This window comes from Flavobacterium bizetiae (assembly GCF_902804475.1).
In the GTDB taxonomy this organism is placed as follows: Bacteria; Bacteroidota; Bacteroidia; order Flavobacteriales; family Flavobacteriaceae; genus Flavobacterium; species Flavobacterium bizetiae.
The window spans coordinates 1-57671 of the sequence record NZ_CADCSU010000114.1 but is presented as its reverse complement, the minus strand read 5'-3'; the positions used below and the strand labels follow the sequence as shown (position 1 = coordinate 57671).

At 34.0% G+C, this 57671-nt stretch carries 53 protein-coding genes and 1 tRNA gene; 27 read left to right on the top strand and 27 right to left on the bottom strand.

Annotated features, from left to right (window positions below; all coding sequences use genetic code 11):
- Positions 1–48 precede the first annotated feature (48 nt).
- The gene (gene rny, locus FLACOL7796_RS16125) at positions 49–1611 is read left to right on the top strand and encodes a ribonuclease Y (RefSeq protein WP_173971757.1); all 1563 of its coding nucleotides are present in this window, start codon (positions 49–51) and stop codon (positions 1609–1611) included.
- Positions 1612–1683: 72 nt separating this feature from the next.
- Here rny and FLACOL7796_RS16120 read toward each other — a convergent pair whose 3' ends face one another.
- The 7 genes from FLACOL7796_RS16120 to FLACOL7796_RS16090 all read right to left on the bottom strand — a co-directional run bounded on the left by FLACOL7796_RS16120 (position 1684) and on the right by FLACOL7796_RS16090 (position 7966).
- A complete protein-coding gene (locus tag FLACOL7796_RS16120) occupies positions 1684–3207 on the bottom strand; it encodes a sensor histidine kinase (protein ID WP_173971756.1) in 1524 nt (507 codons plus the stop codon).
- Between the two features lie 157 nt (positions 3208–3364).
- Positions 3365–4261, bottom strand: a complete 897-nt coding sequence (gene xerD / locus FLACOL7796_RS16115; protein ID WP_173971768.1) for a site-specific tyrosine recombinase XerD — start codon at positions 4259–4261, stop codon at positions 3365–3367.
- Between the two features lie 78 nt (positions 4262–4339).
- On the bottom strand, positions 4340–4924 hold the full coding sequence (locus tag FLACOL7796_RS16110) for a porin family protein (RefSeq protein WP_173971755.1): 585 nt from the start codon (positions 4922–4924) through the stop codon (positions 4340–4342).
- A 184-nt stretch (positions 4925–5108) separates the two neighbouring features.
- The gene (locus FLACOL7796_RS16105; RefSeq protein ID WP_173971754.1) at positions 5109–5672 is read right to left on the bottom strand and encodes a porin family protein; all 564 of its coding nucleotides are present in this window, start codon (positions 5670–5672) and stop codon (positions 5109–5111) included.
- 183 nt (positions 5673–5855) lie between these two features.
- Positions 5856–6479, bottom strand: a complete 624-nt coding sequence (locus FLACOL7796_RS16100; RefSeq protein WP_173971753.1) for a porin family protein — start codon at positions 6477–6479, stop codon at positions 5856–5858.
- Between the two features lie 173 nt (positions 6480–6652).
- Positions 6653–7231 (bottom strand): porin family protein, encoded by a 579-nt coding sequence (locus FLACOL7796_RS16095; RefSeq protein ID WP_173971752.1) that lies wholly within the window; start codon positions 7229–7231, stop codon positions 6653–6655.
- Positions 7232–7444: 213 nt separating this feature from the next.
- Entirely contained in the window at positions 7445–7966 is a 522-nt protein-coding gene (locus tag FLACOL7796_RS16090) for a porin family protein (RefSeq protein ID WP_173971751.1), read from the bottom strand.
- 287 nt (positions 7967–8253) lie between these two features.
- Here FLACOL7796_RS16090 and FLACOL7796_RS16085 point away from each other — a divergent pair, with 287 nt between their 5' ends.
- From FLACOL7796_RS16085 to FLACOL7796_RS16075, 3 genes are all read left to right on the top strand, one after another.
- Positions 8254–8814 carry a porin family protein gene (locus FLACOL7796_RS16085; RefSeq protein WP_173971750.1) on the top strand — a complete coding sequence of 187 codons (561 nt, stop codon included), beginning with the start codon at positions 8254–8256 and terminating at the stop codon, positions 8812–8814.
- Between the two features lie 151 nt (positions 8815–8965).
- Positions 8966–9379 (top strand): type II 3-dehydroquinate dehydratase, encoded by a 414-nt coding sequence (gene aroQ, locus FLACOL7796_RS16080; protein WP_173971749.1) that lies wholly within the window; start codon positions 8966–8968, stop codon positions 9377–9379.
- A 70-nt stretch (positions 9380–9449) separates the two neighbouring features.
- Complete coding sequence (locus FLACOL7796_RS16075) at positions 9450–11939, top strand: DUF5686 and carboxypeptidase regulatory-like domain-containing protein (RefSeq protein WP_173971748.1); 2490 nt, start codon at positions 9450–9452, stop codon at positions 11937–11939.
- A 384-nt stretch (positions 11940–12323) separates the two neighbouring features.
- Here FLACOL7796_RS16075 and FLACOL7796_RS16070 read toward each other — a convergent pair whose 3' ends face one another.
- The 4 genes from FLACOL7796_RS16070 to FLACOL7796_RS16055 form a co-directional block, all read right to left on the bottom strand.
- Complete coding sequence (locus FLACOL7796_RS16070) at positions 12324–13199, bottom strand: cation diffusion facilitator family transporter (RefSeq protein WP_173971747.1); 876 nt, start codon at positions 13197–13199, stop codon at positions 12324–12326.
- A gap of 149 nt (positions 13200–13348) precedes the next feature.
- On the bottom strand, positions 13349–14662 hold the full coding sequence (gene murA / locus FLACOL7796_RS16065) for a UDP-N-acetylglucosamine 1-carboxyvinyltransferase (protein WP_173971746.1): 1314 nt from the start codon (positions 14660–14662) through the stop codon (positions 13349–13351).
- Between the two features lie 195 nt (positions 14663–14857).
- Entirely contained in the window at positions 14858–15577 is a 720-nt protein-coding gene (locus tag FLACOL7796_RS16060) for a DUF4290 domain-containing protein (RefSeq protein ID WP_173971745.1), read from the bottom strand.
- Between the two features lie 3 nt (positions 15578–15580).
- Positions 15581–15877, bottom strand: a complete 297-nt coding sequence (locus FLACOL7796_RS16055) for a DUF493 family protein (protein ID WP_173971744.1) — start codon at positions 15875–15877, stop codon at positions 15581–15583.
- A gap of 283 nt (positions 15878–16160) precedes the next feature.
- On the opposite strand from FLACOL7796_RS16055, the gene FLACOL7796_RS16050 reads away from it, so the two are divergent.
- From FLACOL7796_RS16050 to FLACOL7796_RS16020, 7 genes are all read left to right on the top strand, one after another.
- Positions 16161–17075: a carboxylesterase family protein gene (locus FLACOL7796_RS16050; protein WP_173971743.1), complete on the top strand. Its 915-nt coding sequence runs from the start codon at positions 16161–16163 to the stop codon at positions 17073–17075.
- 15 nt (positions 17076–17090) lie between these two features.
- Positions 17091–17768, top strand: coding sequence for a hypothetical protein (locus FLACOL7796_RS16045; RefSeq protein WP_173971742.1), 678 nt, complete (start codon positions 17091–17093; stop codon positions 17766–17768).
- A gap of 289 nt (positions 17769–18057) precedes the next feature.
- Entirely contained in the window at positions 18058–18591 is a 534-nt protein-coding gene (locus FLACOL7796_RS16040) for an AAA family ATPase (protein ID WP_173971741.1), read from the top strand.
- 65 nt (positions 18592–18656) lie between these two features.
- Positions 18657–20552, top strand: coding sequence for a RecQ family ATP-dependent DNA helicase (locus FLACOL7796_RS16035; RefSeq protein ID WP_173971740.1), 1896 nt, complete (start codon positions 18657–18659; stop codon positions 20550–20552).
- The gene (gene fmt / locus FLACOL7796_RS16030) at positions 20552–21499 is read left to right on the top strand and encodes a methionyl-tRNA formyltransferase (protein WP_173971739.1); all 948 of its coding nucleotides are present in this window, start codon (positions 20552–20554) and stop codon (positions 21497–21499) included. The genes FLACOL7796_RS16035 and fmt overlap by 1 nt, the downstream gene beginning before the upstream one ends.
- 180 nt (positions 21500–21679) lie before the next feature.
- Positions 21680–21952, top strand: a complete 273-nt coding sequence (locus tag FLACOL7796_RS16025; protein WP_017498096.1) for an HU family DNA-binding protein — start codon at positions 21680–21682, stop codon at positions 21950–21952.
- A 128-nt stretch (positions 21953–22080) separates the two neighbouring features.
- Complete coding sequence (locus tag FLACOL7796_RS16020; protein WP_173971738.1) at positions 22081–22641, top strand: YqgE/AlgH family protein; 561 nt, start codon at positions 22081–22083, stop codon at positions 22639–22641.
- Here FLACOL7796_RS16020 and FLACOL7796_RS16015 read toward each other — a convergent pair.
- Together FLACOL7796_RS16015 and FLACOL7796_RS16010 are read right to left on the bottom strand one after the other, a co-directional pair.
- Entirely contained in the window at positions 22638–23477 is an 840-nt protein-coding gene (locus FLACOL7796_RS16015; RefSeq protein WP_173971737.1) for an aminotransferase class IV, read from the bottom strand. The two genes, FLACOL7796_RS16020 and FLACOL7796_RS16015, sit on opposite strands and share 4 nt — an antisense overlap.
- 54 nt (positions 23478–23531) lie before the next feature.
- Positions 23532–23924 carry an START-like domain-containing protein gene (locus FLACOL7796_RS16010; protein WP_026984135.1) on the bottom strand — a complete coding sequence of 131 codons (393 nt, stop codon included), beginning with the start codon at positions 23922–23924 and terminating at the stop codon, positions 23532–23534.
- 153 nt (positions 23925–24077) lie between these two features.
- On the opposite strand from FLACOL7796_RS16010, the gene FLACOL7796_RS16005 reads away from it, so the two are divergent.
- Both FLACOL7796_RS16005 and FLACOL7796_RS16000 read left to right on the top strand, forming a co-directional pair.
- A tRNA-Met gene (locus FLACOL7796_RS16005) sits at positions 24078–24151 on the top strand.
- A 104-nt stretch (positions 24152–24255) separates the two neighbouring features.
- A complete protein-coding gene (locus FLACOL7796_RS16000) occupies positions 24256–24513 on the top strand; it encodes a hypothetical protein (protein WP_173971736.1) in 258 nt (85 codons plus the stop codon).
- A 104-nt stretch (positions 24514–24617) separates the two neighbouring features.
- On the opposite strand, the gene FLACOL7796_RS15995 is transcribed toward FLACOL7796_RS16000, so the two are convergent.
- The 5 genes from FLACOL7796_RS15995 to FLACOL7796_RS15975 all read right to left on the bottom strand — a co-directional run bounded on the left by FLACOL7796_RS15995 (position 24618) and on the right by FLACOL7796_RS15975 (position 32278).
- A complete protein-coding gene (locus FLACOL7796_RS15995; RefSeq protein WP_173971735.1) occupies positions 24618–25760 on the bottom strand; it encodes a cytochrome-c peroxidase in 1143 nt (380 codons plus the stop codon).
- Positions 25761–25792: 32 nt separating this feature from the next.
- The gene (locus FLACOL7796_RS15990; protein ID WP_173971734.1) at positions 25793–27304 is read right to left on the bottom strand and encodes a DUF6850 family outer membrane beta-barrel protein; all 1512 of its coding nucleotides are present in this window, start codon (positions 27302–27304) and stop codon (positions 25793–25795) included.
- Between the two features lie 7 nt (positions 27305–27311).
- Positions 27312–28520 carry a DUF4876 domain-containing protein gene (locus FLACOL7796_RS15985; protein ID WP_173971733.1) on the bottom strand — a complete coding sequence of 403 codons (1209 nt, stop codon included), beginning with the start codon at positions 28518–28520 and terminating at the stop codon, positions 27312–27314.
- A 27-nt stretch (positions 28521–28547) separates the two neighbouring features.
- Positions 28548–31373, bottom strand: a complete 2826-nt coding sequence (locus FLACOL7796_RS15980) for a TonB-dependent receptor (protein ID WP_173971732.1) — start codon at positions 31371–31373, stop codon at positions 28548–28550.
- Between the two features lie 425 nt (positions 31374–31798).
- A complete protein-coding gene (locus FLACOL7796_RS15975; protein ID WP_173971731.1) occupies positions 31799–32278 on the bottom strand; it encodes a GNAT family N-acetyltransferase in 480 nt (159 codons plus the stop codon).
- Positions 32279–32506: 228 nt separating this feature from the next.
- On the opposite strand from FLACOL7796_RS15975, the gene FLACOL7796_RS15970 reads away from it, so the two are divergent.
- The 3 genes from FLACOL7796_RS15970 (at position 32507) to map (ending at position 34573) form a co-directional block, all read left to right on the top strand.
- On the top strand, positions 32507–32869 hold the full coding sequence (locus FLACOL7796_RS15970; protein WP_173971730.1) for a ketosteroid isomerase: 363 nt from the start codon (positions 32507–32509) through the stop codon (positions 32867–32869).
- A 75-nt stretch (positions 32870–32944) separates the two neighbouring features.
- Positions 32945–33769 carry an SIR2 family NAD-dependent protein deacylase gene (locus FLACOL7796_RS15965; RefSeq protein ID WP_173971729.1) on the top strand — a complete coding sequence of 275 codons (825 nt, stop codon included), beginning with the start codon at positions 32945–32947 and terminating at the stop codon, positions 33767–33769.
- A gap of 39 nt (positions 33770–33808) precedes the next feature.
- Positions 33809–34573 (top strand): type I methionyl aminopeptidase, encoded by a 765-nt coding sequence (gene map, locus FLACOL7796_RS15960; protein WP_173971728.1) that lies wholly within the window; start codon positions 33809–33811, stop codon positions 34571–34573.
- A gap of 64 nt (positions 34574–34637) precedes the next feature.
- Here the strand turns inward: map and FLACOL7796_RS15955 are convergent, their stop codons facing one another.
- Complete coding sequence (locus tag FLACOL7796_RS15955) at positions 34638–35618, bottom strand: aldo/keto reductase (RefSeq protein ID WP_173971727.1); 981 nt, start codon at positions 35616–35618, stop codon at positions 34638–34640.
- Positions 35619–35786: 168 nt separating this feature from the next.
- Between FLACOL7796_RS15955 and FLACOL7796_RS15950 the strand changes: the two genes are divergently transcribed.
- Positions 35787–36683, top strand: coding sequence for a helix-turn-helix domain-containing protein (locus FLACOL7796_RS15950; protein WP_173971726.1), 897 nt, complete (start codon positions 35787–35789; stop codon positions 36681–36683).
- A 33-nt stretch (positions 36684–36716) separates the two neighbouring features.
- Positions 36717–38297 carry a Na+/H+ antiporter gene (locus FLACOL7796_RS15945; protein ID WP_173971725.1) on the top strand — a complete coding sequence of 527 codons (1581 nt, stop codon included), beginning with the start codon at positions 36717–36719 and terminating at the stop codon, positions 38295–38297.
- 17 nt (positions 38298–38314) lie between these two features.
- On the opposite strand, the gene FLACOL7796_RS15940 is transcribed toward FLACOL7796_RS15945, so the two are convergent.
- The 5 genes from FLACOL7796_RS15940 to FLACOL7796_RS15920 form a co-directional block, all read right to left on the bottom strand.
- A complete protein-coding gene (locus FLACOL7796_RS15940) occupies positions 38315–39097 on the bottom strand; it encodes a TIGR03915 family putative DNA repair protein (protein ID WP_173971724.1) in 783 nt (260 codons plus the stop codon).
- A 5-nt stretch (positions 39098–39102) separates the two neighbouring features.
- Positions 39103–40362, bottom strand: a complete 1260-nt coding sequence (locus FLACOL7796_RS15935; protein WP_173971723.1) for a putative DNA modification/repair radical SAM protein — start codon at positions 40360–40362, stop codon at positions 39103–39105.
- Between the two features lie 140 nt (positions 40363–40502).
- Positions 40503–41228: a siderophore-interacting protein gene (locus tag FLACOL7796_RS15930; protein ID WP_173971722.1), complete on the bottom strand. Its 726-nt coding sequence runs from the start codon at positions 41226–41228 to the stop codon at positions 40503–40505.
- A gap of 79 nt (positions 41229–41307) precedes the next feature.
- On the bottom strand, positions 41308–42156 hold the full coding sequence (locus tag FLACOL7796_RS15925) for a helix-turn-helix domain-containing protein (protein WP_173971721.1): 849 nt from the start codon (positions 42154–42156) through the stop codon (positions 41308–41310).
- A gap of 168 nt (positions 42157–42324) precedes the next feature.
- Positions 42325–44187: a TonB-dependent receptor plug domain-containing protein gene (locus FLACOL7796_RS15920; protein WP_173971720.1), complete on the bottom strand. Its 1863-nt coding sequence runs from the start codon at positions 44185–44187 to the stop codon at positions 42325–42327.
- Between the two features lie 43 nt (positions 44188–44230).
- On the opposite strand from FLACOL7796_RS15920, the gene FLACOL7796_RS15915 reads away from it, so the two are divergent.
- From FLACOL7796_RS15915 to FLACOL7796_RS15875, 9 genes are all read left to right on the top strand, one after another.
- Positions 44231–45736, top strand: coding sequence for an aminotransferase-like domain-containing protein (locus FLACOL7796_RS15915; protein ID WP_232067390.1), 1506 nt, complete (start codon positions 44231–44233; stop codon positions 45734–45736).
- A gap of 337 nt (positions 45737–46073) precedes the next feature.
- Positions 46074–46637, top strand: coding sequence for a Crp/Fnr family transcriptional regulator (locus tag FLACOL7796_RS15910; RefSeq protein ID WP_173971719.1), 564 nt, complete (start codon positions 46074–46076; stop codon positions 46635–46637).
- 66 nt (positions 46638–46703) lie between these two features.
- Positions 46704–47030 (top strand): DMT family transporter, encoded by a 327-nt coding sequence (locus FLACOL7796_RS15905; protein WP_173971718.1) that lies wholly within the window; start codon positions 46704–46706, stop codon positions 47028–47030.
- A 253-nt stretch (positions 47031–47283) separates the two neighbouring features.
- On the top strand, positions 47284–47673 hold the full coding sequence (locus FLACOL7796_RS15900; RefSeq protein ID WP_197913330.1) for a hypothetical protein: 390 nt from the start codon (positions 47284–47286) through the stop codon (positions 47671–47673).
- A gap of 36 nt (positions 47674–47709) precedes the next feature.
- Positions 47710–47907, top strand: coding sequence for a hypothetical protein (locus FLACOL7796_RS15895; RefSeq protein ID WP_173971717.1), 198 nt, complete (start codon positions 47710–47712; stop codon positions 47905–47907).
- 432 nt (positions 47908–48339) lie between these two features.
- Positions 48340–48903 carry a DUF6642 family protein gene (locus FLACOL7796_RS15890; protein ID WP_173971716.1) on the top strand — a complete coding sequence of 188 codons (564 nt, stop codon included), beginning with the start codon at positions 48340–48342 and terminating at the stop codon, positions 48901–48903.
- 3 nt (positions 48904–48906) lie between these two features.
- Positions 48907–49827: an AraC family transcriptional regulator gene (locus tag FLACOL7796_RS15885; protein ID WP_173971715.1), complete on the top strand. Its 921-nt coding sequence runs from the start codon at positions 48907–48909 to the stop codon at positions 49825–49827.
- A gap of 70 nt (positions 49828–49897) precedes the next feature.
- Positions 49898–50098 carry a hypothetical protein gene (locus FLACOL7796_RS15880; RefSeq protein ID WP_173971714.1) on the top strand — a complete coding sequence of 67 codons (201 nt, stop codon included), beginning with the start codon at positions 49898–49900 and terminating at the stop codon, positions 50096–50098.
- Positions 50099–50141: 43 nt separating this feature from the next.
- A complete protein-coding gene (locus FLACOL7796_RS15875) occupies positions 50142–50714 on the top strand; it encodes a pentapeptide repeat-containing protein (protein ID WP_173971713.1) in 573 nt (190 codons plus the stop codon).
- Between the two features lie 118 nt (positions 50715–50832).
- Here FLACOL7796_RS15875 and FLACOL7796_RS15870 read toward each other — a convergent pair whose 3' ends face one another.
- From FLACOL7796_RS15870 to FLACOL7796_RS15860, 3 genes are read right to left on the bottom strand one after another with little or no spacing between them, the layout of a single operon-like run.
- A complete protein-coding gene (locus tag FLACOL7796_RS15870) occupies positions 50833–52401 on the bottom strand; it encodes a DUF4957 domain-containing protein (protein WP_173971712.1) in 1569 nt (522 codons plus the stop codon).
- Positions 52402–52447: 46 nt separating this feature from the next.
- Positions 52448–54265, bottom strand: coding sequence for a RagB/SusD family nutrient uptake outer membrane protein (locus tag FLACOL7796_RS15865; protein WP_173971711.1), 1818 nt, complete (start codon positions 54263–54265; stop codon positions 52448–52450).
- A gap of 16 nt (positions 54266–54281) precedes the next feature.
- Positions 54282–57488 (bottom strand): SusC/RagA family TonB-linked outer membrane protein, encoded by a 3207-nt coding sequence (locus tag FLACOL7796_RS15860; RefSeq protein ID WP_173971710.1) that lies wholly within the window; start codon positions 57486–57488, stop codon positions 54282–54284.
- Positions 57489–57671 lie beyond the last annotated feature (183 nt).

Below are 57671 nucleotides of genomic sequence, written 5' to 3'. Positions count from 1 at the left end.
ATTCAAGCAATTAATGTAGGCTTTTTTTATATATAAATTTTAACAAACATGGACATAATAACGATCATTATTTCAGGTATTATAGGGATTGCGGCAGGTTTTGCAATCGCTAAAATTATCGAAAAAAGCAATATTTCTAATCTAATCAAGAACGCAAAAAAAGAAGCTTCTTCAATTTTAAAAGATGCTAATTTAGAAGCAGAGAACATTAAAAAAGATAAAATTCTTCAGGCTAAAGAAAAATTCATTGAATTAAAATCTGAGCATGAACAAGTTATTTTAGCGAGAGATAAAAAAGTAGCAGAAGTAGAAAAAAGAGTTCGCGATAAAGAATCTCAGGTTTCTAACGAACTTTCTAAAGCTAAAAAAGTAAACGACGATTTTGAAGCTAAAACAAATGAATACAACAACAAAATTGAAGTTTTAGATAAAAAACAAGCTGAAGTTGACAAACTACACAAAAGTCAATTGCAACAACTTGAAGTAATTTCAGGGCTTTCTGCTGAAGAAGCAAAAGAACAATTGGTTGAAGGTTTAAAAGCCGAAGCGAAGAGTAAAGCAATGTCTCATATTCAGGATACCATTGAAGAGGCTAAACTTACAGCACAACAAGAAGCTAAGAAAATTATCATCAATACCATCCAGAGAGTTGGAACTGAGGAAGCAGTTGAAAATTGCGTTTCAGTATTTAACATTGAATCTGATGATGTAAAAGGTAGAATTATTGGTCGTGAAGGTCGTAACATTAGAGCGCTTGAAGCTGCAACCGGAGTAGAAATCATTGTTGATGATACACCGGAAGCTATTATCCTTTCTTGTTTTGATCCGGTTCGTAGAGAAATCGCCCGTTTGTCATTGCACAAATTGGTAACTGACGGACGTATTCACCCGGCAAGAATTGAAGAAGTTGTTGCTAAAACAGCTAAACAAATTGACGACGAAATTATCGAAGTTGGTAAACGTACGGTTATTGACTTAGGAATTCACGGTTTACACCCGGAATTGATAAAAGTTGTTGGTAGAATGAAATACCGTTCATCTTACGGACAAAACTTATTGCAACATTCAAGAGAGGTTTCTAAACTTTGTGGTATCATGGCGGCTGAATTAGGGCTTAACGTAAAACTGGCAAAAAGAGCAGGTTTACTACATGATATCGGTAAAGTGCCGGATACTGAAAGTGATTTACCTCACGCATTATTAGGTATGCAATGGGCGGAGAAATATGGTGAAAAAGAAGAAGTTTGTAACGCCATTGGAGCTCACCACGACGAGATCGAAATGAAATCATTACTTTCTCCTATCGTTCAGGTTTGTGATGCTATTTCAGGAGCAAGACCAGGTGCAAGACGTCAGGTTTTAGATTCATACATTCAGCGTTTGAAAGATCTTGAAGAAGTAGCTTACGGTTTTAGCGGTGTAAAAAATGCATACGCAATTCAGGCTGGTAGAGAACTACGTGTAATTGTAGAAAGCGAAAAAGTTTCTGATGATAATGCAGCAAACTTATCTTTCGAGATTTCACAAAAAATCCAAACTGAAATGACTTATCCAGGTCAGGTAAAAGTAACTGTAATTAGAGAAACAAGAGCAGTAAATATTGCGAAGTAATCTCTAAACTCTATAAAATAATAAAGGCTATCTTCTACAGATAGCCTTTATTATTTATATTAATTTATGATTTTAAACATCATTAAAGATGATTTTAAAACTTGTACCTACTCCAACCTCACTTTCTACAGAAATCGTTCCTTTCATCGCTTCAATTTGGTTTCTGGTAATGTACAAACCAATTCCGCGGGCTTCCTGATGTTTGTGAAATGTTTTATACATACCAAACAACAAATCACCGTAAACATTCAAATCAATACCCAATCCGTTATCGGTAATTTTTAAGGATTTATGTCCTTCGGGTTCAATCGAGAAATCAAAAACAATAACAGGATCACGGTCCGGATGTGCATATTTTATGGCATTTGTTGCAAAATTCAACAAAACACTTTCCATATAAGCCGGATTAAAATTAATAGTGAGATATTTAGGAACGTTATTTATTATCGTAACATTCTTTTGTTTATCAAACCCTTTAATAGTCGAGATCGTTTTATCGATATACTCACAAAGTTTTAATGGCACAACCGCAATATTGATATTGCTTTGCGTTTTTACAATCTGAGTTAAATTTGAAATCGTATCATTAAGATCGTTAGAAACTGTTCTTAAATGCTCCAGCATTTCATTAACTGTTTGTCGTTCGATATCGGCATCAATAAAATCTAAAATCGATTTGATATTACCCGCCTGCGTATTTAAATTATGCGAAACGATATGCGAAAAATTAACCAGTCGGCTATTTTGATCACTGTATAGTTTCATGGTTTTTAAAAGTTCTAATTCTTTTTCTTTTTGCAAAGAAACATCGGTATGCGTACCAATAACACGTAATGGTTTTCCGTTTTCATCTCTTTTAATCACTTTGCCGCGATCCAGAATCCATTTATAATTTCCACTCGAAGTCATTACGCGATGATAATTTTCGTAATACGGAATTTTATTATCAAAATGCTCCTGGATATCAGAATAGTATTTAGGCAAATCATCGGGATGAACAATTTTATCCCAGCGCTCAGGATCATCAAAAATATCAGTAGAATCAAGTTCTAAAATTTTTAATGATAATGAAGAATAAAATACGTTATTGGTCACCATATCCCAATCCCAGATTCCTGCAGTAGAAGCTTCAAGTGCAAACTGAAAACGTTCTTCGGATATACGCAGCTTTTCTTCCTTATCTTTTAGTTCTGTAATATCAGAAACGTGACCGTAAAAACTAACACAACCATCCACGGGAGACAATTCAGTTTTAGAAGAAATCTTAAACCAACGCAATCCTTTTTTAGGCAAAATCGCTCTAAACTCGATTTGCCAGGGTTTCACTTCTCGACGGGCTTTGACTAAGGAATCAAAAAAGAAATCGCGATCCTGCGGAAAAATTCTATCGTAAATAATGACTTTAGGGTCGTTTGAAAACATCTCGGCAGTAAGCTCGAAAATTTCATCAGCTGATTTACTGACAAGGGGAAAAGTATAATTATTATCGCAATCAATAACAAACTGAAAAAGTAAATCAGGCATTTCTGCAAATAGCTTCTTGTAAAAATTATTTACCTCTAAGCAATCCTCATTTCCATATAAATCAAAAACCATATATTACTTATTTATGTAGATTCAATTATTTAAAATAATATCTCAACAAAAAAGAACAAAAAAGAGACTCAGTTCATGTTTTTTTATTTCCTAATTAATATAAAATATTACACAATATATTAAATTTTCACTTAAAATGGCTTGTCTTGGCAAAAAATTATTTTCTCGGATGGTAGGAATGCATGACTTCTTTTAGAAAACTTCGATCTAAATGCACGTAAATTTCAGTTGTTGTAATCGATTCGTGACCCAACATTAATTGAATGGATCTTAAATCGGCACCATTTTCAAGTAAGTGAGTTGCAAATGAATGCCTTAAGGTATGCGGACTAATGCTTTTATGCAGGCTTATCTTTACCGCCAAATCTTTGATAATCGTAAAGATCATAGCGCGCGTAAGCTGATTGCCTCTTCGGTTCAGAAACAAGGTATCTTCATGACCTTTTTTTATGGTAAGGTTTACACGAACTTCTTTTTGATAAATCTGCATGTATTTTTGAGTCAGTTTGCCAATGGGTACAAAGCGCTCTTTGTTTCCTTTTCCGGTTATTTTTATAAAACCTTCATCAAAAAACAAATCGGATATTTTAAGCGAAACCAATTCTGAGACCCGGAGACCGCAACCGTACAAGGTTTCTAACATAGCACGATTTCGTTCGCCTTCGTTAGAACTAAGATCTATCGCAGCAATTAGCGCATCTATTTCCATTACAGATAGGGTATCGGGTAATTTACGACCTGTTTTAGGCGTTTCGATTAATTCAAGCGGATTATCATTTCTGTAATCTTCAAAAACCAGATAATTAAAAAAGCTTTTCAATCCCGAAATAATACGGGCTTGCGAACGCGGATTAACTTCTTTGGCAACAGCATAAATAAATTGCTGTATGGTTTCTTCGCTGATCTTTAAAGGCGAAACATCAATTTGATTGGTTTCTAAAAAAAGACACAATCGTTCGATATCAAAACCATAATTCTCAATGGTGTTTTTCGACAACCCTCTTTCGATGCGTAAATACGATTGATAATCTTTTATATACCTGCTCCAATTCATACTTACAAAGTAAAACATTTTTAGATATAAAAAAACCTCCCTGATGAGGAAGGTTTTTAAAATATATTGATGTTAATATTAAAATTTATAAGCTAATGATAATGCAAAATTGCTGTTTTTAAAGCTTGCATCATACAAATCAGGATATTGAGAATCATCAGATACATCATTAATATCTGTTAAACCAATTGTGTAACGCACATTTCCTGAAATATTTTCTGTAAAATTATACCCCAGGCCAAGATTAAGTCCATAATCTGTCGATTTATACAAATCACCAATATCTACTCCACTACTTTTAGCCGATAATAAAAACCCAATTTGTGGTCCGGCTTCAACAAAAAAAGCATCTGTAACATAATATTTAGCTAAAACGGGAATATTTAAATAATTGAGTTTGACGTTTGTATTCGAATCGCCATCATAACCTTCGATAGTAGTTCCCTGGGTAGAAAACAAAAACTCAGGCTGAATCGCAAATTTTTTCGAAATTTTTATTTCTGCAAATCCTCCAATATGAAAACCGGCCAACGATTTAACATCTTCCTGATAGCCTGTAAAATTAGAAATATTCAACCCTCCTTTTACTCCAAATCTGGTTGACTGGGCATTTGCAAACACAAATACCAAACATGTTACAATTGATAAAGTAATTTTTCTCATTTCTATAAATTTAAAATTAAAGAACCAATACAACAATAAAAAACAGAATATTCTTATACAAATATAAAAATTTATCTTTAACCTAATTTATTTAAGTAATTAGTTTTCAAAACTATGACAAGCAGAAATAAAAAAACCTTCCTGAATCAGGAAGGTTTCTTAAGTATGAAATTATCTTATTTAATTAGAATTTGTATCCTACCGCTAAAGCAAAATTACCGTTTCTAACAGTATAATCCTCAAAATCATCACCATTATCATTAACAGGAGATAAACCAAGAGTATAACGAAGACCTACTGAAAGATTTTCTGTAAAGTTGTATCCAGCTCCTAAATTGAAACCAAAATCTACAGATTTAGTAAAATCTTTGATATCTTCACCGTCAGATTTTGCTGATACTAAAAATCCAATTTGTGGACCTGCTTCTACTGAAAAAGCTTCTGTAATAAAATATTTCGCTAAAACAGGAACGTTAATGTAATTTAATTTAGTCTTAGAATCACCCTCAATATCGTCAAATTTAGCTCCTTGAGTAGAGAATAAAACCTCAGGTTGAATTGCAAATTTATCAGTAAGTTTGATTTCAGCAAAACCACCTACTTGAAAACCTACTAAAGATTTAGCATCTTCAGCGTCACCTGTTAAAGTAGAAAGGTTAAGACCAGCTTTAACTCCAAATCTTGTTTCTTGAGCGCTAACACTCATAAATGCCATAACTGCGATTGCAGATAAAAGAACTTTTTTCATTATTATTTGTTTTGGCTAAATTAATTCGGGGCAAATATAGAAATATACTTACCAAAAAATTACTTGTATTTTAACATTTTTTGTAGTAACTAGGCGCAAAATCTTATTAAAAATGAACTTTTCTTACAAAAAAGCCTTCCTAAACAATTTAGGAAGACTTTATAAAATTATGCTTGAAATTGGCTAAAATTTGTATGCCGCAGAAAATGAGAAAACGCTATTATGAAGTTTAGTATCGTCTCCTGCCTCAGTTTTCGCGATGTTCGCTAATCCTAAATTATATCTTGCTCCTATTGCAAAATGTTCTGTAAAATCATAACCTGCTCCAAAATTTAATCCAAAATCGATTGATTCGAAACTGTCTTTAACATCGTCTTCAACGGTTTGACTAAATCCATCTAATTTTGTTTTTGTTTTTGCTGAAGTTAAAAATCCAATTTGCGGACCAGCCTCGATACTAAATTTTTCTGCTACATAATACTTAAACATCACCGGCACATTGATATAGGATAAATTAAAATTAATATCTCCCGTAAAAAATTCATCGTCTAAGTAATCTCCAATATTTGCAATTTTAGTTCCCTGAGTAGAGTACAAAAGTTCCGGCTGAATAGAAAATTTTTCAGAAAGTTTTATTTCTACAAAGCCTCCAACATTAAAACCTGCTCTTGATTTTAAATTAGCTCCATCTGTATCTCCTGTAAAGTTCGAAATATTTAGGCCACCTTTAAGACCATATTTAACATCTTGTGCATTTGCGAAGCCAAATGCCATAACTGCAATTGCAGATAAAATAACTTTTTTCATTTTATTTTTTTGGTTGATTAATTTCGCCAAATATAGAAATATACGTATTAAAAACTGGAATAAATCAGATACTATAATTTTGGGTGGTAAATTCTTATTATCAAAAATTTTGAGCATAAAAAAACCTTCCTGAAATCCAGAAAGGTTTTTTGAGATTATTTAATACTAAGTAATTAGAATTTATAAGCCAGAGATAACGCAAGGTTACTGTTTTTAGCACTATTGTAATAATCATCTTCATTATCAATATCTTTATCTGAAAGAGGAGATAAACCAATAGTATAACGAAGACCTACTGAAAGATTATCAGTAAAACTATAACCCGCTCCAATGTTAAAACCAAAATCTACTGATCTTGTATAATCTTTAATATCTTCACCATCAAGTTTTGCAGACAATAAAACACCTAATTGTGGTCCTGCTTCAACACTAAATTTTTTATCTACTATATAATATTTTGCTAAAACCGGAATATTTAAATAATTCAATTTATAATCGTAATCTCCTCCAAAACCATCAAATTTACTTCCCTGCGTTGAGAATAAAAGTTCTGGTTGGATAAAAAATTTCTCTACAACATGAATTTCAGCAAAACCTCCAACGTGAAAACCAACTAATGATTTAGTATCGTCAACATCTCCGCCAACTACTGTTGAAAGGTTAAGACCTCCTTTTATTCCAAATCTTGTTTGTTGTGCATTAGTAAATCCAAATGCCATTACTGCTATAGCAGCTAAAATAATTTTCTTCATTTTAATTTGTTTTGGGTTAAATTTAATAATCAAATATAAAAATATACTTCACAAAAAATAATTTGCTTTTTAACAAATAAAGTGGTAATTAGACAGTTAACCTTACTAGAGACAAACTAACAACTCTTATTTTGTTATAAACAAAACAACCCTAAACAAAAAAACCTTCCTAAATACTTAGGAAGGCTTTTGAAAAATAGTGTAATTCTGGTATTAGAAATGCAATGCAAAACCAATATTAAATTGAAGAACATCTTTACCTGTACCATAATTGTCGTTTAATGTTACATTATAACGAACACCAGGCTCAATAGAAATATTGTTTCCAACAAACCATGCGTAACCACCCTGAATTCCTAAGTAAGATGGATTTTCATCTGCATCTTTTACGCTTGCTCCTGTATAAGAAAGTTCAAATGGAATTTTGTTGATTACATAATATTTTGCTCCTACTTTGTATGAAAAAATAGAACCTCCATAATCAGCTCCGGTATCACCATAACCTAAACCAACTTTTACAGCCAAATTATCCATAACAAAGTAACCACCTTCTGCTCCAATGTTCCATTGTGTTTCTCCATCTTCTGAGCTCAATGCAAAACCTGTATTACCAAGTCCATTTCCTCCAAAAGAAGTATTACCTTCTATAAGATATTTTCCTTTTTTAGTTTGCTCTTGTGCACTAGCAAAACCAACTGTCATTACTGCAATAGCAGCTAAAATAATTTTTTTCATGTTTACAATTTTTGTTTGTTATTATTTCATAAAAATAATCCTATACTTGTTAAAAAAAGTCCAAAGGAAGACTGAAAAGTATCAAAATAAGCCAGAATTGATAATGAAACAAAAAACTGAAATTCAAAGGATTAAAGACAAAAACATAAAATAAAGAGCAGAAATAACAGAAATGAGTGCGAATTTTATTAATTATTTAAACCAATATGTAAAACAATAAAATCAAAATAATGTAGTTTTGACTAATAGATAACGTTAAAAAATACCAAATTTTAAAAAACACTTTTATGAAAAAAATAATTTTAGCAGCTGTTTTGTTCCTAGCAACATCAGCTACAATGCAAGCACAATTACTACAATTTGGAGTTAAAGCAGGGGTTAACTTTGCTAGTCAGACGGGTGATGCAGGTCTGGAAGGAGTTGCATTTGATAAAGACGGAATTACTAGCTACCATGTGGGTGTAGTTGCAGAAATCAAATTATTAGAAAAATTCTCTATTCAACCAGAGCTTTTATATTCTACACAAGGTGCAACATACAAAAATGCAGTATCTGAATTTAAAAATGAATTAGGATATTTATCTATTCCAGTAATGGCTAAGTTTTACTTAAATAATACTTTCAGCTTAGAAGTTGGTCCTCAGGCATCATTTTTATTAAGTGAAAAAAATGATTTTGATGTTAAGGATGGAGAAACTTTCGAATTTGGTCTTAATGCCGGATTAGGTGTAAAGCTTACTAAAAATATTTTCCTTCAAGGTCGTTATGGTTTAGGATTAACAGAGGCTTCGAAAAATGCTGATGTTAAAAACTCAACTTTCCAAATTTCTGCAGGATTCTTATTCTAAAAAATATATAACATACTTTTATAAAAACCGTTCTATTAATTAGAACGGTTTTTTTATTTTTACACAGTTCAATACCAATTGCAAAATCAATTAAAATGTAAATTGCAATTCTAATATCAATAAAAAAATATTTTTTCAAAATAACTTAAATATGAAAATCGCTATTATCAACGGACCCAATTTAAATCTTCTAGGAAAAAGAGAACCCGAAGTTTACGGAAGCCAGACTTTTGAAGATTATTTTGAAATGTTGCAAAAAGCATATCCAAACATCGAACTTTCGTATTATCAAAGTAATATCGAAGGCGAATTAATTGGAAAAATTCAAGAATTCGGTTTTACTTATGACGGAATCATTTTGAATGCGGGCGCTTATACCCATACTTCAATTGGTTTAGGAGATGCAATCAAAGCAGTTACAACACCTGTAATCGAAGTACACATTTCGAATACTTATGCACGCGAAAGTTTCAGACATCAATCATATCTTTCCGGAAATGCAAAAGGTGTTATTTTAGGTTTTGGTTTAAAAAGTTACAATCTGGCCATTCAGTCTTTTTTATAAGTATTTATTTAACAAATTTTTAATAAGCTCATTTTTAACTTATTCTATTTTTGTTAGACAAACCACTTACATGAAAAACTATACTTTACTAGCCTTTTTATTTTTTTCAATTTCCAATTTTGCCCAAATAAAGGGAACTATAACCGATGAAAAAGGGAATCCCCTGCCCTTTGTTTCTGTGTTTGAAGAAAACACTTATAGCGGAACTACTTCGAACGAACAAGGAAAATACCAACTCAACATAAAGAAGGTTGGTAAAAACAAAATCGTTTTTCAATACTTAGGTTTCAAGACTCAAAAAGTAGATGTTTCCGGCGATTCGAAGACAATTGTTTTAGACATCAAAATGCAGGAAGAAAGCTTTGCCTTAAACGAGGTTGTAATTGATCCTAAAAAAAATCCTGCCGATGCAATTATCAGAAGTGCTATAGCAGAAAAAAAAGACAACTCAGATAAAACGGCACGATATACGGCTGATTTTTATTCGAAGGGAATGTTTAAAGTGAAAGATTTGCCGAAAAAAATTCTGGGCAAAAAAGTAGATCTTGGTCAGGATATGGCCTCCAATCTGGATTCGACAGGAACAGGAATTTTATATTTATCTGAAACAATTTCTAAAATTACTTTTGAAAAACCGGACAAATTAAAAGAGAAAATTATTGCTTCTAAAATTTCCGGAAACAATAAAGGATATAGTTATAACACTGCTTCGTTATCGACCTACGATTTTTATGATAACACACTTGACTTTGATGTTAAGCTCATCTCTCCTATTGCTGATAACGCTTTCAGCTATTACAAATACAAGCTCGAAGGAACATTTTATGATGATAACAATCAGCAGGTTTACAAAATTAAAGTAATACCAAAACGTGATAAAGAACCTGTTTTTGAGGGTTATATTTATATTGTCGACGATAGTTTTGCCATTTATGCCCTGGATTTAGATATAAAAGGGTACCGAATGAAGAATGAATTTACTGAAGTCATGACCCTAAAACAAAGCTTTAGTTACAACACAAAAAATAAAATCTGGACAAAAAACGCACAAACGCTGGATTTTAATGCGGGCATCTTTGGCGTAAAATTCTCAGGGAAATTTAATTATGTATATTCTAATTATGAGTTTCCAGCTTCGTTTGAGAAGAAAACTTTTGGAAATGAAATTGTTGCTTTTGAAGCCAATGCCAACAAAAAAGATGACGCTTTCTGGAATCAGATCAGGCCAATTCCGCTAACCATTGAAGAAAGTACGGATTATACTAAAAAAGACAGTTTGCAAACCATCAGAAAATCTCAAAAATATATGGATTCGGTAGACACAAAAAACAATAAGTTTAAAGTCACCGATATTTTAATGGGATATGATTATAAAAACACTTTCAAAAAATACTCGTTTGATTACAAAGGATTATTAAACATCGCTTCTTTAAGTTTTAATACCATTCAGGGTTTTAATTTAGATTCTGGTTTCTCGTTTAAAAAATGGAATGAAGACGAAGGTAAAAGCACTTCGATAAGCACGACTTTTAATTATGGTTTTTCAGATGAGCGATTTAGGATTACCGGAGATTTTACACATAAGTTCAACAACATAAATTTTGCCACTATGAATGTTTCGGGAGGAACAAAAGTGGCTCAATTTAATGGTTCCGAACCCATAAGTAAGCTGGTCAACTCTGTAAGTTCTTTATTTTTTAAGGACAATTATATGAAATTGTATAATCTGGAATATGCTCAGATTGGCTATTCGCAAAACATTCTAAATGGCGTAAACTTATTTGGAAAATTGGGTTACGAGCAACGAAAACCCCTCTTTAATACAACTGATTATTCTTTCTTTAAAAAAGATGATATTTATTCTTCTAATAATCCGTTGGCACCAAATGATTTTACAACACCGGCTTTTGATCCACATCATTTATTTAAAGCCGTAATAAGTACCCGAATTAACTTTGGCAACAAATACATTTCAAGACCTGACGGCAGATACAATATTAAAAATGATAAATATCCAACTGTATTTTTAGCTTTCGAAAAAGCATTTGCCGCGAGCGAGAAAAAATACGAATTTGAACGCATTGGAGCTTCTGTTGTTTACGATTTATCATTAGGCAATAAAGGAACTCTGGGAATGAATTTAAGAGCAGGAAAGTTCTTTAATGCCGAAAATATTTCGTTTATCGATTACAGACATTTTAACGGAAATCAAACGCATATAGGAACAAGCGAACGTTATCTGAATGTTTTTAACCTAATGCCATATTACGCCAATAGCACCAACGACAGCTATTTCGAAATGCATTTAGAACACAATGACATGGGATATATTATGAATAAAATTCCGCTTTTGAATCTTTTAAAATCAACCATGAATCTTGGTTTTCATTCGCTGGCCATTCCGGATCGTAAACCTTATACTGAATTTACCGTTGGTTTGGATAATCTTGGTTTCGGGAAATTTAAACTGTTCAGAGTCGATTATGTACATTCTTATCAAGGCGGTATTCAACAAAATGGTGTCGTATTTGGGTTGAAGATTTTGAACGTATTAGATTAAAGGTACTGAGGTGCTAAGGTTCTAAGATTCTAAGTTTTTTTTCCCAATCTTGTCATCCCGAGGAACGAGGGATCTTCGTTAGTAACTCGACAAAGATTGGCGATTTTGATTGTGGTATTTCTTGCGAAGGTCCCTCGTTCCTCGGGATGACAAGATTGTGTATTGCTTTTGCATATAAACTCTCATTACCTGAGTGCGCGTTAGGGATGGAAGCGGCATCCTTTTTATTTTTTCTTTAAAAATAAAAAGATACAGCGGACAGCCCGGGCCGGAGGTAACGCCAAAAAAAATCCGTCTACTCTTTTAGAATAAGCGGATTTTTTTATTTATCGTTACAAAAGAAAACCTTAGTCCCTTTGTAACTTTGAACCTTTGCACCTTTTTTTAGTGATAATCATCTGGTTCAATGTGAATCAGGACATTGCCTAATTCAGGAATTCTTTCTTTTAAGGTGTCTTGTAGTCTGTGCGACAGATCGTGTCCTTCTTTTACCGAAATTTTAGCCGATACTATGGCATGAAGATCTACATGATATTTCATTCCGGCTTTACGGATAAAACATTTCTCGGTTCCCAGAATACCTACAACGGTTAGGGATTCAATACGGATTTCTTCTACTAAATCATCATTCAAATTTTCATCCATAATTTCGCCAAGCGCAGGTCTGAAAATTTTATAACTGTTATATAAGATAAAAAAAGCAGCAAAAAGCGCCGCCCAGTCATCTGCTGATTCATACCCTTTTCCCATAATTAGCGCGATCGAAATCCCGATAAATGCAGCAACTGATGTTACAGCATCACTACGATGGTGCCAGGCATCGGCAGCTAATGAAGAACTATTCGTTTCTTTGCTTCGTTTCATTACCAATCGATAAGAGTATTCTTTCCAGACGATAATAACACCCAGAACATACAAAGTCCATGATTTTGGTAATCCGTGTGGAGTTTGAATATTTGCAATACTTTCGTACCCAATAATTGTTGCCGAGGTAATTAAAAAACCAACGACCAAAAAGGTAATCAATGGTTCTGCCCGACCGTGACCGTACGGGTGATTTTCATCTGCCGGTTTATTAGAATATTTGATTCCGAATAATACCAAACACGACGAAAAGATATCTGCAGTAGACTCTATAGCATCTGCAATTAAGGCGTATGAATTGCCAAAAAAACCTGCCAGTCCTTTTACCAAGGCTAAGCAGGTGTTTCCAACTATACTAAATATAGTAGCTTTTACAGCTTTTTGTTCATCTGTCATTTGAGCTTCTTAAAGGATTTTAAAATCAAGTTTTAAGATATCAAAACCATTAAGATATCAAGATTCATTAAGATGTTGTGATCTTAATTTCCTTTAATTTCTTAATGGTTTATTTTTTTGAATATTTATTTAACTAAATATTTTACGTTTTATGCTCTCACAATTTTAGCTCCAATGGCTCTTAAACGCTCGTCGATACGCTCGTATCCACGATCGATTTGTTCGATATTTTGAATTGTGCTTGTTCCTTTTGCCGATAACGCTGCAATTAATAATGAGATTCCCGCACGAATATCCGGAGATGACATTGTTGTTGCTTTTAGTTGAGATTCGAAATTATGTCCCATAACCACAGCTCTGTGCGGATCACATAACATAATTTTTGCTCCCATATCGATTAATTTGTCCACGAAAAACAAACGGCTTTCGAACATTTTTTGGTGAATTAAAACATCGCCTTTTGCTTGTGTTGCCACAACCAAAACAATACTCAATAAGTCAGGAGTAAATCCTGGCCAAGGCGCATCGGCAATGGTTAAAATAGAACCATCAATATCTGTTTTTACTTCATATCCGTCTTTGTGAGCAGGAATATAAATATCGTCATTACGTTTTTCGATTGTAATACCCAATTTTCTAAAGGTGTTTGGGATTAAACCTAAGTTTTCCCAGCTTACATTTTTGATCGTGATTTCGCTTTTTGTCATAGCCGCAAGACCAATCCAAGAACCAATTTCGATCATATCAGGCAAAATTCTGTGCTCACATCCTCCAAGGCTTTCAACACCTTCAATAGTTAATAAGTTAGAACCTACTCCTGTAATGTTAGCTCCCATAGAGTTTAACATTTTACACAATTGTTGCAGGTAAGGCTCACAAGCAGCATTGTAAACTGTAGTTGTTCCTTTTGCCAAAACAGCAGCCATAACGATATTCGCTGTTCCGGTTACTGATGCTTCGTCAAGAAGCATATCTGTTCCTTTCAATCCTTCTTTTGGAGATTCTACTCCGTAAAAGTGATCTTCTCTGTTGTATCTGAATTTTGCTCCAAGGTTAATAAAACCTTCAAAGTGTGTATCTAATCTACGACGACCAATTTTATCTCCTCCCGGTTTTGGAATATATCCTTTTCCGAAACGTGCTAATAATGGTCCAACAATCATAATAGAACCACGAAGCGCTCCTCCTTCTTTTTTGAAAGCTTCGGTTTCTAAATATCCTACATTAACTTCATCAGCCTGAAACGTAATCGACCCCGGTTCATTGCGTTGAATTTTAACTCCTAAATTACCCAACAAAGTGATTAATTTATTGATGTCAATAATATCGGGAATATTATTAATTTTTACTTTATCCCCCGTTAGAAGCACGGCACATAAAATTTGTAATGCCTCATTTTTTGCTCCTTGCGGAGTGATTTCTCCTTTTAAAGGAGTTCCTCCTTCGATTTTAAAAATTCCCATATTTTTCTTTTAGGTTCTGAGTTACTAAGGTTCTGAGGTTCTAAGTTTTGCTCTTAGTCGCTTAGCTGCTTAGCACTTTTTTTTATTTCTGATTGTTTTTTTTAAGGTTCTGAGGTGCTAAGGTTCTTAGGTTCTAAGTTTTTCTATTCGTAAAAAACCTTAGCATCTTAGCTGCTTAGTATCTTAGTCCCTTTTTTACTTTTGATTATTTTTCTGAAAAGGTTTTGGTTTTCCCGGGCCTTTATTGTTTTTGTTGCTTTGGATTTTTGGTTGTCCGGGTGGCGTGATTTTGTTAGACATACGTTTATTGGTACGCAATAAATCAGTTGTGTTTAAAAGCTCTTCTGTGCTTTGCAACAAGTTGATTTTTCCGCCTGACAATTCGTATAAATGTTCGAAAATCACATCATCTTTTACCGTGTCTTTGTTCCAGCTCAGATATGATTTTTTCATATGGTTGGCAATTACCAATACCAATGCATTTTTCATTTCTCCATCTTCCCACTTATTGGCAACATCAATCATGTATTTGATATTGTTACCATAAAATCTGTATTTAGGGAAATTTTGCGGGTAATGTAAAACATCCGGCTTAAGCTGCAATACATCTCTTGACGGAATTGGATACGGCGATTCTACATTCAATTTAAAATCAGACATGATAAAAAGCTGATCCCATAATTTATGTTGAAAATCCGGTACATCGCGCAAATGCGGATTCAAACTTCCCATTACCTGAATAATGTATTTCGCAGCTTTATTGCGCGTTTCATCATCTTCGATAATAGTTGCCTGATCGATCAGTTTTTGCAAATGACGACCATATTCCGGAATAAGTAAACGCTGTCTTTCAGAATTGTATTCTAAATTAAAAACAACGTCATTCGCGACTTCTTTTTTATACTTTTCAACCATAATTTATAATGAAACTATACCTTCTATAATAGAAACTTCTTTGTATTTGCTAATCACATGGTCAGCACTATGCATCGTAACATCTACAGAAACGCTGGTAAATTTACCTGTTTTAGATTTTGTTGTTTTAATAACGGCGCCCATACTGTCAAAAGCTTTTTCAACCCGATCAACATTATCGTCAACCGAAGGCACTATAAATTTATACAAATATTCTGCAGGCCAAGTATTTGTGTTATCTAACTCAACCTTTAATCTTTCGTAAAATTCGGCGGTGTTTTTTTCTTTATCGTTCTCCATTTGCTCATTAAAATAGAACGCAAATATACGTTTTTGATTTCAGATTTCAGATTTTAGATTTTAGATTTTTTTTATGGAGTAAAGAGCAGATTCTTTGTTGCTTATTTTAACAATCGGTACTAATTATATTGCGGTAAATCTCCCCGCAAGATTTACTGATTTTTGGTTCATTCTAAAGTTAAAGTTCGTGAAAACCCTTTAAATTCATAGCAAAACTTTTATATTTGATACTTTACCCTCAAAGTCTCGAAACAGCGACTTTGAAAGATTAAACTACACTATAATGAAAAAGATTCTTTTACTTTTTATCGCACTCACATTCAACAACATTCAGGCACAAGAGATCAAAACGATGACTTATTTCCAAAATGACAGCATCAAACTTGATCTTGATTTGTATTTACCAAAGAAGAAAGCTAACGAAAAAATTCCGTTAATCATTTTTGCTTTTGGTGGAGGATTTTCTGGTGGAGAACGCACGGGCGAGAAAGACTTCGGAATCTTTATGGCTAAAAATGGTTACGCAGTTGCCAGCATTTCGTATACTTTATATATGAAAGGAAAAGATTTTGGATGCAAAGGATCTCTAACCGAAAAAGTAAAAGCAATACAACTTGGCGTGAGCGATATGTGGCAGGCGACTTCGTTTTTGATTGAAAATGCAAATAAATACAATCTCGACACATCAAAAATATTCATTTCCGGTATTAGTGCCGGTGCCGAAATTGGTTTCCATGCTTCCTTTTGGGATTATAAACTCATGAATTTATATCAAAACAATTTGCCTCAAAACTTTAAATATGCCGGATTTATTGGAGGTTCAGGTGCTATTATGGATATCAATTTAATTACGAAAGAAAAAGCGATTCCAATGTTATTAGCACACGGAAACAATGACAACACGGTTCCCTACAATGCAGGTTCGCACCGTTCGTGCCCAACAAATGCTTCGGGATGGATGATTTTATTTGGTTCTTACGCTGTTTACAATCATATGAATGAACTTCATAAAGACATTGAACTGATTACTTTTTGCGGTGGCGGACACGAATTCTCAGGATATCTTTTTCATCAGGGACAGCAATATGTTCTGGATTTTGTAAATGATGTTTTGAAAGGAAAAAGATTTGAGTCGCACGTTATTATTCCTTCAGAAAAGAAAGGTGCGGGTAATGGGAAATATTTGTTTTGTGAGTAATCTTGTATTAGTAAAATGGAAATAACTAAGTCAGATATTCAAAAGTTGATAGAAGTCAAAAAAGAAGACACTATCAAGAATCATTTTCTTTACTCAATTACAAAACAGTATAGATCATTTGGTGAAATTAAAGAGAATACAATTAAAGTGTGGAAAAGAACAAATACCACAGGAATGTCCTATCCGATTTTCACTTTTGAATTTAATTCTGAAAATAAACTTATAAAAACCACTGATAAATTAAATCCAATTGCAAAGTTTTCACAATTATTATTTCCCTTGTTCTTCTTCTTTCCTTTACTATTAAACGCTTTTACTGATTTTGAATTCAAGCGTTTCTTCGCCTGCATAAGTGCTTTTCTCTTTTTAACTTTTGTTTGTTATTTAGTCAGTAATAAAATATCTAAATATGAGAAAAAAGAGCAATTAAATGATTTTTACAAAATAATTGGTGTCAAAACAGAAGACAAACAAGAACGAGAATGGTCCAAATCTAAAATACTAACAAGATTATTTACTTACCCATTTTGTTTTGCATTAATATTAATCAGTATTTTTTCAATTATTCCAGAAAAAGGATTTCTATTAGCAATTCCAATGCTTGGAATTATTGGAATTTATTTATATTGTGACCTAAAGCTTATTTTTGAAGATAAAAAGATCAAAAATAATTCGGCTAAAGCCAAAACCTAATCAAATCCTTTATTCCGTTGGTTGAAACCAACGGCTATTCAAAATTAAAATTCGTCAATATATATCATCTCAACTGGACTAAAGTCCAGCCCTACAATATTTGCCAAGCCTACGACTCTTTTTCGTTGGAGTTCCAGAGGAACGATTCATTTTGTAGAGCTGGACTTCAGTCCAGTTTTAGCCAAAAACAGGACCTTTATAACCTAAAATTGCGAAATCATTCGCTCAAGGCAAAATAATCTTTTTAAATACAATAAGTTTAGGTAAATTTGCGCTTTATTTTAAGAAAGTGCAAAAACAAATCATAGTTCTCATTGGTGGCCCGGGAACGGGAAAATCTACTCTAATCAACGAATTAGTGGCTCGTGGCTACTGTTGTTATCCTGAAATTTCAAGACAAGTTACACTCGAAGCACAACAACGTGGTATCGACCAATTGTTTCTGGAACAACCTCTTTTATTTAGCGAAATGTTGCTGGAAGGACGCATCAAACAATACGAAGACGCTCTTGAAGAACCTGATAATGTAGTTTTTATAGATCGCGGAATTCCTGATGTTGTAGCCTATATGGATTATATTGGCGATGATTATCCGGAGCATTTTGTAAAAGCCTGCGAGGATTTTAAATACACAAAAACTTTTATTTTACCACCTTGGGAAGAAATTTACGAATGCGACACAGAGCGTTACGAAAATTTCGAACAGGCATTAACCATTCAAAAACACCTTGTTGAAACCTATAAGAAATATGGTTACGACTTAATTGAGGTGCCAAAAGATACGGTTGACAACAGAATTCTTTATATCTTAGATAAAATTTAGGCAGGTGTTTAAAGTTGCAAAACTAGAAACTGATTTCTAAATTTTTTAACTTTAAAACGAGACCAATGCCTGAAGCGCAAAAAATTCTTTTAAAATACTGGAAACACGACAGTTTTAGACCGTTGCAAAAGGAGATTATTGACTCGGTTTTGGATGGTCAGGATACTTTTGCGCTGCTCCCAACCGGCGGCGGAAAATCGATTTGTTTTCAGGTTCCGGCCATGATGAAAGAAGGCATTTGCCTGGTCGTTTCTCCTCTGGTTGCTTTGATGAAAGATCAGGTGGCCAATTTACAAAAACGCGAAATTAAAGCGATTGCGCTTACAGGCGGAATTCACACCGAGGAAATTATTGATCTTCTGGACAATTGCCAATTTGGGAATTACAAATTCTTATACCTTTCTCCGGAGCGGCTTCAGTCTGACTGGATTTTAGAACGCTTAAAAAATCTTCCTATAAATTTAATTGCCATTGATGAAGCGCATTGTGTTTCGCAATGGGGACATGATTTTCGTCCGGCTTATTTGAAGATTTCAGAACTTAAAAAACATTTTCCGAAGATTCCGTTTTTGGCTTTAACAGCAACGGCAACTCCAAGAGTGATTGAAGATATTAAAACAGAATTAGGATTAAAAGATCCGATACTTTTTCAGCAATCTTTTGAAAGAAAAAATATCGCCTACATGGTTTTTGAAGTCGAAGACAAATTGTACCGAACGGAACAAATCTTAAAGAAAAACCCGCAGCCTTCTATTATATATGTACGAAATAGAAAATCGTGCCTGAATATGTCGACGCAATTACAATCTTTAGGATTTAAATCGACGTATTATCACGGAGGCCTTTCGGCAAAAGAAAAAGACAAAAACATGCAATTGTGGATGTCCGAACAAGCGCAGGTAATTGTTGCCACGAATGCGTTTGGAATGGGAATCGACAAAGACAACGTAAAAACGGTTATTCATACTCAGCTTCCTGAAAACATAGAAAATTATTATCAGGAATCCGGAAGAGCGGGACGAAATGGCGAAAAAGCATTTTCGGTTGTTTTAACCAATTCTTCAGACAGCAATCAAACCGAACAGCAATTTTTGAGCATTTTGCCGGATAAAAAATTCCTGAATACAATGTATGTCAAGCTTTGCAATTATTTTCAGATTGCTTACGGCGAAGGTTTAGACGATTCTTTTTCGTTTAAACTGAATCATTTTTGCCAGAAGTATGACTTCCCTACCTTAAAAACATACAATGCCTTGCAGTTTTTAAATCAACAGGGAATCATTACGATGTCTCAGGAATTCTCTGAAAAAATTACGATGCAGTTTTTGATTGAATCGAAGGAAGTAATTAGATACATGAGTCTGAATCCTAATGATGAAGAAATTATCTTAGCAATTTTGAGAACTTATCCCGGAATTTACGAAATGAAAATGCCGTTTAATATTTCGCTCATTGCAAAAAAATCACATCATACCGAAGCTCAGGTTTCTGCTGTTTTAGAAAAACTAAAAGAGAAAGAAATCATCGAATACAAATCTAAAAATAACGACGCTACTATATTATTTAATGAAGTTCGCGAAGATAATCTTACCATAAACAGAGTCGCTAAATATCTCGAAAAACAAAATCAGCTTAAAAAAGACCAGCTTTTATCTGTACTACATTATATAAAGGACAATAAAACCTGCAAAAACAGATTGATTTTGGATTACTTTGGAGAAGAAACCAAAGAAAATTGTGGTGTTTGCTCTTATTGTATTACACAAAAAGGCAAAATCACCGAGGCTGATTCGATTGCAGATAAAATTCTGCACTTATTAAAATCCGCAGCTTTGACTTCGAGAGAAATTGAAACCCAAATAAAACTTGATGCAAATGATGTAATTTTGGCACTTCAGGAATTACTGGAGAACAATTATATTACTATTCAGGCAAACAATAAATACACTTTAAAATTATAATGGAAAAATTGAGAATCATATTTATGGGAACTCCGGAATTTGCCGTAGGCATTCTGGACACCATTATCAAAAACAATTATGATGTTGTTGGCGTTATTACAGCTGCAGACAAACCGGCTGGACGCGGACAAAAAATAAAATATTCGGCTGTAAAAGAATATGCTTTGGCAAACAATCTTACTTTATTACAACCAACAAATTTAAAAGACGAAAGCTTTCTTGCTGAATTAAAAGCGCTTAACGCCAATTTACAAATTGTAGTTGCTTTTAGAATGTTACCAAAAGTGGTTTGGGAAATGCCAAGCTTAGGAACTTTTAACCTTCATGCATCATTGTTACCCAATTATCGCGGTGCCGCACCTATCAATTGGGCTATTATTAACGGAGAAACAAAAACCGGAGTAACCACATTTTTCATTGATGACAAAATAGATACCGGAGCAATGATCCTAAATTCTGAAATTGCTATCGAACCGGAAGAAAATGCCGGACAATTGCACGACCGATTAATGTTATTAGGAAGCAAAACCGTAATCGATACATTAAAGGTAATTGAAAACGGAAACGTAACAACTACAATTCAGGAAGACGATGCCGAAATTAAAACGGCTTACAAATTAAACAAGGAAAATTGTAAGATCGACTGGACGAAATCCGGAGAAGAAATTAATAATTTAATTCGCGGTTTAAGCCCATATCCTGCTTCGTGGTGTTTCTTAAAAGACAAAGATGAAGAATTAAGCATCAAAATATACGAGGCAAAACTCATTTCAGAAAGCCATTCATACGAAGTTGGAAGCTTGATTAGCAGTAAAAAAGAAATTAAAATTGCGATCAAAGACGGCTTTATTCAACTTTTAAGTTTACAATTACCAGGAAAAAAGAGAATGCAAGTAGCAGAATTATTAAATGGGATAACTTTTTCTGATAACGCAAAGGTCTATTAAGGTCAATAAAACAGGGGTTTTTACCTGATTTTCACCGACAAACAACCAGCGTTATGAACAAAAAAAGCAAGTTATCAACAATTTTTGCTAAAATTAAAGAAAACACTTGCAAGGAACGGATTTCCTACTAAATTTGTGTATTAACAATTTTTTTTAACCAACAATTAATAACTAATTATTATGAACAAATCAGAATTAATCGATGCTATCGCTGCTGATGCAGGAATTACAAAAGCTGCGGCAAAATTAGCTTTAGAGTCATTTTTAGGAAACGTAGGAGCTACTTTGAAAAAAGGTGGTAGAGTTTCATTAGTAGGTTTTGGATCTTGGTCAGTATCTGCTAGAGCTGCTAGAGACGGAAGAAACCCTCAAACTGGAAAAACTATTCAAATCGCTGCTAAAAATGTTGTAAAATTCAAAGCTGGAGCAGAATTAGAAGGTGCAGTGAACTAAGTAAGAAAGTTCTCTAAACTTATAATATAATCAAAACCCTCCTCATGGAGGGTTTTTTTGTGCGGTTTAACGATTTTATTTGGGATTTTAAAAATTTTATGATTAAATTTAATAAAAATTGTAGCCGTATGATTTCAGAAAAATTAAAAAAAGGACACCTGCTTATTGCCGAGCCTTCTATAATTGGAGATTTATCTTTTAATAGATCGGTAATTTTATTAGCAGACCATAACAAAGAAGGATCAATAGGATTCATCATTAATAAGCCTTTAAAGTATACTATTAATGATTTGATACCTGAAATTGACGCCAGTTTCAAAATATATAACGGAGGCCCGGTTGAACAGGACAACCTTTATTTTATTCACAATATTCCGGAATTAATACCTAACAGTGTTGAGATTTCTAACGGAATTTATTGGGGAGGTGATTTTGAATCGACTAAAGACTTAATAAACGACGGATCTATTGGTAAAAACAATATTCGCTTTTTCTTAGGTTATACCGGTTGGGACGAAAATCAGCTTGAGAGTGAAATGCAGGGAAACTCCTGGATCATTACTGATAATAGTTATAAAAACAAAATTATCGGAAAATCGACCACCCATTTTTGGAAAGAGCAAATTATTGAGCTCGGAGGCGACTATCTTATTTGGTCGAATGCACCTGAAAATCCGTATCTGAATTAATTTTCAGATATAGATTCATTCAGTTTTTGCACTAATAAATGAGCCAGATTGCTTGTAAACTCCTTTTTTCGATACTTAGTTATCGGTTGTATCCCCGTGATTACATTTGTCAGAAATAATTCGTCAGCTTTTTGAAGATCAAATGGCGAAATTATTTCTTCAACTACTTCTATGTCTGTTATTTTTTTAGACAAAGCTAATATTTGCTTACGCATAATTCCGTTCAAACATCCTTCAGAAACAGGCGGCGTAATCAATTTTTTACCCACAACCATAAATAAGTTCCCCTGTAATGCTTCAACAACATTTTTAGTATCATTTACTAAAATGCAGTTAGCCAGACCATTTTCGTGAGCAAAAATGCTTCCGGTAACATTTATCATTTTATTAGTCGTTTTAATCGACGATAATAACTGTTTGGTTACATAGAAGTCTTTATACAAATCTACTTCGTATTCTGCAGTATTTAGAGCATAAAAAGTGCTTTCAAGTGCCGTTGCGTGAATTAAAAATGAAACTTCGTTTGTTTTTGGCAAATACAAACCTCCATCATTTCTAAAAACCGTAATTCTTGCTCTGGCTGAACCCGAAATATTTTTTTGATTTACAAGATTTAAAACCTGCTCTTCAAAATATTCCATTGTAAAGTTCATCGGAATTTCCATTCGAACCACACGCATCGAAGCCATTAATCTAAAGTAATGATCTTCGACAAACAAGATTTTATTATTCACTATTTTTAGTGTTTCAAAAACACCATCTCCATACAAAAAAGCACGATTTTGAGTTAATACATTATCGTCTTGTGCTACTATGTTTCCGTTAAAATTGATCATAAAAAAACCCTGAATTTTGTTCAGGGCAAATATAAGGTATAAAATAGAATTTTACTAAACAGATCCTATAAGATGTTTTAGATCTGAGATCTGATTCTCCCACAATTGTTTAGCTTCTCCTACTTCTTCTTTTTCAGCGAAATCGACTACCATTAATGACACATCTTTAGTCAGTTCATCGACTAAGATATGCAACTCAAAAAAGTATTCTGTATCCTTACTGCTTTCGTCAACCCATTTGAATTTTACTTTTTCTCCTGTTTTTTTAGAGGCCAAACGTGCTTTTTCCTGCGAGTCATTCCAGATAAAAGTGAAAAATTCGCCTCTTGAGTTTACATTGTCTGCAAACCATTCTGACAAACCTGACGGTGTTGATATATATTGATATAATAATTGCGGCGAAGAATTTATGGGAAACTCGATTTCGTAACGTATTTTTGGATCCATGTGCTACTTTTAATTTTTTCGAAATATAAGAATATATGTCCAAAAACAATGCATTTTTAAAAATATTTTTTTTTCTTCATTTTATTCTTGCAACAATTAATATTATTTCTATCTTTGCACCCGCAATGAGGAACACGGTTCACTTGCAATCTTGGCGAGGTAGCTCAGTTGGTTAGAGCGCAGGATTCATAACCCTGAGGTCACGGGTTCAACTCCCGTCCTCGCTACAAAAAACAAAACCCTAATCATCAATTGATTAGGGTTTTTTTATTGTAGTTTTGTTTAAAAGAACTTCATAAGAACATCTCAAATATCTAAAAAAGAAGAAACAATGGATATAGTTAAATTTAAAATCACATCAAAAACGATAAAAGTAGAAGTACGCAATTCGAATAATTATGTTTTTAATTTTAATACTGCTTTAGAAATTGAAAAAGAAGACAAAGAAGTTTTATTACGACTTTATCACGCCTTAGATCTTCTTTTTAAGAAAGAAACTCCTAGCGAAGTAAAAAATTACATTTCGCCTAACCAAACGAATATCCTGGATCAGATTTCGGCCGTTGACGGTTTAGAAGAAGAGAAATAAATTATCTTTCTGTTACGCAAAGAATAGGTCATGAAATATAAAGTGAGATAAAAGGATTCAAATATTTAAATCCTCTTATCTCACTTTACAACTTTAATATTGATCTATCTCGGTATCTGCGGACGCTCCATTTTGTATTGTCGGCCGGATAATGTTTTGATAAATGCAACTAAGGCTTCAATTTCGGTATCATCAAGGTTTAAGGGCTGTAACAAAACATCTGTTTTTGGAAATAAAGGATCAGCGGCTTTTTCAGCTTCATCAGGATCAATCATATGCATTCCGCTGTTGTATATATTGATAATGCCTGTCATATTATCAAAAAAACCGTTGTGCATCCACGGTCCGGTATACATTACATCACGAAGCGAGGGAGTTCTGAATTTCCCCACATCTTCTGCTTTTTTGGTAATATTATAAAGTCCTAAATCTTCAAATTCTCTTTTATAATAGGTTAAACCGATATTATGAAATGATTCATCGGTTAAATATTTTCCTGAATGACAATTGATGCAACGTGCTTTGGTACGAAAAAGATGAAGTCCGTGTATTTCCTGATCAGATAACTGCGTGTAATCGCCATCTACAAAATCATCAAATCGGCTTCTTTTGCTGAGTATTGTTTTTTGAAAAGTGGCTAACGACTGCAGGATTTTTTCATAAGTAATATCAGTATTTCCGTAAGCATTCTGAAATAAGCCGGCGTAACCTTTTACTTTTTTCAGTTTTTTAGCGAGACTTTTCGAATCCATATTCATTTCATGATGTGCCGTAATCGGGCCTTGCGCCTGTTCTTCTAAAGTACTTGCACGACCATCCCAAAAAAATGATTTTCGGGCATTTATATTATATAATGATGGTGTATTTCTTTTGCCTTGCAGATGGTCATTTCCTAAAGATACTTCTCTCCCATCTCCCCAGGCCAATTCCGGATCATGACAACTGCTGCACGAAACCTGATTCGAACCGGAAAGTTTTGGATCAAAAAAAAGCATCTGACCTAAAATCACTTTCGGATCTTCCATTCTCTCATAATAGCTGGTATCAATATCCAAAGATTCTAATTCCTGCCAGACAACATCTTTATCGATTGTAGGTTTTGGCCATTGTTTGGTTGGTTTACTATACAGTTCCCGCCAATTTTCGTTTGTTATTTTATCGCTCATAGAAGCACCAAAACTCAACAATGAATATACAATGCTGACGGAGAAAACGAAAAGAAAGGTTTTTAATAAAATAGACTTCATTATAAAGCAATAGAGATTTTTTTAATATCAAATTAAAATGTCAAACCCATTGACATTTGAAAATAGGTATTGTTTTTATTATTAGAATAATTGTAGTAATCGAAACCTGCTTTAGCAAAAAAATTAAGGTTGGCTGCGTATTTATAATCCCAACGCGATGCCAGATTAACTTTGGTATAAGCAGAAGATAAATAAGCGAAATTGTAATCTAACATTTCGAAAATCTGATTGGTTTCGGTACGATCGCTAAGATTCATTTTAGCATCTAAAGCCCAACTATGCTCGAAAGAAGTTGACAGATTGATTAGCGATTTCGAAAAAAGTTTTGATACAGAAAAATCGATTCGGCCAATAGCCTTCTGAACATCGACTTTGCGTAAAGGATCAATATATTTTGTGGCAGTATTTTTTAAATTGAAACTTGGTGCCACCGACCACGAAAATTCAGGATTGGGATTACTGTACAATCCGGAAAATAATATCGATGTTACCTGATTGGTATATTTAGTATACTCAGATATTTTGATATACGATGTTGTGGTTTGGTTGTCGAATATATTCTCGGTTCCGGCACGGTCGCTATAATAAAATTCAACTTTTGTACCCCACGATCTTTCTTCGGATTTTTTTAAATATGAAACTTCACCTTCGTATCTTTTTTCCAGAATACTCGAGGCAATAAGATTTTGAAATTCGGTCATTATTTTTTCGTAATCAAAATGATTGTAACCTACAGATAGGGCAAATCCATTTCGATCTTTAGGAAAAAATTGCACATTTGCGCCATATCCTTTTCCGTCATAAAAAGAGCTTAGTTTGTTTCCGGTAAGCAAGTTACTGTACATACCAAGACCAGTCATATGATAAACAGCCGGAGCGCCTAATTCGCTAAAGAATTTTAAATTATTCGATTGGGTATATTTCTGAAGATTAACTGAAGTTCCAATAGCATAATGATTTCCTATGTTTTGCGAAAGACCAACTGCCACGTTAAGATCTGAAACCGTATTTTTAGGTCTGGGATCTGTATCACGATATTCCATCAAAGCGCGATAATCAGCCACAATCCCGAGTGTCATTTTTTGAAAAGCTTTAGTATAACCTCCTTTAAAAGAATATTCCTCGAAAGAGAGATTTCCTCCTATAGAATCAGCGGTTACATATGGATATATGATTTGAAAATCTGAGCTTTCATTCCATTGTACATTTTTACGTTGGTCATTTTTATAATAGGCATTTCCCCAAACGGTGTTTTCGGCATCGATCTTATAATAAGATTGTGCGTTGACCAGAAACTGACGAATGCCATTTCCTAATTCCTGTATATTGGTTTGCTGCGACGAATTATTATAACCGGCACTTAATTGCGATAACGAATAATGTCGCGCATAAAACATATTGGCAGGATTTGTATAAAAGGCATTAGAAAAATTATTTTCAGGAAGCTGATTTTCATGAATGCGCAGCAGCACCGAAGTACTGTCCTGCGCATGCAAAATACCGGAACTAAAAATAAAAAACAGTAAGACGAAACGAAAGCTCATGATTGTATTAGTTCATTAAAGATGGTTTAGCTTCAGGGCTAAAATCTAATGTAGAATTATTAGTATCCTTCAATATTTTTTTACCGTTTGATGTTGTCGAAAGCACCTTACGACGAACACTTTTTCCGTAACGTGTTTGGTCAGCATCAACTTTTCCGCAGTATGTCCATCCTTTATCTAATGACGGAGCTGTAACAATCCATTTAAATTCTGACTGAACGCTTAAGTTTACAGCATCTACAATCCATGCATTTGGGATAGAATAAACACTTTCTCCCATTGGGTAACTTTCTCCTCCAAACACTAAATTATATTCATAATCATAGGTGTAATCTGCTAAATAGGTGTTTTTGCTGACTGGTAAACGGGCAATTACAAAACTTTTGAAACCTCTATTGTGAATGATCATCGAAGAAAATAAATTCTCCATATTAGGCACCGCAGGATTATCTACATCATCGGCATCTTCTGTATAAAATTCGAAAGTAGCCGTTCTTAAATCGATTGAACCTGGATTATATTCTTTGTGGTTAATAGCATCATCGGCAATAATAAAAAATTCACCCGGCGCAATTGGATACGTTTTTCCGGTTCCGGGAACAATTGCAATCGCTGATGCTGCAAATGATTGTGCCATAATATTTGGCGTGTAATCTTGTTTATCAACAGTCATAAATTCTGATTGCGCAATCATTAATCCATCTGCATATAAAATATGATCTGTATTGTTGTGAATTTTAAAGTATTTATCACCCTGATATTGTTTGCCTTCGGCAGTCTTTGTTCCTGTAAAGAATATCTCTTCGATAACAAAATCTGATTGTGTTGTTTTCAGGAAAAGGTTTAAGGAAACAACAGCGGTTCCTCCGGTAACTACTACCGATTCTTTATAACCGCTTACAGAAGCTTCGACAATAGTTCCGTCAGCATCGTACTTAATTTTTCCATCAACAGAAATTTCATAAGAACCTTCATTTAGATTAATCGAAAGATTATTATTTACAAAAGCGCTGCTTGGCGTTACTTTTCCTGTATTCAATTCTTTAAAAGAAACCGAAAGATCAGAAAAAGTAACACTAGTAAGATCTGTTGGATTTACCAATTTTAGCGTCAAAGCAGTTTGTTTGCCACTATCGTTGTTATCATCTTTAGAGCAAGATTGTAATAGTGCCATTACGGCTATTGTTAGATAAATGGGAAGTAATTTAATTTTCATAATTGCTGTATTTATTAATATTAAAAGTTAAAAATTTAAGTTGATTTCCATCCCGAAATAAGGAGAGTTAAGTCCTCTTCGTTCTATTTTCTGACCGTTGATTTCGTAGTTTTGATAGTAACTAAAGAGTCGGTTAACGAACATGGAAATTCTAAATCTTTTATAAAAATCTTTAGAGACTTTTAAATTCATGTTCATCGACATTGGGATTGTTTTTTCCTGAAACAAAGCATCGTTGTATTTGATGTCCAGCCATTGCAAAATAGGATCGGTTTTGTCTTTTTCGAGATAAGGATGCTCTTTTCCGGAAGGATCTATATACGCGATTGGCGTTCCGTTTAGCAGCGTAGACTGATCGCTTATAAACCATAAAAACTGAAACGAACTCGAAAACTCCAAACCAAGTGAAGGAACATAAGTATCTACAATTAAGTTGGTATTTAATTGTTGCTTTTCTGAGCCATCATCCCATTGATAAAGACCTATGTACGGAAGTCGTTTTCCGTTTATAATAATATCTTTTTGTCCGCTTTTATAAACAGGATTGCTATTGGTATACGTGGTTTTAAACCAGGCGCCATTTACGGTAAAACGGGTATTAATTGCTGTAAAACGCTTCGAAGAAAATTGAAACTCTACTCCGGTTTTTAGTAATTTACTTCCGTTATTGGTAATGCTGTACGACGTCAGTAAAGTATCCATGACAAACCTCATCTGAGCAAGATCAGGCGGAGCTGTCAGGGTTGTAGGATCGATAGAATTATTGTCGTATTTTTTATAAGAAAGCGCCTGATAACGGGAACCATTTCTGAATCCGGAATCTAACCGTTCATTAAAAAAAGTCACCGAAAATCGATTATTATCATATAAAAAATCAGTTCGAATTTCCCATTTTTTATTAATTGCTGGTTTTAAATCATAATTTACAGGAGAAGTTTTATAAGTCATTAAATTAATTCTTCTGTATTCAGGCGTATTATGGTAAAAGTTGAGCTGCACCAGATCATTATATATAAAATCAGGATAAAGCTGAGCGAGCGTCGGAAATTTAGTGTACTGCCCGAAACCTGCCGTAAATTCTGTTTTAAAAGACTTTTCACCAATTTTAAAAGACGGCAAAACCCATTGCGCATTTACTCTGGGATCGAAATAATATTTTCCGGAAATAGCATAAGCAGATGGCACATTCAATAACGACATGGCCCGAATTCCGCCAGCAGCATTCAATTGATGTTTTCCAAGCGAAATTGTAATGGCATCTTCAGCAAAAAAAGAAATATCTGTACTTGCCGGAATGTCTTTGTAGGATCTGGGACGTGTAGACATTTCAGGAGATGGCGGATGCGTGGTATCATACACCTGCCCTTTTCCGTTATTTTTAGAATACATCCATTCTGAGCCTGCTTTCAGAGCATGTTTTAATCCAAATAAACGCATTTCAAAATTTCCCATCGCTTTTAAAAAAGCATCAAACGGTTTTCCGTCTACCAAAAGATTTGAAGTATACTGCGGAGTCAAAAAAATACCGTCAGATTCGCCTTGTTCTGTATTATTAGGTATCGCCGTTGCATTCGAAACCTGTACCCATTTTGTCTGTTCGATTTTATCATATTGCTGACTAATGGATGTCGCCAATTGAACCGATTTAAAAAATGATGAGGTTTTAAAATTTAAATCGAAAGAATTAGCCATCGAAAATCGGTTATAATCAGAAGTATATCGGTCTATTTTTGCATAACCCACATTTGGATCTGCTTTTTCATTGTCCATAGAACCGCTATAATCTAAACTCGAATTCCATTGCAAAAGATGATTTTCATTTTCCCATGTTTTTTGAGCCCTTACGGATGCTGTGATTCGTTTGTAATTTTCGAAACTATTTCTGGGATCTGATTTTGCATCGAGATAATCTAAACCAACATTCAATACCAAACGCTTTTCTTCAGATTCAAATCCTTTGCCTACATAAAATAACTTACTAAATTCATCTGCTTTAAAACGTGATTCCCAATTACTGCGTCCGCTTTTTCGTTTAATTTTGATCAGTCCGCTAGTTAAATCGCCATATTCTACAGATGAAATTCCTCTGATGATTTCTACTTTCTCAATTTGATCTGTAGAAATAGAACGCATGTCTACGCCTTTTGACGTGGTGTTTCTGCGTGTATTGGCATATCCGGAACCTTTTGTAATAGTGACATTTGGTCCTGTTGTGTATTGCAAATTGGCATCGGTATTCAAAGGAATTCCGTCAATAACAAAAGAAGTTCCAAGTGATGAAATATCATAATTGGCGTCAGACGTTCCTACTTCTCTTAATTTTATATGGTTAGAAGCATTAAACACAGGATCTTTTGAGCGTCCACCAGGCAGTAATTCTAATAAATCTGTAAAACTTGAAGGCTGTAAATGCTGCATCGCTCGTTTATCGATGATCGATGTACTGGTCATTCCGCGAGATTCTGTTGCCGTGACCACAACTTCATTTAGCTCAATGCTTGACGGAATTAACTCTAAAGTGAGAGTTTGACTGGTTGTAAAGTCCAGCTTTTTTTCAAGGATTTTATACCCTTTATGAGATAGTTTTATTTTATAACTCCCCATTGCAACATCATTCAGAATAAGATTTCCAAAATCATTTGACAACATTTCTCCTTTTTGAGCTAATCCTTCTGCCTCAAGTAAAACTCCTTTTACTGGCAGTTTACTTTCGGCATCCTTAACGATAATCTGAATATTTATTTTATTGATGCTTTGTGTAAAACCAAGGTTAAAAAACAAAAGGAATAATAAAACAAGAATAGATTTTACACTTTTAACAGTTATTGCGGGGAGACTATTACAAGAAGTCATTGTATTTATTTTGAAATGCGATTATACGATGTATAACAGAACGGTGATTAAAAGTTGCAAATATAACTTAATTTAGACTGAATAAAAATAGTATAAATTAAAAATGTAAAAACTCCTATTTTAAAGAGATGAATTAGTTTGCTCTCATATTTACAAATCATTAATAAACAACAACTTAATAAATTATTTTTTAATGATAAAAATTTATCCTTAACTCATAAAAAGCTGGAAACAATTCACTTTTTCTATTTTAATATTTTATTCTGAAAGTAAATAATTACAAAAAGCAAAGCTGCTTTTGAGTGAATATCTTTGATTTCTTCTTTTAAGTGAAGTTTGAATCCTAACCCTTTATTGCAAAAAAAGCCCTTAAACTGTACTAGTTTAAGGGCTTTTCATTTTGAATGAATGCTACTCTGATACAATCATTCACTTATATCACAACGCATTGTAGTAAGGATTTTTTTGAAACCTGCTTTTTCATAGGCACGCACTGCAGCTTCGTTTTCATCATATACCTGTAATCTTACCTCGGTAATTCCCTGAGATAAAACCCATTTTTTAAGCGCTTCAAGCAAAAGACCGCTAATGCCTTTTCCTCTAAATTCTGAACTTACAAACATAAAACCGAGATATCCGAATAGTTCGTATTTTTCATATGGTTTTGCAGCCCGAATTTGCGCATAACCACTTGCAATAATTTCATTATTACTTTCGACAACCAAAATTTCTGTTGCCTTATCTTCTATCAATTCCTGTATATCATAATAAAATATTTCACCCTCTTTAAGTGTGGGATCAAATGGTCGTTCTGCATCAACAAGAATTTGCAGAAATTGGGCTAGCTTAGGCAAATCATTCTTGTCAGCAGGCCTGATCGTTATGTTTTTAGTATCTATACTCATATTTCAAATATATTAAATCCTTTTTGATTCAATTAAAAAAAGAGCTTACAAAATTGATTTTTGGGTTTTATAAATGGTGTAGTTCGTTGTTTGTGAAATAGTTTTATATTAGCAATGGTTTAAACTTTTCATCAAATAACCAAAACTAAAAAATGGTGGATTTTTTGGTAAACAAATATTTGAATCAAGGATTTTAGAATAAATCTTAAAACTAAATTTTGAAAGATAATGGCAAATCAATTTGAAGATACTATAAGGAAAGCATATCATTCTTTTAACGAAAGAAATATTGACAACGCCTTATCGACCATGCAAAAAGACGTACAATGGTCAAAAGCATGGGAAGGCGGTTACATAAGCGGGCACAATGAAATCAAGGAATACTGGACAAGACAATGGACAGAAATAAATCCTAAAGTTGAACCAGTTGGTTTTAATGAAAGGGAAAATGGAAGTCTGGAGGTTAAGGTAAAACAGAATGTAAAAGATCTTCAGGGAAATTTAATATTTGACGGAATTGTCAAGCATATTTATACTTTTCAGGACGGACTAATTAAAACTATGGATATTGAACTGCTAGAAAATAATTAGTTTTGTATTTAATAATTCATTTTCAAATTTTTAAAGGCAATAGTATTTGTTCTTTTTTGAAATTAAAATCAGGATATGGAAGAACAACTTTATGAAATAATAAAGAAGGTATACGATAAAAATAACAGAAATTTGTTCACTTTTTTGACCGGTGCAGGAATTTCTGCTGATAGCGGAATACCAACTTACAGAGGAATAGATGGAATATGGATAAAAGGAACTCAATTTCATAAACCGGAAGAATTTGGAACTTATAAATATTTTAAAGAACACCCGGAAGAGGTTTGGCAATATTCGCTTTTTAGAAAAAAAATGTTTGAAAATGCCAAACCCAACGAAAGTCATCGCGAAATAGTAGAGATTGAAAATCTTTTAGAAGATAAATTTCATTTAATAACTCAAAACATAGACAATTTACACCGACGCGCCGGAACAAAAAGAATTTATGAAATTCATGGCAATAACAGAGAAATTAAATGTTCTAACGGTTGTAGGGAAATAGTAAATCTTCCGGATGAAATAAAAGGAAAAGACATAGACGAAGATTTAACAGCAAATGATATTGAATTACTAAAATGCAAAGAATGCGGCAGCTGGATGAGACCCAATATTTTATGGTTTGATGAGCGTTATGACGAAAAAACAAACAAAAGATTTAGCGCTTTAAAAATTGCTAAAAATTCAGGTATTTTATTTATTGCCGGCACTTCCGGAGCAACAAATTTACCAATAGCCATTGCTGAAACTACTTTAAAATATGGAGGAACAATTGTTGACATTAATACAGAAGACAATTTGTTTACAAAATTGATTAAAGACAAGAAAAATAAAATTATTATTCGTGGTACATCAACTGAAACTCTTAAAACCATAAAAGAAATTTTTAAGAACATTTGTTAGTCCAAACGAAAATTACAAAATCAGAAAAAAAATAGAATCATGTCAATAAAACAAGAATCCGAATTAATCGGAATGCAAAAGGTGAGTGAAGCTGTTGCTTATACTCTTAAGGAAATGAGAAACTTTGCCAAAGCTGGAATGACAACAAAGGAATTAGACGAATTTGGCGGAAAAATACTGAATGATTTAGGTGCAAAATCGGCGCCTTATTTAACGTATGGTTTTCCGGGATGGACTTGTATTAGTGTAAATAATGAATTTTGCCACGGCATTCCTTCTGATAAAAGAATTTTAAAAGAAGGCGATTTAATCAACATTGATGTTTCGGCAGAATTGGATGGTTTCTGGTCTGATAACGGCGGTTCATTTGTAATTGGCGAAGATGTAAACGGACATCAGCAATTGGTTGATGCCTCAAAAGATATTTTACAAAAAGCAATCGACAATATAAAAGGCGGAGTGAAAATTTCTGAAATAGGTTATCTAATCGAAACAGAAGCTAAAAAAAGAGGTTACAAAGTAATCAAAAATCTTGGAGGACATGGTATTGGAAGAAGCTTGCATGAACAACCGGATGAATTACTAAACTATAAAAACCGATTTGATCAAAGACGTTTTAAAAAGGATTCGGTTGTAGCAATTGAAACTTTTATATCGACTTCTTCGTCGCTTGCTGTAGAACTTAATGATGGCTGGACAATGGTGGGCAACAAAGGCGGACATATGGCGCAACACGAACATACCATTGTGGTTACAAACGGCAAACCTATTATTCTGACTGCAATGAACGGAATCTGGAATTAAAAGATTCTAAACGATATTAAAAAACAAACCCTTAAATAATTATTTATTTAAGGGTTTTACTTTTTTATTTGTCTACTGCTTTTTGCAATTGTGCAGGATAACGATCTCCCTGAATAGTAGTTTGAGCAAAAGCATCATCAATATTTTTAATATCTTCTACAGATAGTTTAATTGAGGCTCCACCAATATTTTCTGTTAATCGGTGTGATTTTGTTGTGCCTGGAATTGGCGCAATCCAAGGTTTTTGTGCCAATAACCAGCCTAATGCAATTTGTGCAGGGGTGGCTTGTTTTTGAGAAGCAATTGCCGAAAGTAAATCGACTAGTTTTTGATTGGCTTTTCTGTTTTCTTCACTAAAACGAGGTAGAGTATTTCTAAAGTCGTTCTCTTCAAAACTGGTGCTTTCTGTAATTGCACCCGTTAAAAATCCTCTTCCTAAAGGGCTAAATGGTACAAAACCAATTCCTAATTCCTCAAGTGTTGGTAAAATTTCTAATTCAGGTTCTCTCCACCAAATAGAATATTCACTTTGCAAAGCAGAAACAGGCTGAACGGCATGCGCTTTTCGAATAGATGAAGCACCTGCTTCAGAAAGTCCAAAGTATTTTACTTTTCCTTCCTGTATAAGATCTTTCACCGTTCCGGCTACGTCTTCCATTGGCACATTTTGATCTACTCTGTGTTGGTAGAATAAATCAATAACATCGGTTTTCAAACGTCTTAAAGATTCTTCGGCGACAGCCCTGATATTTTCCGGTCTGCTATCTTGTCCGTTAAATGCCTTTCCATCTTTAAAACCAAATTTGGTCGCAATCACCACTTCTTTTCTAAACGGACTTAAAGCTTCTCCTACCAACTCTTCATTGGCAATACCATAAGCTTCGGCAGTATCAAAAAAGGTAATTCCGTGCTCATAGGCTTCTCTGATTATTTTTATAGCATGTTGTTTTTCGATCTGAGCGCCATAAGCAAAACTTAATCCCATACAACCCAATCCCAGTGCAGAAACTTCTAACCCCTGAGTTCCTAATATTCTCTTTTCCATAATTTTATTTTTAAAATCATTTTTAATACTACAAATTTCCTCCAATAATATCAGTTGCTTATAATACAGATTACTGCTATTCTAACCATTTTTACTGATTTGCCTAATCACGCTAAGTTATTAAAAATCTGAGTAGTATATTTGTGTATATAATTTCACAGACGCATCATGGATCCTTTCATCAAACTCGAAAAAGTTACTCAGTACAATCAATTAAAAGGTGTCGAAACGCAACATCCTTTAATAAGTGTTTTTGATAATTCGAATAGTAAACCTTTACCCAATCATACGCGCATACACTTTGGTTTTTATGCAATATTTTTAAAAGCCGGAAATTGTGGCGAATTAAGATACGGACGCAACAATTATGATTATGACGATGGTACAATGGTTTTTGTCGCACCCGGACAAGTACTCGAGGTTAATAATACCGACAATTATAAATCTACCGGTTTGACCTTACTTTTTCATCCTGATTTGACAAGAGGAACTTCACTGGCGAAAAACATCAGTCAATATTCTTTCTTTTCTTATGATTTTCATGAAGCGCTTCATTTATCTTTAAAAGAACAACAGATTATAAAAGATTTATTTAGTAAATTAGAATACGAGTTAAGTCAGTCTATTGATAAGCACAGCAAAAATATTATCAGTAATAATATAGAACTGCTTTTAAATTATTGTGTGCGTTTTTATGACAGGCAGTTTATCACGCGTGCGAACATCAATACCGATATTTTATCCAAATTTGAAAATTTGCTAAACGAATATTTTCAATCTGGCAATACGCAGGATTCAGGTTTGCCTTCTGTTGGATATTTTGCAGATCGTTTGCACCTTTCTTCTAATTATTTTGGAGATTTAATAAAAAAAGAAACAGGTAAATCAGCGCAGGAACACATTCATTTAAAATTAATTACCTTAGCGAAAGAACGAATTTTTGATACTGAAAAATCGGTAAGCCAAATCGCGTTTGAATTAGGTTTTAAATATCCCCAGCATTTTAATCGAATGTTTAAAAAGAATACGGGCTACACCCCGATTGAATACAGAAATTTAAACTAAAAATCCTTAAACCAGATTTCATAAACCAAAAGAATGCTTGATAACTTCCCTTTTTATTTAGGCCTGTTAATTGTTATTTTATTACTGATTATGTTGGCTAATAAAATAAAAGTTGCTTATCCGATATTACTTGTATTGGCCGGACTGGCTATTAGTTTTATTCCAAAAGTACCTTTAATAAAAATCGAACCTGATCTGATCTTCTTTATATTTCTTCCGCCTTTATTATATGAAGCGGCATGGACAGTTTCCTGGAAAGAAATGTGGCGCTGGCGACGTATTATTACGAGTTTTGCCTTTGTAGTCGTTTTTGTCTCTGCACTTTCTGTTGCATTAGTCGCGAATTATATTATACCGGGATTTTCATTAGCGTTAGGTTTTGTTTTGGGCGGCATTGTATCACCTCCTGATGCGGTAAGTGCCGGTGCTATTTTAAAATTTGTGAAAGTACCTAAAACTATTTCTTCCATTTTAGAAGGCGAAAGTTTACTGAACGATGCATCGTCTTTAATTATCTTCAGATTTGCGATGATTGCCGTCGCGACTGAGCAATTTATATTTTATAAAGCGGCGGTAAGTTTTAGCTGGATGATTTTTGGCGGCGTTGGAATTGGTTTATTAATTGGATGGCTTTTTATGAAAGCGCATAAATATTTGCCTACCGATGCCAATGTCGACATTGTTTTATCATTGATTACACCTTATATTATTTACCTCGCTGCCGAAGAAGTTCATAGTTCGGGCGTCCTGGCCGTAGTATGCGGCGGTTTGCTTTTATCGAATAACAGACATCGTTTTTTGAGTAGTAGGTCCCGTTTGCAGGGTATCAATGTCTGGCAAAGTCTTACTTTTATTTTAAATGGTTTTGTGTTTATGCTGATTGGTTTAGATCTGCCTCAAATTACAGACGGACTGAAAGTCGAAGATGTTAGCATTTCGTCGGCAATCGGGTATGGCGTTCTGATCACCTTTGTTTTAATTATCAGCAGAATGTTATCTTCTTACGGAGCGGTTCTCGTGACACTTATTGCGCGCAACTTTATTACGGTAGCCGACAGAAGAAATCCGGGTTACAAAACGCCATTTATACTGGGTTGGACAGGAATGAGAGGTGTTGTATCATTGGCTGCAGCCTTATCGATACCCGTTTATTTGAATAATGGCAACGGCTTTCCGCAACGGAATCTTATTTTGTTTATCACTTTTATCGTTATTCTTTTAACCTTGGTCATTCAGGGATTAACATTGCCTTATTTCATTAAAAAAATTAATCTTACCGCTATTTATGATCCTTTGCCAAAAGAAGAAGCGCATAATAATCTGCGTCACGAATTAGCTGAATTTGCTTTAAATTATCTTAAAACCAATTATAGCGACGAAATCGAAAACAATACTTCGCTGCAGCATCTTATTCAGAAATGGGAACAATACAGCAATGGTATTGATGACGAAGAAATAGGAAAAGAGCTTAAAGTAATTTATCTTGATTTATTAAATAAGCAAAGACAATGGCTCATCAATAAAAATAAAGAAGACCGAACTCTGGATGAAACGATCATTAGACGCCAAATGCATTACTTAGATATCGAAGAAGAAAAATTGCGTTATCTGTAAAGACATTTATTTTAACATCAAACTCTCTTTTTAATATCCGGAATTTTCTCCGTCAGATGTTTCCAATATCGTTTTGGCATATGCTGAAGATGGAGTTTTGTATTTTTTCTCGATTCGATATTCACACTTTTGAAATAATTACGCCACAGATCCTGAAAAAGTTCTTCGCCTTCGTCCCCTATTTCGGCTAAAGATTTTGAGGAACTCGATTCAGCATTAAATTGCAATTCTACAGTCGATACATTTTTCAGATCGTAATACACACCATATTTACGTTTGCTATCATAAATTAACCAGCGCTGATCAGCGTAACGGTTTTTAAAATGAGTTTCTATCACGGGCAATACATTGCAATCCGGTTCGACAATTGCGTAGTACAATTGGTCTTTGGTTAACTTAAACCTGACGAATGCTTCCATACGATGTGCTTCTTTTCCGGTAAGCCTAATGGCTTTTCGTAATTCTAAAACATCGTTATTGCTAAAATCATCTTCTATATTTATGGTACTTGACAATACATATTGCACATACCGAAACATGATTTCTTCAATTTTATGGGTTTCTGATAAAAAAGCCTGGTACAAACCGTGATATGCATTTTGAGAAAGGCGTTTTTTTAAACCACTTAAAACCCGATTTACTTTTACCTCATCTGTAATCACGAAATGATTGGTAGAAAAAAGCAAATCGGCAGAAGCTTCGTTTTTAGCAAAAACAATATCCTGCAATTTATATTCATAAATTTCAAAAACGGCTGTAACCCAGCCTTCAAAAGTACTATCGTAAATTACCTGTGTCATTTTTATTAAAATAAAGCAAGTTGGTTCGAAAAGTCATTCTTGTATTTACTCTTTTGCGAATCTAAAATTTGATCTTTGATTTGAATAGAGGTTAAATCCTTTTGTAATTGAAAAGGCGTTGCAAAGGCCAGAAAATATTTGGCGCGTGTATAGGCGATTCCTAATTTTTGTAAATCCTGAGGAACGAGTTTTTTAAATTTTCTGGCAGCTACAATTTTCCTGGCGCTCAAAAAGCCAATACCGGGAATACGTTTAATGAGTTCGATATCGGCCGTATTTACATCAACCGGAAACTGATTCATATTTCGCAATGCCCAGCCTAATTTTGGGTCAATGTCAAGATCAAGATTGGGCTGATCGAAACCTACAATTTCATTTACATTAAATCCGTACAAACGAATCAGCCAGTCGGCCTGATACAAACGGTTTTCGCGAATCATTGGTACAGGAGTTCCAATGGCTGGAAGTCTGTTATCGTAACTTATGGGTACATATCCTGAGTAATATACACGTCTCATGTTCATTTGATCATAGAAATAATTGGCCATGCCCAGAATTTCCATATCATTTTCCTGAGTTGCTCCAATAACCATTTGAGTGCTTTGTCCCGCCGGAGCAAAAAGTGGGGCTTTGTAGTTGAGTTTTTTCTCCTCTTTATGACCAACGATTTCTTTTTTAAGATATTCCATTGGTTTAATCACATCGATATGATTTTTGTCCGGCGCTAATAATTTAAGACTTTGCTCGGTTGGCATTTCTACATTTACGCTCAAACGATCGGCGTACATTCCGGCTTGTTGCAGCAATTCGTCGCTCGCACCAGGAATCGCTTTAAGATGTATGTATCCATTAAAATTTTCCTCCAGACGCAATTTCTTGGCAATCCTTACCAAACGTTCCATTGTATAATCAGGATTATCAAAAATGCCGGAACTCAAGAATAAACCTTCGATATAATTTCTTCTATAGAAACCAATCGTTAGATCCACGACTTCCTGCACGGTAAAAGCAGCTCGCTTTACATCATTACTTTTTCGGCTTACGCAGTAGGCGCAATCAAAAATACAATGATTGGTTAGTAAAATTTTCAGCAACGAAACACAACGTCCGTCTTCAGTATACGAATGGCAAATTCCATATCCTTTCGCATTTCCTAATCCGTTATCCTTATTTTTTCGATTGCTTTGACTTGACGAACATGAAACATCATATTTCGCCGCATCAGCCAAAATCGACAACTTCTCCATCACTCTTTCATGTACCATTTTGAGTCTTTTTAGTGGTTAAAAAACTAAATTTGTTTCGCCTCAAAACTACTCTTTTAAGATACAAAAGGGCTGAAATTGGTTGTTCTAAATTGTATCAAATTTCAATAAAGCAATCTCAACTAATTAATAATAAAAGATCAAAGTCCAATTTTCCCTTCTGCCCAATACGCTTGCGTATAGATTTTTTTATTCGAAATACCTTTTGCTTTTAAGGCTTTTCTAAAGGTTTGAATAGACTTTGCATTTCCCATTAAATAAAAATGTGCGTGTTGCCATAAATCCCAAATGGTATCGTCGAAATTATTTAGAATATTTACCGCACGTTCAGCACTATTAGCCGATTTGGGTATAATATCAACCGCAATTCCTAAATCTTTTGGTACTTCTGCAGAAGCTGGATCTAATTCTAAAATGCCCAAATAGTTGTTTTCATTCGCATTAATTTCATCCTTAAAACTTTTAAAAACGCTTATACAGGTTTCATCTCCATAAAAAAACTGGTATTTTTCTTCGGTTTTAAAAAATTCAAAACCTCGCGGCAAACCTACCGTAATTTGATCATTTGGTTTTAGGTTTTCGACAAAACGACTTCCGGGACCTTTTTTATGAACATGAAAAATCACTTCAAAGGTTCCTTCTTCGCTATTCCATTTACTTGGGGTATAATTGCGATAATTAGTATCATCAATCCTGATAATTATAGCCTGACCAATTTTAAAATTAATGTGCGGAAAATGACCTTTGAATTGGATCATTTTGATATTTTCACTAAGCATTATAGTATCGGTAACTTTTACTTTGCAAATCTTGCTGCTAAAAGCGAGTTCCATAAAATCTCCAATAATTTTAGGCATCGAATTCATAGTGGTCTGTTTTAATTTCAATGCAAAATTGAGATTAAAACCAGAAACACAGATTGCATAACCAAGTGGGATGATTGGACTATTCGCGGAATTTCATTCGAAAGGCTAAAGGAGTTTCTCCGGTTACTTTTTTGAATAATCTCGAAAAGTAAGTATGATCTTCAAAACCTAACATAAAGGCAATTTCTTTAGCATCATATTCAGTATAATACAAAAATCGTTGCGCTTCTAAAATCATGGCATTTTGCAACCAATAAGTAACTGATTTACCCGTAGAAGCATTCACACAATAATTTAAATGCGAAGTTGTAATGTTTAGTTTTTGAGCAAAAAAGGAAGGACTTTCTAAAAAAGTGGTGTTCGAAATCAATTGCTTAAAATTAGAATAAATCTGAGTAGATTGATTTTTATGTTCTGATAACGAATGATTAGATTCTGAATATAAATTCACGAAACGATAAATAAGAGCTGTAAAGAAACCGTTTACAATCGCGGTTTTATTTACTGTAATAGTTTCAAAAGCACGATGCAATAAACCTACTGTTTCAAGGAGATCTTTCTTTTGTATTTTATCGATTTTATGAGCCTGATCTGTAATTTTTAAGTTTTGAAATACCGCAGCACAATTATTCGGAATCAAAAACGGAGCGACACCAATATAATATCCGGCGGCATCCGGCGAAACAAATTTTGGCGCATGAATTTGAAAAGGCTTAATTATGACAATACTTTGCGCGCTGGTTTTTACATCGATCATGTCGCACTCCATGATTGCTTTTCCTTTTGTGAGTATCAAAAAAATATAAAAATCATCGCGATGCGTTCCTAATCTATTCATCGTCGCCGCATCTTTTCCTAATGCAGTCAATTCAGCAATATAAATTCCTCCTACGGCTTCTGATCTCTGATTGTAAATAGGAATTTTCAAATTGCTTTTTTTGGAGTTATAAATAGTAAACGATGAGGTTGTACAAACTTAGAAAATTAATCCTAAAATGATTATCAATATCGGGCAATCCTTTTTAAATACAAAAACCCTTTTATCTCAAACAGACAAAAGGGCTTTTTCATTATAATAAAACTAAAAAGGAAATACTTAGAAAGTCACAAATTTTACTCCCAGACTAAACCATCTAGAAGGAAGCGGTACCGCTCCTACCTCATAATAAGTAGTGTTGAAAATATTTTGCGCATCAACATATACGGTTACTTTTTTGATCGATTGACTTACTCTAAAATCATTTACCCAATATGATGGTCCGGTTACTCTTTGACTGAAACGAGTCGCGAATAAAGCGGTGAAATTTTTATGTTGAAAATCTATGGTGTTGGTTACCTGATGCTCTAAAGATGAAACTAAATATTTAGCATAAACAGTTGAAATTACATCCTGAAATTTAAAATCCAGATAAGAATATGCAAGATTAATATTCAACTTAGATTCGTTAGAAAAATTCACTCTGTAGTTCGTACGTAAATTAAAACCGTTAGTATTCAGGTTTCCGTAATTGTTACTTTGCCAAGGCTCAGTAGTTACGTTTCTGGTCCAGTCTATAAAATTGCTGATCTTTCTGAAGAAATAATTGGCATTAAAACTAAAATCTCTTTTGATGTATTTAAATCCGATTTCACTCTGAAAAGCATTTTCGGTTTCTAAATTAGGATTTCCTATATTTCCCGGACGCTGGTTGAGATATAAATCTGTAAACGAAGGAATACGCTGACTTGTACCAATATTTCCAATGATTTTAAAAGCATCTGTAATCGCATAACTAGCATCTAATCCCGGATATGCCTGCCATTTATAATCTGAATTGTAATTTAGGTAAGTTCCAAAATTCACATCCAGTTTTTCGATAAAAGTTGTTCTGTATTGCAAATAAATCCCAAAATTATCGCGATTATGATCACCAATATTAGACGAACTGATATCTTCGCTTCGTACTTCGGCACCAAAACCTAATTCTCCCGTTTCCATTTTATAGGTCGTGTTCACTTCTGCCGCTACTGAATTACTATAATGCTGACTTCTGCCTGCTTTAAGATTTGCAATTCCGTAATAACGGTAATCATCATAATTGTATCTGTAACTTACTCTGGGCATCAAAGTCCATTTTTCAGACAATTGATGTTTCGATTGTATAGAGGCAAAAGTTGTTTGTACGACTTCGCTAGAATTTTTATCACCCGGAGCGGCGTAAAAACCGTTTGCACCAAAACCGTTGTTGATATACCCGAAAGAAGTTAAAATTTCGTTGGCATTGTTCAACTGATAATTACCCTGATAAAATATTTTATTATTTTCGAAAGCCGTATTGTAGCGGTATCCGTTACTTTTATCGTGAGATGCAAAAAGTGAATGTTGTTGTTTTTCTTTGCTTAAAACTCCACCCACCTGAATTCCGGTTCCGTAAAAAGTATCGCCCGTATTTTGCGTATCTTTTTCAAAATTCGAACCTGCATAAGAATTGACTAAAAATCCGGATTGCGTTGGTTTTTTGGTAATAATATTAATAGCTCCCGTTAAACTATTTACACCATAAGTAAGCGCCGCTGGTCCGCGAATGATTTCGATTCTTTCGATTACCTCAACCGGAATAGGCAGGTTTAGCATATTGTGCGCGGTTTGAGAATCGATTATTTTAGTTCCGTTTAAGAGAACGACCGTTTGTTCGAAACTTCCACCATCAACACTTACATCAGCCTGACTTCCAAAAGGGCCTCTTTGTCTTAAATCAACACCATTTGCATATTGTAAAATTTCCTGAACAGATCGTCCCGGCAATTTTGCAATTGTGGCCTGATCTATTACATAAACGTTTCTGTTTTTCTTAGATATTGGTGTACTAAACCTATTTTCATGAATAATTACTTCATCAATATTAATGGTATCTTTTTGCACCTGAGCTTGTAAACTAACACTTAATAGAGTCAGTGCAGCAAAATAAAGTTTTGTCATTTGTTTTAATTTTTTGCAAAAGTAGTATCTTGCCGTACTACTAATGTATACCAGTTTTACAAAAATGGATAGTCCGGTTCAAATTCCTTTTAAAAGTTTCATTCAGCTAAAGCCTGAAGAAACTACCGCTTTGTATCTGCAAATTGTTTTTGAGTTTATCAAAGCAATACAAATAGGCTTACTTCCTGAGGGTACAAAACTTCCGGGAACCCGCATATTATGCAAGGTGTTAGAAGTTAATCGCAATACATTAATCAAAGCTTTTCAGGATTTAGAGTTACAAGGCTGGATAGAAATTCTGCCCAATAAGGGAACGTTTATTTTATCTGAAAAACAACAAAAAAATAAAGCCGATTTTTCTTCTGATGAAAGCAACAATATGCGGAAAACAAACGAAGGTTTTACTTTTAAACGTTCTACGATTCTTGAAAATCCAAAAGAAACAAGCGATTTGCCGTATCAGTTTAATGATGGTTTGCCTGATTTGCGATTGGTACAAAGTGATGTTCTGGCGAGATTGTATGTTTCTAAATTAAAAAACCAAAAAACGACTAAAACCTGGGAACAAGTTCAGGCGCAATCGCATTTGAATTTTAAAACCCAATTTTCTAATTTTTTAAACTTAACGAGAGGCATTCGTATTTCGACCTCTAATTTACTTACTACAAACAGTCACGAAATTAGTTTGTATCTGGTTACTAAACTGCTTATTTCTCCGGGTGACAAAGTTGTGGTGGCTTCTCCCGGATATTATATTTCTAATATGACATTGTCTGATAGTGGCGCACAAGTTATCACGATTCCGGTTGACAAAGACGGCATAATTACAGAACAGCTGAAACAAATTTGCGACGAACATCAAATCAGGATTTTGTATTTAACCTCAAATTATCATTATCCAACAACCACTTCCTTAAGTGCAAAAAAACGAATGGAGGTCTTGGAACTGGCCAATCGTTACGGATTTGTAATTATAGAAGACGATTATGATTTTGATTTTCATTATGATAATAATCCCGTTTTGCCCCTCGCCGCTTTAGATTCAAACGAAAGAGTGGTTTATATTGGGTCTTTTGGGAGATCTTTGCCGGCAGGTTTTGGTTACGGATTTATTGCTGCTCCGGCAGATTTTATAAAAGAACTTGAAAAACATCAAAATATTCTCGAACCGGGAATCGATGTAATCAAAGAACAGGTTTTAACCGATTGGATCAAGGAAGGCGAAGTACATCGCCTTTCGAAAAAGAACAAAAAAATCTATAAAGAACGCCGGGATTATTTTGTTGTATTGCTGAAAGAAAAACTAAACGGAAAAATAAAATTCCAGGTTCCGCTTCGGGGTTTGGCGATTTGGGTAGAATGGCTGGATGATTTTAATTTGATAAAATTGCAGAAACAATGTGCCATAAATGGATTATTTTTGCCTAAAACAGTTTTATATCAAACCAAAAACCTTACGGCAACGCGTTTGGGCTTTGGACATTTTGATTCATCTGAAATGGAAAATGCAGTTACTATTTTACGACAGTCTCTTGATGCTATTTTATAAATCTAAGTGTTAGATATTTTTCACGCAGATCTAGCAGTTTTCTTTATAAGCCTTTAATTCTATCTAACTCTTTTTTAAGTTCTATTTTTATAACTTAAACTGTTAGTGAGAAACTTTGCGACTCCGCGTCTCTATGTGCAAATTTCTCGCTGTTGAGAGAAACCTTTATAATTTAATTTTGCAAAGACACAGAGTCATAAAGTTTTTTAAGTAGATTCTTTTTAAGTTAGTAACTCTTTGTCAAAGTCGCAAAACACTTTCTTGAATCGAGAATGAAATTAGAACAAACGAAGTAAATCTGTGGCTTGATTAAAACATTTTAAAATAAAAACATAACATGGAAATAGATCAAATTCTTGACCTGATATATCCCCTTCCGGAACTTTCAAAACTAAAACTTCAAAATTGTGCGAAAGAAGTCCGTTTCTCTAAAGGCCATATTTTATTGCGGGCTGATAAAATTGAAACTACAATTTATTTTATCCGAAAAGGAATTGCAAGAGCGTACGCCAATCGCGACGATAACGAGGTTACTTTTTGGTTTGGAAAAGAAGGAGATACGGTTTTATCGATGAAGAGTTATGTGGCACATCAGAAAGGTTATGAAGATATTGAACTTCTCGAAGATTGTGATTTATATGAATTAAAAGCTGAAAAACTGCAAAAACTCTTTGAAGAAGATATACATATTGCCAATTGGGGACGAAAGTTTGCCGAAAAAGAATTGGTAAAAACCGAAGAACGCTTAATTTCAAGACAATTTCGTACTGCTACAGAACGCTATAAAGAACTTCTTACGGATTATCCGCATTTAATTCAGCGTGTTCAATTGGGACATATTGCTTCTTATTTAGGAATATCTCAGGTGAGTCTGAGCAGAATCCGTGCTGAAATAAAATAGTTTCATTTTTTAACAAATGTAAAATTCCGGGCGAATTCCTTTTTTAACCTTTGCAAAAAAAAAGATATGAACTGGATTATTTTAATTATTGCCGGCTTATTTGAAGTGGGCTTTACACTGTGTTTAGGAAAAGCAAAAGAAACAACCGGAAACGAAATGTACATGTGGTACACCGGATTTTTAATATCCCTTATCGTGAGTATGGGACTTTTAATGAAAGCAATACAAGCTTTACCAATAGGAACCGCATATGCCGTATGGACAGGTATTGGAGCGGTTGGAACGGTTTTAATTGGAATTTTAATTTTTAAAGATCCTGCTAATTTCTGGCGCCTCTTTTTTATTACAACTCTTATTGGTTCGATCATAGGCTTAAAAGCGGTATCGCACTAAAAACATAGTATTCGATATTCAAGACAAGCGGGTTAGTACAAACTAATCCGCTTTTTTTTGTTTAAAATTTACATCCCGACTTCAAAATCAGGTATTTCTACGTAGTGTTATAAATGTTAAAAAAACGAATTTTGTTAGCAGAATGTGAGAAACCGTAAATTATTCTCAGTAAACGATTATAAATTAGCGAAACATTCTATTAAAATTCATAAAAGTAATTCTTTATACATTTTAAACCTGAAAAAATCAAACCATGAAAAACCTTTGGTGTTGGCGTTGTAAAATGGAAGTTCCTATGCTTGATGAGGAAGAATATAAAATAGCCTCTAAATTGTATCGTGAAGGTTTTCAAACCGGAAAATGCAGCATGACAAGAAAGAAACGCTTTAAGGATTTACTTGATTATTATAAGGATTTGACAGGATTTGAAGAGAACAATCCTAACGCAATTATGCATCATCGTATCGATTTATACGGTTCTGCATGCGAGAATTGTTCTAAACCTTACAGAACTCCCAAAGCTTCTTTTTGCGCGGCATGCGGAAATAAAAGAGCCACTACAATTATCAATTATACCGAAACGCTACAAGAAGCGGCACCAAAATGGTGGCAGAAATTTTTGGTTTTGAATAGGGCAGAATAGCTGTTTTTTATTTATTTTTATAAAAATCATCAAGCTATGAAGATCAACTATAAAATTCAATTTACTTTATTTATCATTTGTCTTTTTTTTATTGCTTTAGGAATATTCCAGATATCCAATACCGGACTTAAAACCGGATCTGATCTTTTCTGGCAACTTTCTGCTTTTGTTCCGTTTGTACTTTCTTCGATTGTGTTTGGAATGAATTTATATTCAAAACGAATTAAAAACTAAATAATCTACTTTCTTCTTTTAAGGTTTTTACTTTTTATTTAAATAAAGTAAAATTCCATTTCCTCTTGTTTGCGAAGCTGCCCTTGGGGATTGCTCGCTCATGTCCTTATTTTTCGGAATGAACAAACTATACGAAAATATTATTATGAAAATGAGTGTCCTAGCCCCGATAGAAGAGGAAATCCTTTTGTGGCGGTCCCGATAGCTATCGGGAGCCACAAAAGATTGGAACGGATAGCGGGATTAGCTTCTAAAAAAAAGTTTTATCATAAAAATGAGAATGACAAGATTGGGCTCATAATAAGGAATCGATTATTTCTTCAATGTCAAAAATGCGTTAAAAAACTTTTCGGATAGCAGTTTTTCGACAATAAAAAATACTTTTGTGAGATAGGAAAACAAAGACTTATCAGCAACCCCAAACACAATAGTATGGATTACGAAAAATTCATCTTCTGCCTCGAAGGTGTTCCAGACGTAGACGACGACAAAGCGACTCTAGTAGTAAAAAACCTGGAAGAAATTGCTATTGATCAGGGTATTGCAAGTATTTATAAAACCTGCGATACGATTGAAGGTCTTGAAGAAAGTTTGAATGTATTACTTTATGAAGATCATAATTTTAAGGATTATGAAATTATTTATTTGGTAATGCCGGGCGAAGCCAATAACATTTGCCTTCACGATTATTATTACAGCCTTGAAGAAATAGCCGAACTTTTTGAAGGCAAAATGAAAGGTAAAATCATTCATTTTGCTAACCTGAAAGTACTGGATTTAAACGATGAAGAAGCTCAATATTTTCTGGACATAACCGGGGCGCGCGCCATTTCGGGTTACGGATCTACTTATAATAAAATTGCAAGTTGCAGTACCATCGACAAAGCATTTTTTAGCCTTTATCAGGATAATGATGACATTACCGAAGTAGTTGAAGAATTGTATCAAAAACATTATGCTTTGTGCAAATTGCTCGATTTTAGATTGTATTATTAAACCATGAAAAGTAAAACAAATGAAAAGGTAAAAACATATAGTCCGCAGGGGTTTCGGGAGAAGTTTCTGGGAGAGGACAATCCTATTCATTTGCTTTTTAAATCAAATTCTGATCATTTTTTCTGTCTCGAAATAGGAGAAATGATGCAGATGCAATATCCAGTTCCGCCTTCTAAACATTCTTGCCATACCTTAATTTTTGTTTCCTCAGGTCAGCATGTTATGAAGTTGGGCTATCAGGAATATACCACAACCGATAACGAAATTATTATGGTGCCGGCTGGCCAGATTTTCTCGCTTGACAATATCAATAATATACATAAAGGTTTTATATGCCAGTTTCATCCTGATATTTTAATTAGAAAATATGGGAGCCGAGAAATGCTTAATGAATTTGATTTCATGAAAATTTCCGGCAATCCAAAAATTACCTTAGATCAAAAAGATGTTCCTGACATTACAGCCATTTTGAACCGACTTCAAAAAGAATATTCTGAAACTTCGAATGCAAATCTCAACATCGTTCAATCGTATTTGATTACGTTGTTTTATGAAATGAATAAAAATTCGGTTAAAAGTTCTAAAAGTATTTCGGCTGCTGAGGTGATTGCCAATAAATTTAAAGAGCTGATTTATACCAATATTAAAACACATCATCAGGTTAATTATTATGCTTCTTTACTCAATGTTACTCCCAATCATTTAAACAAATCTGTAAAAACTGTAACCGGCAAATCCGCCGCCAAATGGATTGAAGAAACCATATTACTTGAGGCCAAATATTTACTCTATCAAACTACACTTTCTGTAAGTGAAATCGCAATGCAAGTAGGTCATGAGGATCATTCTTACTTTAGCAGATTCTTTAAAAAACACGAAAGTATTACTCCTGTTCAGTATCGAAAATTGATTGATAAGTCCTAATTATTGCTTGCAGAATCCTATCAAATCGGAAAGCATTTATTGAAATTTGCCAAGTAAAAAAAAGCGAATTATGATTTATGTTTTTAAAACTTCTGTCGATACAAATTCGAAGTTAGAATTTGCAAATGCCTTACTTTCTGAACTGATTCCGAATTCTGTATGGAATTTTGATTTGGAAGATTGTGATAATATTTTAAGAATTGACAGCGAAGAAGAAATAAACGAAATAGCGCTGAAAAACGATATTTTCGATTGTATCGAATTAGAATAAATTCATTTTACAAATATTTCTTTTTAAACCTCAACTTAACAATATGGAAGCTGCATTGCACCAGAACAAAACTTTTGACACTATTGATTATTCTGACCAGAAATTATCTGATAACGAATTTGTAAACTGCGAGTTTATCAATTGCAACTTTTCTAAAAGCGATTTTAGTTATATCGATTTTCTGGATTGTACTTTTAAGAATTGTAATCTCTCACTTTCTGTTCTTAGAAATACAGGGTTAAAGAATATTAAATTTATAGGCTGTAAATTAATGGGACTTGATTTTAGTGCCAGCAATAGCTTTTTATTTTCAATGTCTTTTCAGGATTGCCTTCTTGATTATTCTACTTTTATTTATAAAAAACTAAAGAAAACCAACTTCATCGATTGTTCCCTCAAAGATGTCGATTTCTCTAATACTGATTTGTCTTTGTCTGTTTTTAAAAATTGTGATCTTGCGAATGCTACTTTTCAGGATTGTATTTTAGAAAAAACTGATTTCAGGTCTTCACGAAATTATACTTTTGATCCGGCCGAAAATAAAATTAAAAGAACCAAAGTTTCTCATACTGCTCTTGCAGGATTATTAGAAAAATTTGATTTGGATATTGAGTAGTTTTTAAAGTTTTCAGTCGCAGTTTTTAGTCTCAGCTTTTTTATCTTGACTTTAAAACAAAAAGGGATGTAGTTTTTAGACTACATCCCTTTTTTCTAACTAATACTTAAAAAACGAACTATTTTATCCAACGTGGGTCACCAACCCCATTGTCTTTTAAAGTTTGATTATTGATTGTAAAATCACCTCCTGCAGCATTTCCAAATTGAGGGTTTAATGCTGTTCCGGTTGCATCGGGTCTATTATTTCCAATTGCGTTAACATTACCATTTAAATTTGGTGTATTGAAATAATTATTACCTGAGAATGTCGGATTCGCAGTAACATTTTCTCTTGTGTATGGTGCAAGCGTGTTTGCAAACAATGTGTTTTTAATAATTATTGCATTACTAGCAAAACGAATATATAAAATTGAATTTGCATTCGTAGCCACCATGTTTGGATTAGATATAGTACAGCTATCAATTAATATATTGTTAGTTACGCCAGTAAGACCTGCATCCATACGAATAAAATATCTTGCTGTTGCGCAATTATTAAAAGTACTGTTTTTAAGAGTAAGCTGTCCAAGATATGAACCTCTTAAATCTATAAATTCACCACCAACTGTTAATACATTTGTAACAACAGTATTATCTACTATTATAGAAGTGATTCTCGCTGCGCTTAAATTTGCACTTATTAATGACACTCCATAATCATGTATGTTACAACCGCTTATTAAAACAGAACCATAAGTGACATTGTTGTCGTTAAATTTTATAACTGAAACTCCACCAGATCCTTTATCGCCTTTTAAATCCAGATCTATCAAACTCAAGTTAGCTGCCCCATTTGATAATGCAAAATTCACATGAAGTTTTGGTCTGTCAAAACTACGAAGTCCTCTTAACGTAATTGATTTGTTTAAAGTAATCGCTCCTATTTGATTGTCCGCCAAATAATCACCAGGCTCTAAAACTAATACAGATCCTGATGCTGCATCCGCAATTTTTTGCATTAAATCATCTGTACTTCTAACCAAAATACCAGTTCCTATATCTATTCCGGTAGTAAATGCTTTGTCACCTCTTTTCTTCGTTCCATTAAACAAAGTAGCTGTATAGGCAGTTTCACTTGTTAATCCTGTAATAACAGCAATACCATTAGCTTTTTCTTCAGAAGTAATAGTATGTGTAATATTTCCCGGACTCAACACAATTTGAGTAACATTGCTATTAGCTGGCCATCTTAACGTAACCTGCTTTGCATCAATATCTCCATCTACAGAAGCAAGATAAAGTTGTTCTGTTAATGTTGTCGCCGTTGTAACAGACCATTTAGAATCTTCTAATCCAGTCGCGCTTACTGCTTTTACTCTGATCGAATAAACGGTTTCTCCTTCTAACTGCACTTGTATAGGAAGTTCTTTAGGTGCTACTTTAACCGTTTTATAGATTGTTTTAAAATCAGGATCATCTGCACTAAATTCTACCACATAATAATTGGCCACTTCCTCGTCTTTTACAGTCCAATTTAATTCGACTGTAGTCTGATTTCTAATTCTTGTAGTTAACCCGATTGGAGAAAATTCTCTGCTTGCTCCTATATCGTCTACTACTGCTTCATTGTAACTTTCACAGCCGGAAAAAACAAGTAACATCACCAATGTGGCCAGTAATCCTTTTAATATATATTTTGTCTTCATAATAAGTTATACTATTATTAATATTTGATTTGCGAAACACTACACTCTAATAATTGACTAATTGTCCGTTACTAGTATTTATAAGTGATTCCCATATTGGCCAATATTGTTTTGTATCCGGATTAACGCCTAATTTATAAAGTGAATTTATCTTATCATCTTTCAAAACATTCCATGCACTTGCTCCTTTACTATCAACAAAAAGAGTATAACCAGCACCCGGATTTTGAGTTTCTCCTTTATTTAAACCATACACAATTAGTGTTTCATTATCTTCTTTATACTTATAATATAAATCCGTTGGTACAGTGGCATATTCTCCGCTACGTCGTTGTAAGTTGAACATTTTTTCTTTCGCCAGATCCAAATTCGTTTTCAGTAAATTCCAGCGAATAAGTTGTTGCTTACGCTCCATTTCTCCTGTAAGCTCGTATTTATTTTCGTCAACAATCGCCTGAAACATTGCTTCTTTTCCGCTAAAAGCATCTACATAAGCATCTACTTTTTGAGCCTGATCAGCAGCAGCAAATGCTCTTCTGCGTACTTCTTTTAAATACGGAGCAGCTGCACCCGGTCCTTCTAATTCATTTGCTGCTTCAGCCGCAATTAAAAGTACTTCAGCGTAACGCATATACACTTTGTTTATACCGTCATCATCTTTATTATTAAGAATACGGTTCATCCACTCAATGCGATATTTCCCAAAATACCATTTGTTTATAACACCTAATTCTTGCTGTGCTTTTCCATTTACCGCTTTACCGTATGCGTAAGGAACACAAGTAACATCTCTACGTGTATCTTTTACATCATAGTCATAAAAAACAGTTGGTAATGGTCCTGCAGAACCTCCAATGCTCGTACCGCCAGTTTGATATTGATCTATAGCATTATGAAGAACAGCAAAACTAATTAACATTTTACCTCTACCGGCACCAAATGGTATCTCCCAAAGAGATTCTCCGCCGGCAGTTAAAACTTCTTTATTTACATTTTTCCAAAGAGTTTCAAAAGATGGATTTAGATTTGCCTTACCACTTGCAATTACTGAACGGGTTTCATCAAGTGCCAGTCTGTACATGTTTGCTACCGAAAGATCCGGATCAGTACTTCTTCTCACACCATCTTTATACTGTTGGTAGCCGCTTGCAGCCAAAGCTAAACGTGCGCGAAGTCCTTTTACAAAAGCTTTATTAATTCCTTCTACTGTACTTGTAGCTGTACTTTCATTAGGCCATGGAACCAAATTTGCTGCCTCACCCAAATCCTGAATAATTTGTTTGTAAATTACATCACGATTTGTTCTTGGCAAGTATAATGTTTGTGAATTAACCGGTTCAAAACGGGCTGGTACATCACCATGTTGTTTGATTAAATCAGAATAAAAAATCGCTCTTAAAGTTAAAGCTTCTCCTAAAAGATAGCCCAATTCAGAACCAGCTACAGGATTACCGTAAGTGCGTAAACCACGAATACAAAGATTCGCACGCTCGATTCCTCTGTACATTGAGGTCCACGGGTTACCTCCACCCCCACCTGGAGTTTCGATAAGGTCCATTTGGCTGTTATTTGATTTTGCATCATAATTGGTCAAATCAGGTTTGTCATTAGACGTAGTTTCTCCTGAATTATACCATTCTGTATCTGTGTTTAATCCATAAAAAGGTAAAAAACGACCTCTGTATGAATTCGTATCTCCAAATGTGATTTTAATTCCATTAACGGCATCTTTGGCTAATCCCGGAGTTGAAAAAATTAATGCTTCGTCTAATGTTGATTGAGCCGGAGCGTCTAAATAATCTTCCTGGCAAGACGTAAAAAGTCCTGCTATTATTAATCCTGCTATTATTATTTTATGTTTCATCTTGATGCTTTTTAAATTAAAAATTAAGGTTTAAACCAAAAACAAATTGTCTGCTACGCGGATATGCTGAATAATCTACACCCGGAGTAAGAGGCGTTGCTCTTTTTGTTGAAACCTCAGGATCAGGACCAGAATAATTAGTAATTAGAAAAACATTACTTGCAGTACCATAAAATCTCAATTTAGAAATACCCAATGCAGAAGTAAGCGATTTTGGAGTAGTATATCCTAAAGTCAAAGTATTCAATCTTAAAAATGATCCGTCTTCGATTGCCCAGTCACTAATAACAAAGTTTCTCATGTATGGAGACCACATTGTAGTATTTGCATTTAGAGCAGTTAAAGTCGCAGGATCTGTCACTAACTGACCTGATGCATCAATATTAGTCCATCTTTGACCGTCGGCCATTTCAGAACTTAGATTTCTATATTGTCCGTTGTTTGGGTTAGAAGTTGTAAACTCAACTTTATTGGCATTGTAAATATCATTACCAACACTAAAATTGAAAGCTGCAGATAAATCAAAACCATATGCATTGGCATTTAATACAAAACCTCCTGTATATTTTGGATTCGAATTTCCAATTACAGTTTGATCTTTACTATCTACTACGCCATCGCCATTTAAATCTTTTAGTTTCATATAACCAGGCTGTACCGCTCCAACAACTGTTGATGCATTTGCAACACCTGTTTTCAGAACATATTTACCACCAACATAATCAAAGTCTGAAACCTCATAACGTCCATCGCTCTTATAACCGTACATCATCCCTATTGGTGATCCAACAGCTACAGAATAATCATTTCCTAATCCTGAAGTCCATGCAGTAGCAGCACCAAAGTCACTCATACTACCCAAAGAGTTAATACGATTTTTATTTACTCCTAAATTAAATGAAAAGTTCAATCCGTAATCTGCTTTTTGAATGGCTACCAAATTCAAAGTAGCTTCGAAACCAGTATTTTGAGTTTCTCCCATATTTCTATATTGAGTAGAATAACCTGTTCCGCTTATCGGGAAATTGATCAAAAGATCCTGAGTTACATTTTTATAAAGTTCAAAAGAACCGTAGATACGACCTTTTAGAAAATCAAAATCTAAACCTAAGTTTTGTGTAACAGTAGTTTCCCACTTTAAATCAGGATTTGCCAATACTACAGATGGTGCCCAATAATTACCTGAATTATTGATCCATGTACTATTATTAGCATTATAACTTTGAATAGTCTGACCTGTTGGAATATTGTTATTTCCTGATTCTCCATAACTCAACCTTAATTTAAGAGCATTTATCCATGAAATTTCTTTCATGAAACTTTCTTCTGAAATTTTCCATGCTACTGCTGCTGCCGGAAAAAATCCCCATTTATTGCTTCCTAAGAATTTACTTGAACCGTCTGCACGATAAGTAGCTGTAAAAAGGTAACGGTCTTTATAATCATAATTTACACGTCCGAAGAAAGAAAGCAATTTATCGTCTGGAAAATAAAAGTTATCTACAATACGAGGTGATCCTTGTGAAGTAAGATGTATCGATTGATTTAAATCAAAGAAGTTTGGCAAACCTTCGATTGTAGAAGATACATCAGTTCTACGATAATCAATTGATTCTTCTCCAACAAGCACTTTTAAACTATGATTTTTTCCCATGATTTTTTTCAAATCATAATTCAGCGTATTAGCATTTCTAAAACGGTAATCTTTACGATCCGACATCAATAGCGATGGCATACCTCTGTGTTCTAAAGTGGGAGTATTTCTCGCATAAAAAGTAGAGCGCCCGTAAAAACGATAATCCAGATAATTATAATTATCTAATCCTAATTCTGTTTTAAACGTAAGTCCGTCTGCCAGTTTCCATGAAAAACTTCCCAACATATTGAAATTTTTTCTCAACTGCTGACGATCTGTATCTGCCACAGCAACAAACGGATAAACCAAATATCCTGAACTTGCTTCATCTGTATCATCTGTAGTTAAGCCTGGCATTGGTATTGGTGCATATCCTACAACGTGTTTCATACGTGAATCAGCCGGATTTTCTTTTTGCTCATTGCTTCCACCACCATTTATCTCGGTATCAGAATAACGCATAGTAAACGTAAGATCTATTTTATTAGTTGCTTTACTATTTAAGGAAAGCGATAAATTGTTTCTTTTAAAATCAGAACCTACCATGATTGCTTTTTCATCATAGTGAGCATAATTAAAATTATAATTAATTTTATCTGATCCGCCACGAATTCCTAAATCACGGCTCTGAACTTCTCCTGTACGACCGTAAATTTGTTTTTGCCAATTAGTACCTTTAACACCCTGATACATATCACGATCCTGCCAATTACCAAAATACTGTTCGTAAGAATCGGTTTTTCCTTTTGCTAAAAGAGCATATTCATATTGCCATTTTACAAAATCATCAGGTTGTAAAACATCGATCTGATTGACCATGTTTTTCATACCATAAAACATATTAAAATTCACTGCTATTTTTCCGTCTTTACCTTTTTTAGTGGTTACGATAATAACTCCATTTGCACCTCTTGACCCGTAAATTGCAGTCGAAGAAGCATCTTTCAATATCGTCATGTTTTCAATATCTGAAGACGAAATATCATTTAAACTATTAACAGGAAAACCATCAACTATAATTAAAGGAGAACTGTCTTGTGTTAATGATCCACCTCCACGAACTCTAATTTTAATCTCTGAATCCGGAGATCCTTCAGAAGAAGTTACGTTAACACCCGCCACACGACCAGTTAAAGCTTCAGCAACACTGGCAACAGGAATCTTTTTCAAATCATTACCAGATAAAGTAGAAACTGCTCCGGTTAAATCTGATTTTTTTACTGTTCCGTATCCAACAACAACAACTTCGTTTAATTCATTAGAGTCTTCAACTAATACGACATCTATTTTCGTTTTTCCCGCAACAGCAACTTCTTTAGCTTTAAAACCTAAAAAAGAATATGTCAAGATAGCTTTAGGACTTGAAAGTTTTATTTTGTAATGCCCGTCAAAATCTGTAGAGACACCATTTTTTGTTCCTTTTTCTAATACATTAACACCGGGTAAAGTTAATCCTGCAGCATCTCTCACCGTTCCTTCGAGTATTACAGTCTGAGCATTCATTCGATTGCCCGTCAGTAAACACAATAAGAAAACAACTGCAAAGCAACAATTGGTTCCTTTGTTAAATAAATCTTTAAAATTCATGGTTGATTGTTTAAGTTATTAATAGTTTATTGTTTTAAGTGGTTTTTTAAGGTTTAATCTTTCTAACTTTTTATTGATCAAAATAATCCTAAGCCTAGCATTACGTCTGTTTAATTCAATAAAAAGACTGTGGTTTTTAATGCTGTAATAAAAAGTTGTAATCGATTACACAAACATAAATAT

What these genes read in the sequence shown, in the direction of transcription:
- rny (WP_173971757.1), top strand. Translation starts at nt 49, where the DNA reads ATGGACATAATAACGATCATTATTTCAGGTATTATAGGGATTGCGGCA.
- FLACOL7796_RS16120 (WP_173971756.1), bottom strand. Translation starts at nt 3,207, where the DNA reads ATGGTTTTTGATTTATATGGAAATGAGGATTGCTTAGAGGTAAATAAT.
- xerD (WP_173971768.1), bottom strand. Translation starts at nt 4,261, where the DNA reads ATGAATTGGAGCAGGTATATAAAAGATTATCAATCGTATTTACGCATC.
- FLACOL7796_RS16110 (WP_173971755.1), bottom strand. Translation starts at nt 4,924, where the DNA reads ATGAGAAAAATTACTTTATCAATTGTAACATGTTTGGTATTTGTGTTT.
- FLACOL7796_RS16105 (WP_173971754.1), bottom strand. Translation starts at nt 5,672, where the DNA reads ATGAAAAAAGTTCTTTTATCTGCAATCGCAGTTATGGCATTTATGAGT.
- FLACOL7796_RS16100 (WP_173971753.1), bottom strand. Translation starts at nt 6,479, where the DNA reads ATGAAAAAAGTTATTTTATCTGCAATTGCAGTTATGGCATTTGGCTTC.
- FLACOL7796_RS16095 (WP_173971752.1), bottom strand. Translation starts at nt 7,231, where the DNA reads ATGAAGAAAATTATTTTAGCTGCTATAGCAGTAATGGCATTTGGATTT.
- FLACOL7796_RS16090 (WP_173971751.1), bottom strand. Translation starts at nt 7,966, where the DNA reads ATGAAAAAAATTATTTTAGCTGCTATTGCAGTAATGACAGTTGGTTTT.
- FLACOL7796_RS16085 (WP_173971750.1), top strand. Translation starts at nt 8,254, where the DNA reads ATGAAAAAAATAATTTTAGCAGCTGTTTTGTTCCTAGCAACATCAGCT.
- aroQ (WP_173971749.1), top strand. Translation starts at nt 8,966, where the DNA reads ATGAAAATCGCTATTATCAACGGACCCAATTTAAATCTTCTAGGAAAA.
- FLACOL7796_RS16075 (WP_173971748.1), top strand. Translation starts at nt 9,450, where the DNA reads ATGAAAAACTATACTTTACTAGCCTTTTTATTTTTTTCAATTTCCAAT.
- FLACOL7796_RS16070 (WP_173971747.1), bottom strand. Translation starts at nt 13,199, where the DNA reads ATGACAGATGAACAAAAAGCTGTAAAAGCTACTATATTTAGTATAGTT.
- murA (WP_173971746.1), bottom strand. Translation starts at nt 14,662, where the DNA reads ATGGGAATTTTTAAAATCGAAGGAGGAACTCCTTTAAAAGGAGAAATC.
- FLACOL7796_RS16060 (WP_173971745.1), bottom strand. Translation starts at nt 15,577, where the DNA reads ATGGTTGAAAAGTATAAAAAAGAAGTCGCGAATGACGTTGTTTTTAAT.
- FLACOL7796_RS16055 (WP_173971744.1), bottom strand. Translation starts at nt 15,877, where the DNA reads ATGGAGAACGATAAAGAAAAAAACACCGCCGAATTTTACGAAAGATTA.
- FLACOL7796_RS16050 (WP_173971743.1), top strand. Translation starts at nt 16,161, where the DNA reads ATGAAAAAGATTCTTTTACTTTTTATCGCACTCACATTCAACAACATT.
- FLACOL7796_RS16045 (WP_173971742.1), top strand. Translation starts at nt 17,091, where the DNA reads ATGGAAATAACTAAGTCAGATATTCAAAAGTTGATAGAAGTCAAAAAA.
- FLACOL7796_RS16035 (WP_173971740.1), top strand. Translation starts at nt 18,657, where the DNA reads ATGCCTGAAGCGCAAAAAATTCTTTTAAAATACTGGAAACACGACAGT.
- fmt (WP_173971739.1), top strand. Translation starts at nt 20,552, where the DNA reads ATGGAAAAATTGAGAATCATATTTATGGGAACTCCGGAATTTGCCGTA.
- FLACOL7796_RS16025 (WP_017498096.1), top strand. Translation starts at nt 21,680, where the DNA reads ATGAACAAATCAGAATTAATCGATGCTATCGCTGCTGATGCAGGAATT.
- FLACOL7796_RS16020 (WP_173971738.1), top strand. Translation starts at nt 22,081, where the DNA reads ATGATTTCAGAAAAATTAAAAAAAGGACACCTGCTTATTGCCGAGCCT.
- FLACOL7796_RS16015 (WP_173971737.1), bottom strand. Translation starts at nt 23,477, where the DNA reads ATGATCAATTTTAACGGAAACATAGTAGCACAAGACGATAATGTATTA.
- FLACOL7796_RS16010 (WP_026984135.1), bottom strand. Translation starts at nt 23,924, where the DNA reads ATGGATCCAAAAATACGTTACGAAATCGAGTTTCCCATAAATTCTTCG.
- FLACOL7796_RS16000 (WP_173971736.1), top strand. Translation starts at nt 24,256, where the DNA reads ATGGATATAGTTAAATTTAAAATCACATCAAAAACGATAAAAGTAGAA.
- FLACOL7796_RS15995 (WP_173971735.1), bottom strand. Translation starts at nt 25,760, where the DNA reads ATGAAGTCTATTTTATTAAAAACCTTTCTTTTCGTTTTCTCCGTCAGC.
- FLACOL7796_RS15990 (WP_173971734.1), bottom strand. Translation starts at nt 27,304, where the DNA reads ATGAGCTTTCGTTTCGTCTTACTGTTTTTTATTTTTAGTTCCGGTATT.
- FLACOL7796_RS15985 (WP_173971733.1), bottom strand. Translation starts at nt 28,520, where the DNA reads ATGAAAATTAAATTACTTCCCATTTATCTAACAATAGCCGTAATGGCA.
- FLACOL7796_RS15980 (WP_173971732.1), bottom strand. Translation starts at nt 31,373, where the DNA reads ATGACTTCTTGTAATAGTCTCCCCGCAATAACTGTTAAAAGTGTAAAA.
- FLACOL7796_RS15975 (WP_173971731.1), bottom strand. Translation starts at nt 32,278, where the DNA reads ATGAGTATAGATACTAAAAACATAACGATCAGGCCTGCTGACAAGAAT.
- FLACOL7796_RS15970 (WP_173971730.1), top strand. Translation starts at nt 32,507, where the DNA reads ATGGCAAATCAATTTGAAGATACTATAAGGAAAGCATATCATTCTTTT.
- FLACOL7796_RS15965 (WP_173971729.1), top strand. Translation starts at nt 32,945, where the DNA reads ATGGAAGAACAACTTTATGAAATAATAAAGAAGGTATACGATAAAAAT.
- map (WP_173971728.1), top strand. Translation starts at nt 33,809, where the DNA reads ATGTCAATAAAACAAGAATCCGAATTAATCGGAATGCAAAAGGTGAGT.
- FLACOL7796_RS15955 (WP_173971727.1), bottom strand. Translation starts at nt 35,618, where the DNA reads ATGGAAAAGAGAATATTAGGAACTCAGGGGTTAGAAGTTTCTGCACTG.
- FLACOL7796_RS15950 (WP_173971726.1), top strand. Translation starts at nt 35,787, where the DNA reads ATGGATCCTTTCATCAAACTCGAAAAAGTTACTCAGTACAATCAATTA.
- FLACOL7796_RS15945 (WP_173971725.1), top strand. Translation starts at nt 36,717, where the DNA reads ATGCTTGATAACTTCCCTTTTTATTTAGGCCTGTTAATTGTTATTTTA.
- FLACOL7796_RS15940 (WP_173971724.1), bottom strand. Translation starts at nt 39,097, where the DNA reads ATGACACAGGTAATTTACGATAGTACTTTTGAAGGCTGGGTTACAGCC.
- FLACOL7796_RS15935 (WP_173971723.1), bottom strand. Translation starts at nt 40,362, where the DNA reads ATGGTACATGAAAGAGTGATGGAGAAGTTGTCGATTTTGGCTGATGCG.
- FLACOL7796_RS15930 (WP_173971722.1), bottom strand. Translation starts at nt 41,228, where the DNA reads ATGAATTCGATGCCTAAAATTATTGGAGATTTTATGGAACTCGCTTTT.
- FLACOL7796_RS15920 (WP_173971720.1), bottom strand. Translation starts at nt 44,187, where the DNA reads ATGACAAAACTTTATTTTGCTGCACTGACTCTATTAAGTGTTAGTTTA.
- FLACOL7796_RS15915 (WP_232067390.1), top strand. Translation starts at nt 44,231, where the DNA reads ATGTATACCAGTTTTACAAAAATGGATAGTCCGGTTCAAATTCCTTTT.
- FLACOL7796_RS15910 (WP_173971719.1), top strand. Translation starts at nt 46,074, where the DNA reads ATGGAAATAGATCAAATTCTTGACCTGATATATCCCCTTCCGGAACTT.
- FLACOL7796_RS15905 (WP_173971718.1), top strand. Translation starts at nt 46,704, where the DNA reads ATGAACTGGATTATTTTAATTATTGCCGGCTTATTTGAAGTGGGCTTT.
- FLACOL7796_RS15900 (WP_197913330.1), top strand. Translation starts at nt 47,284, where the DNA reads ATGAAAAACCTTTGGTGTTGGCGTTGTAAAATGGAAGTTCCTATGCTT.
- FLACOL7796_RS15895 (WP_173971717.1), top strand. Translation starts at nt 47,710, where the DNA reads ATGAAGATCAACTATAAAATTCAATTTACTTTATTTATCATTTGTCTT.
- FLACOL7796_RS15890 (WP_173971716.1), top strand. Translation starts at nt 48,340, where the DNA reads ATGGATTACGAAAAATTCATCTTCTGCCTCGAAGGTGTTCCAGACGTA.
- FLACOL7796_RS15885 (WP_173971715.1), top strand. Translation starts at nt 48,907, where the DNA reads ATGAAAAGTAAAACAAATGAAAAGGTAAAAACATATAGTCCGCAGGGG.
- FLACOL7796_RS15880 (WP_173971714.1), top strand. Translation starts at nt 49,898, where the DNA reads ATGATTTATGTTTTTAAAACTTCTGTCGATACAAATTCGAAGTTAGAA.
- FLACOL7796_RS15875 (WP_173971713.1), top strand. Translation starts at nt 50,142, where the DNA reads ATGGAAGCTGCATTGCACCAGAACAAAACTTTTGACACTATTGATTAT.
- FLACOL7796_RS15870 (WP_173971712.1), bottom strand. Translation starts at nt 52,401, where the DNA reads ATGAAGACAAAATATATATTAAAAGGATTACTGGCCACATTGGTGATG.
- FLACOL7796_RS15865 (WP_173971711.1), bottom strand. Translation starts at nt 54,265, where the DNA reads ATGAAACATAAAATAATAATAGCAGGATTAATAATAGCAGGACTTTTT.
- FLACOL7796_RS15860 (WP_173971710.1), bottom strand. Translation starts at nt 57,488, where the DNA reads ATGAATTTTAAAGATTTATTTAACAAAGGAACCAATTGTTGCTTTGCA.